Raw genomic sequence first — 55,764 nt, 5'->3', positions numbered from 1 at the left:
CCAGCAGATCACTGTCGTTGACATCGCCGGTGACGATGTCGAGCGTCTTGCCGGTGAGAGCCTGCACACGTTTCAGGGCCTCGGGCGAGCTGTTGCTGAAGTTGTCCAGCACGATGACCTGGTAGTCGCTTTCGAGCAGGCGCAGGCAGGTGTGCGAGCCGATATAGCCGGCGCCGCCGGTGACCAGAATGGTGTCTGTGTCGGTTTTCATGCTTGTCTCCGGTAGCGGCGCATGTGCTCAGACATGCGCCGCAGTCTCAACCGCAATTACTCGACGGTAACGGATTTAGCCAGATTGCGCGGCTTGTCTACGTCGGTCCCTTTGACCAGCGCGACGTGGTAACTCAGCAACTGCAGTGGCAGGGTGTAGATGATCGGCGAGATGCAGTCTTCCACCCAGGGCAGTCGGATATTGCTGACTTCCGGGTCAGCGCTCTGCTCAATGGTTTCGCAGGCAAAGTTGATCAGCTGGCCACCGCGGGCACGTACTTCTTCCAGGTTTGACTTGAGTTTTTCCAGCAGGCTGTCGCTCGGCGCAACGGAGACTACCGGCATATCTTCATCCACCAGTGCCAGCGGGCCGTGCTTCAGCTCGCCGGCGGCGTAGGCCTCGGCGTGAATATAGGAAATTTCCTTGAGCTTGAGCGCACCTTCCATCGCAATGGGGTAGTGCGGGCCACGGCCCAGAAACAGAGCGTGGTGCTTGTTGGCGAACTGTTCGGCCAGTGCAACGATGGCCGGCTCCAGCGCAAGCACCTGTTCTGTCAGTGCCGGCAGCTTGCGCAGGGCATCGACGTTACGGGCGACGAACTGGTTTTGGCCGCGCGCCTGTGCCAGAGCGGTGGTCAACCACAGCAGCGACACCAGCTGGGTAGTAAAGGCCTTGGTTGAGGCTACGCCAATTTCCGGGCCGGCATGGGTCAGCAAGCGCCAGTCGGCTTCGCGCACCAGCGAGCTGCCGGCGACGTTGCAGATGGCGAGGGTGGCCAGGTAGCCCTGATGCTTGGCGTAACGCAGCGCGGCCAGGGTGTCTGCGGTCTCGCCTGACTGGGAAATCGTGATCAGCAGGGTATTGGCCGGAACCACGACACTGCGGTAGCGGTATTCGCTGGCGACTTCGACCTGGCAGGGAATACCGGCCTGTTCTTCGATCCAGTAGCGGGCGACCAGACCGGCGTGGTAGCTGGTGCCGCAGGCAACAATATGGATGTTGGCGATGTCTGCCAGACGGGTTTCCGCCTCCGGGCCGAGGATCGCGGTCAGTACGTGATCGTCGCCCAGTGTGCCGGCCAGGGTGTCGCTGATGGCCTGCGGCTGCTCGAAGATTTCCTTGAGCATGAAGTGGCGGTATTCGCCCTTGTCCAGACTATGGGCTGCGTGTTCATAGCGAACTACCTGCCGATCGGCTGAGTTGCCGGCGCGGTCCCATATCTCGCAGTTGGTCAGCGTGATGCGAGCGTAGTCGCCTTCCTCCAGGTAGCGGAAGCGATCGGTGACCTGCAGCAGCGCCAACGGGTCGGAGGCAAGATAATGTTCGCCGCTGCCTTCTCCGATCACCAGCGGGCTGCCCATGCGCGAGCAGTAAAGAGTCCCGGGTTCGGAGTCGTGAATCACGGCGAGTGCGTAGGCGCCGTGAATCTCGCCCAGGGTGCTGCGGAACGCGCTGAGCATGTCGCCGGTTTTGGCAAAATGGTGCGCCAGCAGGTGAGCGACGACCTCGGTATCGGTTTCGGACGTAAAGCTGTAGCCCAGATCCTGCAGCTGTTTGCGCAGCGGAGCGTGGTTCTCGATGATACCGTTGTGGACGATGGCCAGTCCGTTGGACAGGTGAGGGTGTGCGTTGTGTTCTGCCGGTTTTCCGTGAGTAGCCCAACGGGTGTGGGCGATACCGAGGTGGCCGCTTACCGGCTTGGCCTGCAGTGCGTTTTCCAGCTCGACAACCTTGCCAACGGCACGTATGCGCTGAATGGTGCCGGCACTGTCTACAACTGCGACGCCAGCCGAGTCGTAGCCGCGGTACTCAAGACGCCGCAGACCCTCAAGCAGGATGGGAGTGATGTCACGCTGGGCGGTGGCACCGACGATTCCGCACATGGATATATCCTTGTTTCACAGGCAAAGGCAGGCAGTTTAGCACCGTCGCCAGACGGGTGGGTAACGTCGGAGTGACGGCAGCATAAGCTTGTCGGAAAGCAGGGGTATGGGGGGCAGTGAGGTCGGCCGGCCGAGCTTGACTCGGCCGGCGCTGGGCAAGATAGCAGGTCAGCGTCGGTTGAAACGTTCGACCAGATTAACCTGGCGCTGCGCGGTATTGGCCAGTTCGCCACTGAGCTCGGCGCTGCGGCTGGCCTGCTTCTCGGTGCTGTCTGCCAGAGTAGCGATATTGGTGACGTTACGGTTGATCTCTTCGGCAACGCTGCTCTGTTCCTCGGCAGCGCTGGCGATTTGACCGGCCATCTCGTTGATGCGCTCGATAGCCTGGCGAATCCCCTCCAGCGCCTCATCGGCTTCAGCGACCTGAGCGACACCGCGCTCGGCCTGCTCGTTGCCGGCCTGCATGGTGTCGACGGTGCTCTGGGCGGCCTGCTGCAGGTTGGCAATCAGGCTGTGAATCTGCTCGGTCGATTCGGCGGTACGGCTGGCCAGGGCACGAACCTCGTCGGCAACCACGGCGAAACCGCGACCCTGCTCACCAGCGCGGGCCGCTTCGATGGCGGCGTTCAGTGCCAGCAGATTGGTTTGCTCGGCGATGCCCTTGATGACGTCCACCACGGTGCCGATCTCGCGAGCATCGGATGCCAATTTATTGGTAACCGTGCTGGCCGAGTCAACTGCGCCGGAGAGGTTCTCGATGGCGATTCGTGCATTGCTGGCGAGCCGCTTGCCCTGCACGGCCAGATCGGCCGCATCGCGAGTCGCTTCAGCTGTACTTTGTACGTTGCCGGAGACCTGCAGAGTCGCGGCTGCCATCTGGTTGATCGCGGTTGCGACCTGGTCGGTTTCGGCGCGCTGCTGGGCCAGACCTTCGCTGCTGCGACGGGCAATCTCGCTGGCTTCCTGCGCCTGTTCCTTGAGGCGTGCCGCGCTGTCACCAACCCGGGTAAGACAGGTCTGCAGGCGAGCCTGCTGGCTGTGAATCGCCATCTCCAACTGGCCCATTGCGCCGCGAAACGGGGTATACATTTGCGCCAGCAGGGGATCGCTGATGCTGTTACCGGCCATTTTGACGATGCGCTGCAGGCGGTGTTCCAGTGCCGATTTCATCGCATAGCCTGCCGGCACGCCGGCAAGGGCTGCGACGGCCACGCCCGGCCAGCCGAACAGGGTGCCGGCGGCACCGCTGGCTGCCATGGCCAGGACCGATGGCAGGACCTGAAGGGCCATACCCGCAAAGTCGCCCTGAACTGCATTGCCGCCCCGAGCCAGGCGCTGGTAAAGCGCGGTGGCTCGTTCGATCTGACCGGCAGTGGGTTTGACCCTCACTGATTCATAGCCGGTAATCTGGCCGTTTTCCCAGATCGGCGTGACGAAGGCATTGACCCAGTAATGGTCGCCGTTCTTGCAGCGATTCTTGACGATCCCCATCCACGCCTTGCCGGCTTTCAGGTCGGCCCACATATGAGCGAAGACCGCTGGCGGAACGTCAGGATGGCGCACGAGGTTGTGAGATGTGCCGACCAGCTCCTCGCGGGTAAAACCACTGATCTCGACGAAAACATCGTTGCAATAGGTGATGACGCCCTTGAGATTGGTGGTCGAGATCAGACGCTGGTCCGCCGCAAAGCTTCGTTCACGCTGGGTTACGGGTTGATTGTTACGCATCGGCGAATGTCCTTGAGTGTCTGTCCGGGAGCAGTAGCGGACTGACTGTTGTCTAAGCTGGTATATCGGCAGTGAGTTCGATGGCTGTAGGGCTGCATTTCAAATGTTGTGCGGCGTTTTGTCTGCTAGCTTTGGAAGATCACGTGCCATCGTCGCGGGCCTCTGCCAGAGGCTTCGCCGAACCGTGCCGCAGAGTATAGCAATCCATACCGGCAGCGTGCCGGTGCAAGGAGGTTTATCGCATGACCCAAGCCAATAGCCTGAGTACGCTCGATAAGCTGGATGTATCCGGCGAGCACTACCAGTACCACTCGCTGAAGCGCGCGGCCGCCAGCTTGAGCGGCATAGAGCAACTGCCCAAGTCGCTCAAGGTGCTGCTGGAGAATCTGCTGCGTAATGAGGACGGCGAGACGGTCACGCTGGATGATATTCGCGCCGTAAGTCAGTGGCTGGAGCAGCGTCGATCCGACCGTGAAATTCAGTACCGTCCGGCGCGGGTGTTGATGCAGGACTTTACCGGGGTGCCGGCGGTCGTGGATTTGGCCGCCATGCGTGATGCGGTTGCGCGGGCTGGTGGCGATCCGGAGCAGATCAATCCGCTGTCGCCGGTCGATCTGGTCATCGACCACTCGGTGATGGTTGATCGCTTTGCCAGCGACTCGGCCTTTCATGACAACGTCGAAATCGAGATGCAGCGTAACGGTGAGCGTTACGCATTCCTGCGCTGGGGGCAAAAGGCCTTTCAGAACTTTCGCGTGGTGCCGCCGGGCACCGGCATTTGTCACCAGGTCAATCTGGAGTACCTGGCCCAGACCGTTTGGGCCGCCGAGGTGGACGGTGAGCAGTGGGCCTGGCCTGATACCCTGGTCGGCACTGACTCGCACACCACCATGATCAACGGGCTGGGCGTACTGGGCTGGGGCGTCGGCGGTATCGAGGCCGAGGCGGCCATGCTCGGGCAGCCGGTTTCGATGCTGATCCCGGAAGTGATCGGTTTCAAACTGACCGGCCGTCTGCGCGAGGGCATCACCGCCACCGATCTGGTGCTGACCGTTACCCAGATGCTGCGCAGCAAGGGCGTAGTCGGCAAGTTTGTTGAATTCTACGGTGATGGTCTCGCCGACCTGCCGCTGGCGGATCGCGCGACCATTGCCAACATGGCGCCGGAGTACGGTGCGACCTGCGGTTTCTTCCCGGTGGATGAGGAAACTCTGCGGTATCTGCGCCTCAGCGGCCGCCCTGATGCGGTGGTGCAGCGGGTAGAAGCCTATTGCAAGGCGCAGGGACTGTGGCGCGAGGCGGGCGACGAGCCGGCGTTTACCGACAGCCTGCACCTGGACATGAGTACTGTGGAGGCCAGCCTGGCCGGTCCGCGTCGACCTCAGGATCGGGTGGCCCTGCCGGATGTGCCCGAAGCCTTCGATGCACTGCTGGCGCTGCAGCTCGCACCGGCTGATACCGAGCAGGCTCGGCTGGAAAGTGAAGGCGGTGCCGGTACCGCCGTCGGCGGCCCGAATGCCCATGCCACGGTGCAGCTGGATGGCAAGGAATACCCGCTGGACCACGGCGCCGTGGTGATCGCCGCGATTACCTCCTGCACCAATACTTCCAATCCGAGTGTGATGATGGCCGCCGGTTTGCTGGCCAAAAAGGCTGTAGAGCGGGGCCTGCAGCGCAAGCCCTGGGTCAAGTCATCGCTTGCGCCAGGCTCCAAGGTGGTGACCGACTATCTGAACAAAGCCGGTCTGACCGAGAGTCTTGATGCGCTCGGATTCAATCTGGTGGGCTACGGCTGCACCACCTGTATTGGCAACTCCGGGCCGCTGCCCGACGAGGTGGTCCGGGTTGTCAGCGAACACGATCTGGCCGTGTCGGCGGTGCTGTCCGGCAACCGTAACTTCGAAGGTCGAGTGCACCCGCAGGTCAAGGCCAACTGGCTGGCTTCGCCGCCGCTGGTGGTGGCCTACGCGCTGGCTGGCAACACCCGAATCAACCTGCGTGACGAGCCGCTTGGTCTGGATCAGGACAACCGTCCGGTGTTTCTCAAGGACATCTGGCCGACCAACAGCGAGATCGCCGAGGCCGTGGCGCTGGTTGAAGACGAGATGTTCCGGACCCGCTATGCCGATGTGTTCACTGGTGATGATCACTGGCGCTCGATCAGCGTCAGCGAGGGCAAGACCTATGCCTGGGATGATGCCTCAACCTACGTGAAAAACCCGCCGTACTTTGATGCCATCGACCAGCCACTAGAATCCCTGCAGCCGGTTACCGGGGCGCGGGTGCTGGCGGTATTCGGTGATTCGATTACCACCGACCACATTTCGCCGGCCGGCAATATCAAGGCAAGCTCGCCGGCGGGTGAGTACCTGCAGTCGCTTGGCGTGGAGCCGGCCGACTTCAACTCCTACGGTTCGCGGCGCGGTAACCACGAAGTGATGATGCGCGGCACCTTCGCCAACATCCGTATCCGCAATCGGATGCTCGGTGGCGAGGAGGGCGGTGAGACCATTCATGTGCCCTCCGGCGAGCGGATGTCGATCTATGATGCAGCCATGCGCTATCAGCAGGATGGCACGCCGCTGGTGGTGCTGGCCGGCAAGGAGTACGGCACCGGTTCAAGCCGGGATTGGGCGGCCAAGGGCACCAATCTGCTCGGTGTGAAGGCCGTGCTGGCCGAGAGCTTCGAGCGCATCCACCGTTCCAACCTGGTCGGTATGGGGGTGTTGCCGCTGCAGTTTGTGGATGGTCAGAGCGTGGCCGAGCTGGGTTTGACCGGGCACGAGCAGATCGAGATCAACGGCATCAGCGATGAGCTCAAGCCGGGGCAGCGGCTGACGGTGGAGGCGACCGGTGATGATGGTAAGAGTGTGAGCTTCGAGATGCTCTGCCGAATCGATACCGTCAATGAGATCGCCTACTTCAAGGCGGGCGGCATTCTGCACCATGTGTTGCGTGAGATGCTTGATTAGAGCTGTCGCCGTTGCGTTCATCTGCCTGCCGGAGACCCTTCTTCGGCCAGGCAAGGCGAAGCGGCAACAGACCTCAGATGGCAGAAAAAGAAAAACCCCTGACTCAATGAGTCAGGGGTTTTGCTGTTGGTCGGAGCGACTGGAATCGAACCAGCGACCTTCTCGTCCCGAACGAGACGCGCTACCAGGCTGCGCTACGCTCCGTTGTGGGCGGCATTTTACCTAAAGTTTGTCATCGCACAAGAGGCAAACGAAAAAAAATCGACTGTTTTTCACAGGGTTACTGCAACGCCAGCCACAGGGTAGGGGTGTTGGCGCTGGTCAGGCGCGGTTCGTCAGCGGCCAGATCGAGGCAGATCGCGTCCATTGTTCGCAACCAGCGCAACGGGCTGCGCTCCCCTTGCAGCCAGGCGTATTCCAGCGCCGGCAGCAGCCCGCGCGGGATCAGGCAGGGCAGCGGCTGGGGCTGCTCACCAGTGCGAAAAAACACCGGACGGTCAGGATCGGCTTGGCAAAGCAGTTGCTCAAGCAAGGGTTGATCGATCAACGGCATATCACAGGGCAGCACCAAAAGCTGCTCGCCGCGAGCCTGGCGCAAGCCGCTCAGAATGCCGGCCAGCGGGCCAGGATAGTCCGTGCTGCTGTCGGTCACCAGTTGGTCGGCCCATTGCCGGTATTGGTCGGCGTTGCGATTGCAACTGATCAGCAGCTCATCGGCCACGCTGCGCAACAGCGCGCTCAGATGGGCGCTGACAGGGCCGCCGCGGTAGGCGAGCAGGCCCTTGTCTGCACCGCCGACGCGGCGGCCCTGGCCGCCGGCCAGCAGCAGGGCGCTGATACGGGGTGATGCTGACATGTTCAATGCTCTGGCTGGTGTGGTCTGTGTTATAACACCGGGCCTGTAGCGGACGAAAGCAGCGCCCCTGCTGATTGCCGTCCGGCATTACCCGAACGCAAGGAATCCATCCATGAGCTGCTCACCCGATATTCCCTTCGCCGCCCTTGGCATCGCCGTGCTGACCGTCAGCGACACCCGTACCCCGGAAACCGATACCTCTGGCCAGCTGCTGGCGGACAGTCTGACCGCCGCTGGTCATCGTCTGGCCGATCGCCAACTGCTGCCCGACGACCGTTACCAGATGCGCGCACTGGTGTCGGCCTGGATCGCCGACCCGGCAGTCGAGGTCGTGCTGATTACCGGTGGCACCGGCTTCACCGGCCGTGACAGCACTCCGGAGGCCATCGCGCCGCTGCTGGACAAGCAGGTCGATGGCTTTGGTGAGTTGTTCCGTCAGGTCTCCTATGAAGACATTGGCACGTCCACGCTGCAATCCCGCGCGCTGGCCGGGCTGGCCAACCGCACGCTGGTGGTCTGCATGCCGGGCTCGTCCAATGCCTGCCGCACGGCCTGGACGCGGATTCTCGAAACCCAGCTGGACAGTCGTACCCGCCCGTGCAACTTCGTGCAGCATCTGGGCAATCCGGATCAGGACGGTCGCCGCGCATGAGCCTGATGCCGGTTGCCGAGGCCCTGCAGCGGCTGCTCGCCAGCGCGGCCGCCCATCAGCAGCAGCCCGTGCGGGTGTTGTCGCTGACCGATGCGCTCGGCCAGGTTCTGGCCGAGCCGGTCTGTTCTGCCATCGACGTACCGCCCTGGGACAACAGTGCGATGGACGGTTACGCGCTGGCCGAGGCTGATCTGGCGCAGGCGATGGCTGATGGCCTGCCGGTCAGTCAGCGCATCACCGCCGGGGTTGCTCCGGCGGCGCTGCAACCTGGCACCTGTGCACGCATCTTTACCGGTGCACCCTTGCCTGCTGGCGCCAATGCCGTGCAGATGCAGGAGAATACCGAGCTGCTGGCGGATGGCCGAGTGCGCCTGCTGGAGCCGGTGGCTGCCGGCGACAACGTCCGACGCCAAGCGCAGGACGTCGTTGCCGGTCAGCCGTTGCTGGCTGCCGGAATCCGGCTGAGACCGCAGGATCTGGGGGTAATTGCCTCGGTAGGGATTGATCAGGTCGGGGTCCGCACGCCGCTGCGGGTAGCGGTGGTATCGACCGGTGACGAGCTGGTCGAGCCGGGGCAGCCGCTGAGCCCCGGACAGATCTACAACAGCAACCGCTTTACCTTGATCGGTTTGTTGCAGGGCATGGGGCAGACTGTGTTCGACGCCGGTATTCTGCCGGATGACCTTGCCTCGACCCGTGATCGCCTGCAGCAGTTGGCCAGGCAGGTTGATGTGATTATTACTTCCGGCGGGGTGTCGGTCGGCGAGGCGGACTATCTCGGTCAGGCGTTGCGCGAGGCCGGTGAGATCGATCTGTGGAAGCTGGCGATCAAGCCGGGCAAGCCGTTCACGCTGGGTCACTACGCAGGTATGCCCGTGCTCGGTCTGCCCGGGAATCCGGCAGCGACGCTGGTCACGTTTTTGCTGCTGGTGCGTCCCTATCTGTTGACCCGCCTTGGCGCAGCGGAGGTGGCCGCACCTGCCTATACCTTGCCTGCCGGGTTCGCCTGGAGTCGCGCTGGCAGTCGTGAGGAGTACCTGCGTGCGCATGTCGAAGACGGCCGCGTAATGCTGTCGGGCAATCAAAGCTCCGGTGTGCTCAGCAGCGCCAGTCGCGCCAGTGGCCTGTTACGGGTGCCAGCCGGGCTCACCTTCAGCCCCGGTGATCTGGTCGCGTTTCTGCCATTCTCGGGCCTGCTCGGCTGATCGAAAGACAGGATGCTGCCTGGAAAGGCCGAGTTCCCACTCGGCCATGGGTTGGCGCACAGGTCTGCCTATCGAGCGGGAGCCGAACTTCCCGGCGCTGAAAGACCACACTCCAGCGTGGCCCGTGCCGTTGCTCGTTCGGCGGCCCTTTGCGGCTGATAGCGGGCTATTTCTTGATGCTTCAGATGAAAATCAGCGTTTCCGATATGGATACGCTGAAGTGGTTTTTTACATATTTTGTTACATGTATGATCTGGTCGTATTCAAATTCATTCTCAATTGCGACTGATTGTCATGCTTGTTCCATTCCTGATCATGCTGCGCGAAGGCCTCGAGGCCGCGCTGATTGTCGGCATCATTGCCAGCTACCTCCGTCAGACCGGCCGTGCCGCGTGGATGCCGGTCATCTGGACCGGTATTTTCCTCGCCGTCACATTGGCGTTGCTCGGTGGCGCGGCCCTGCAGTTGGTCAGCGCCGAGTTTCCCCAGCGTCAGCAGGAGATGTTTGAAGCGGCTGTCGGTTTGATTGCCGTTGGTGTGCTGACCTGGATGGTGTTCTGGATGCGGCGCGCGTCGCAGGGGTTGCGTACTGAGCTGACCGGCGCGCTGGACCAGGCGTTTCAGGCCGGCCAGGGGCAAACCTGGGCGTTGATCGGCATGGTCTTTCTGGCGGTCGCTCGCGAGGGGCTGGAGTCGGTGTTCTTTCTGCTGGCGGTGTTCCAGCAGGGGCGGGGCACCGGAGCACCGCTGGGCGCGCTGCTTGGCGTCCTGTGCTCGGTACTGGCCGGCTGGGCGTTCTATCGTGGCAGCCTGCGCTTGAATCTGAAGCACTTTTTCCGCGGAACCGGCCTGTTCATTCTGCTGGTGGCTGCTGGGTTGTTCTCGGGTGCGGTGCGCGCATTGCACGAGGCGGGCCTGTGGAATTATGGCCAGCGCAATGTCTTCGATCTGAGCGAATGGCTGCCGCTGGACACTCCGCTGGGCAGCCTGTTTGCCGGTATTTTCGGCTATCAGCCTGCGCCCAGTGTCAGTGAAGTCGTCGCCTATCTCGGCTTCTTGCTGATCACCCTGTTTTTCTTCTTCCGACCCGGTACTGCGCAGCTCGCTAGACCTGCCGCAGCGCGGGTTGGTGGTTGAGTTTTACACCTGTCCAACACTGCCTGCGAGTGTCCTGATGTCTGATCCTTTTGCTTCTGCTCCGTCGCCGCTTGCGTTGCGGGCTGGCATGGCTGGTGCTGCCGTGCTGATGCTCGGCGCGCTGGGTATTTTCTATTTGTCGCTGGGTTCGAAGTCGTCAACCGACACGACTGATACTCACCAGATCACCATTGACGCCAGTGGTTGTTCACCGAACACGCTTACCGTGCCTGCCGGTGCTCAACGCTTTACCGTGTTCAACGAGAGTGAGCGTGCGATCGAGTGGGAAATTCTCGATGGCGTGATGGTACTGGAGGAGCGTGAGAACATCGCTCCCGGCCTGCATCAGCAACTGACAGCCACGTTGCTGCCCGGTGAATACCAGATGACCTGTGGCCTGCTCAGTAATCCGCGCGGGACGCTGACCGTGACTGCGGTGGCCGGGCAGACCGTTGCCGCCGATCTGTCCGCACGCGCACTGATCGGTCCGTTGGCTGAGTACCGCGTCTACCTGACGCTGGAAGGGCGGGCGCTGGCGCGCGCGGTCGGCAACCTGCATCAGCAGATTGCTCATAACAACCTGGACGCGGCGCAGCAAGCCTGGCTGGATGCACGCGCAATCGATCAGCACATGGCGCTCGCCGTAGGTCTGTTCAGCGATCTGGATCAACGGCTGAATGCGCGCGCCGAGTACTTCGCAGAGCGCGAACAGGATGCCGATTTTCGCGGCTTTGAACGCCTGGCTTATGGCTTGTTTGAACAGCAGACCACCGACGGATTGCTGCCGGTCGTCAAGCAGCTGAGTGCCGACGTTGGCGCGCTGCGCTCACGTTTGAGTGCCCAGGGTGTACCGGCCTCCCAACTGGCCAATGGCGCCGGCCGGGTATTGCAGGCCTGGCATGACCAGCAGCAGAACAACGATCAGCTCAGCAGCAGGGCGCGCAGTGATCTGCAGGGCTTGCAGGCAGGTATCGACAAGGTCGTATCGCTGCTGCTTCCGGTTCTCCGGCAGTCGCACCCGCAGGAGTCTGAGGCCCTGCAGGCGGCCAATGCGTCGCTGGCCGAGCAGGTGCCTGCCGCTGACACCCAAACCCTATTGCTGGCCAGCCAGCAGCTGGCGAACCAATTGGCCAGCGTCAACGCGCTGCTGGCCGGTGCTTACTGATATTCAGGATCGAGAGTACGTATGAGTGATCGTGATGACCTTTCACCGGGCTGCCCGTTCTCCGGCCTTAATCGCCGCCGCTTCCTGCAGGGCCTGGGCGCAGCGGGTATCGGTGCCGCTGCTACTGCACTGAGCAGCGGCGCGCTGGCCGGCCAGCAGGCGCGCGCGGCAGAAGTAACCGATGCGCCGTCCAGCTCGGCTACCCATCAATTCCACCCGTTTTATGGCGACCAGCAGCAGGGCATTGTTACCCCGCGCCCGGCGGTAGGCATGTTGGCCAGCTTTGATGTGCTGGTGGCTGATCGCGAAGGTCTGGAGCGCTTGCTGCGTACCCTGACTGAGCGCATTGCATTTCTGACCCGGGGCGGTACCTATGAGCAGCGCGACCCGCGCTACCCTCCGGTGGATTCCGGCATCCTCGGGCCCAGCATCGACCCTGACGGGCTGACCATTACGCTGTCGGTCGGTGCCTCGCTGTTTGATGACCGCTTCGGGCTGGGCGCGGTCAAACCCCGTCACCTGCAGCGCATGGTCGCGTTCTCCAACGATGCGCTGGATGCCGATCGCTGTCACGGTGATATTTCCCTGCAGTTCTGTGCCAACACCGAGGGCACTACCATTCACGCCCTGCGTGACATCATCAAGAACACCCCCGGCATGCTGATGCTGCGCTGGAAACAGGAAGGCACGGTGCCGGTCATGGCGCCGCGCTCCGATGGCTCGACCGAAAGCGCACGCAACTATCTCGGCTTTCGCGATGGCACCGCCAACCCGCCGGCAGACAACAGCGGCCTGATGCAGAACGTGGTGTGGGTTGATGGCAGCAACCAGGAGCCCGAATGGGCACACAACGGCAGCTATCAGGCCGTGCGCATCATCCGCAACTTCGTCGAACGCTGGGACCGCACGCCACTGCAGGAGCAGGAAGCCATCTTTGGTCGTCGTCGCGATAGCGGCGCGCCCATGCATGGCGGCATCGAGCATGATATGCCGGTCTACGACAACGACCCCGACGGCAAGGTGACGCCACTGGACTCGCATATCCGTCTGGCCAACCCGCGCACCCATGGCAGCGAGCGCAATCTGATTCTGCGCCGTCCGTTCAACTACTCCAACGGCGTCGAAGCCAACGGTCAACTGGATATGGGCTTGCTGTTCATCGCCTATCAGGCGGACCTGGAGGCCGGTTTTATTACCGTTCAGAAGCGCCTGGACGGTGAACCGCTGGAGGAATACATCAAGCCCGTAGGCGGCGGCTACTTCTTCACGCTGCCGGGCGTACAAGCCGGGGACTACCTCGGCAGCAGCATGCTGGCTGCCAGCCGGCGCCATTCGTGATTGGCCTTAATACGTCTATTCAGGAGCAGGACAATGTCTAACCTTCGCACCGTCATTACCGCCGCTGCCTTCGGGCTGGTTGCCATGCAGGCACAGGCCGCTGTGGCACCGCAGGATCTGGTCAATCCGATTACCGACTACAAACTCTACGTGCTCGACAACTTGGAGCAGTTCAGCAGTCACACCCGTGAGTTCACCGATGCCATCAAGGCCGGCGATCTGCAGCGTGCCCAGCAGCTGTACGCACCGACCCGTGTTTACTACGAGCGCATCGAGCCAATTGCCGAACTGTTTGCCGATCTGGATGCCAGCATCGACGCCCGTGAAGACGACTACGAGCATGGCGTGCAGGACCCGACCTTCACCGGTTTTCACCGCCTGGAGTACGGCCTGTTTCACGAGCACAGCACCGCTGGCCTGGGCGACTATGCCGAGCGCCTGATGAATGATGTCGAGACTCTGGAGCAGAGTGTGCAGGACCTGACCTTCCCGCCGGAGAAAGTGGTGGGTGGCACTGCGGCGTTGATGGAAGAGGTCGCCGCGACCAAGGTCTCCGGTGAAGAGGATCGCTACAGCCACACCGACCTGTGGGACTTCCAGGGCAATCTGGATGGCTCGAAGAAGATCTTCGAACTGGTCAAACCGCTGGCGGCGCAGGAAGATCCGGCGTTTGTTGCACGTATCGAAGAAAACTTCACCGCCATCGAACACACCCTGGCGCATTACTACCTGATCGAGGGTGATGCCAGCAGTGGGTTTGCGTCCTACGACAAGGTCAGCGAACGTGATCGCCGTGCGCTGGTCGGGCCGGTCACGGTGCTGGCGGAAGAGCTGTCGACCTTGCGTGGGTTATTGGGGCTGAACTAACCCCCGGGCACGGCGTACCGCGCCCCTGCGGTGTGTGTCACGCCGATCTTTGTGTAGGGGCTCGGCATGCTGAGCCCGAGCGGGCTGCGTGGGTTCTTCGGGGGTGTTGAAGGGTGTGCAATCGTCACCCCGGGCACGGCGTACCGCGCCCCTGCGGTGTGTGTCACGCCGATCTTTGTGTAGGGGCACAGCATGCTGTGCCCGAGCGGATGTACCTTGCGCCGATCGTTGCGGGGGGCGTGGTATGCGGCGTTATTACTCCCGCACCCGCCGAATCGCATCCAGCCAGCCTTCATACAAGGCATCGCGCTGGGTTTCCGCCATCTCGGGCGCGAAGGTGCGCTCGCAGGCCCAGTGGCTGGCGATATCGTCGAGGTCTTTGAATATGCCGAGCTGCAGGCCGGCCAGATAGGCCGCACCGAGCGCCGTGGTTTCGGTGACCTGCGGGCGGTCGACGGTGACGCCCAGGATATTGGCCAGCTCCTGTACCACCCAGTTGTTGATCACCATGCCGCCGTCCACACGCAGGGCGGCTGTGCTCTGTGCGCCATCGGCCTGCATGGCTTCGAGCAGGTCGCGGGTCTGGAAACAGACCGATTGCAGGCCAGCCGCGACGATCTGGGCGATGCCGGTATCGCGAGTCAGGCCGAAGATCGCGCCGCGTGCGGTCGGGTCCCAGTAGGGCGCGCCCAGGCCGGTAAAGGCGGGCACCAGATAGACACCGGTGTGCTCACCAGCCTGGCGGGCGAGGGCTTCGGTTTCGCCCGCGTGCTGGATCAGCTTGAGACCGTCGCGTAGCCACTGGATGGCGGCGCCGGCGACGAAAATACTGCCTTCCAGCGCATAGCTGGTCTGGCCGTTGAGCCGGTAGCCTACGGTGGTCAGCAAACGGTTTTGCGAGCGGATCGGCGTGCTGCCGGTGTTCATCACCATAAAGCAGCCGGTGCCGTAGGTGCTCTTGACCATACCCGGCTCGAAGCAGGCCTGACCGATCAGCGCAGCCTGCTGATCGCCGGCGATACCGCAGACCGGGATGCTGGCACCGAGCACCTCGGGCGCGGTCTGGCCAAAGTCGGCGGCGCTGTCCATCACCTCGGGCAGCAGGCTGGCCGGAATATCGAGCAATTGCAGCAGGTCGTCATCCCATTGCTGGGTATGGATATTGAACAGCATGGTGCGCGAGGCGTTGGTGGCGTCGGTGCGGTGGACCTTGCCGCCGGTCAGACGCCAGAGCAGGAAGCAGTCTACGGTGCCGAAACGCAGCTCATTGCGCTCGGCGCGCGCGCGTGCGCCCGGCACATTGTCCAGAATCCAGCGCAGCTTGGTTGCGGAGAAGTAGGGGTCGATCAGCAATCCGGTGCGCTCGCTGATCATCGCCTCATGGCCGGCGGCCTTGAGTTCGGCACAGTAGCTGGCGGTGCGGCGATCCTGCCAGACAATGGCGCGATAGAGCAGCTCGCCGCTGGCGGCGTCCCACACCAGGGTGGTTTCGCGCTGGTTGGTGATGCCGATCCCGGCTACCTCGCTGGCGCTGATGCCGGCTTTTTCCAGCACCTCGCGGCAGACCGCGAGCGTTGAACTCCAGATCTCTTCGCCATCGTGTTCCACCCAGCCGTCGTTCGGAAAGTGCTGGGCGAATTCCTGCTGGGCAACGTGCTCTGGGCGGCCGCTTGCGCTGAACAAAATGGCGCGGCTGCTGGTGGTGCCCTGGTCGATGGCGAGGATCGGCTTGGCCATGGAGGTGTCCTGTTATTGGTTTTGTCTGGAAGTGGTCAGTCGCGGCACAGCTCGTAGAGCAGGGCGCTGGTCTGTTGTTGCAAATCGGCTGCCGCAAGTTCGATTTCGAGCCCACGGCGGCCGCCACTGATGTACATGCTGGGCCAGTTGGCAGCGCTGGCGTCGATAAAGGTGCGCAGGCGTTTTTTCTGCCCGAGCGGACTGATGCCGCCGACCAGATAGCCGGTGCTGCGCTGGGCGGCGGCGGGATCCGCCATCGCGGTTTTCTTGGCCCCGGCGGCAGTGGCGAGCGCCTTGAGGTTCAGTTTGTCGGAGACCGGCACTACGGCGACCAGCAGTTCGCCGGTTTCGGTGGCGGCCAGCAGGGTCTTGAATACGCGCCCGTGCTCCAGCCCTAGCTTGTCGGCGGCTTCGGTGCCGTAAGACTCTGCCTGAGGATCGTGGGTGTAGCGATGTAACTGATAGGCAACCTTGGCCTTGTCGAGCAGTTTGGTGGCAGGAGTCATGTCGCGTCCGCGGTACTTTGAGAAAACAGTGCTTCCCAAGGGTAAACCGCGCGCGGGAAACGGCCAAGGGGCGGGTGCATACTGAGTGCACCGTCACAGCGGGTGTCTTGTCGCTGACACAGTCCTCGTTGCACACTGCTGCGTGCGGTTAAAAACGAATAACAAAGGAGCCCCCATGCTGCCACCCCATCCGGATGAGCGCCAAGCCGCGCAAACAAGATCCTCCAAACTAGTGGATCTGGTCGTCATTGGTGGCGGTATCAATGGCAGTGGCATCGCGGTGGATGCGGCAGGCAGGGGGCTTTCGGTGCTGTTGTGCGAGCAGCACGACCTTGCCGCCCATACCTCGTCGGCCAGCAGCAAGCTGGTGCACGGGGGGCTGCGCTACCTCGAACAGTTCGATTTTCGTTTGGTGCGCGAGGCGCTGGGCGAGCGCGAGGTGCTGATGGCCAAGGCACCGCACCTGATCTGGTCGCTGCGCTTTGTGCTGCCGCACCGACCCCATTTGCGTCCGCGCTGGATGCTGCGTGCGGGGTTGTTTCTCTACGACCATCTGCACCGGGGGATCACTCTGCCGCGCTCCAAAGCGCTGGAGCTGAACGGGCAGGGCATTCTCAATCCGGTGATCAGTCACGCGTTCGAATATTCCGACTGCTGGGCAGATGATTCGCGCCTGGTTGCGTTGAATGCGGTGCAGGCGGCCAGCCTGGGCGCTGACATTCGCCTGCATACCCGCTGCGAGTCGGCGAGGCGTCGTAACGATCTCTGGGAAATCGACCTGCTGGGCCCTGACGGAAAGCTTGAACGGGTGACCGCACGGGCGCTGGTCAATGCCTCCGGGCCCTGGGCGGCGCGGGTCATGGAGCGGGTGGTTGACCAGCGTTCGCCGCACGGCGTGCGGCTGGTCAAGGGCAGCCATATCGTAGTGCCGCAGATTCACCGCGGCAAGGAAGCCTACATCCTGCAGAACGAAGACAAGCGCATCGTGTTTGTGCTGCCCTACGAAGGGCAGTTTTCGCTAATCGGCACCACCGACGTCGACTTTCAGGGTGATCCATCGGTGGTCGAGCCGGATGCGTCTGAGGTCGACTACCTGATCAGCGTGGTCAATGCCCACTTCAAGCGTCAGTTGCGTGCCGAGGATGTGGTGCATAGCTTTGCCGGGGTCCGGCCGCTGATCAGCACCGACACCGCGAAACCCTCGGAAGTCAGTCGCGACTACAGCCTGACATTGGACGGCGAGATCGGCCAGGCGCCGCTGCTCGCTGTTTTTGGTGGCAAGCTGACGACCTATCGGCGGTTGGCCGAGAATGCAATGGATCAGCTGGCCCGCTGGTTTCCGGAGGCCGGCAAGGCCTGGACAGCCGAGCATGCGCTGATTGGTGGTGACTTCGAGTCGCAGGCCAGCCTGCATGCGCAGTTGCGTGCCGAGTTTCGCTGGCTGGCGGAGGAGCAGATTGCGCGTTACGTGCGCAGTTACGGCACCCTGTGCCGGGTGTTCCTGCGTGGCATGCGCTGTGCGCCGGACATGGGCGAGGACTTTGGCGCCGGGTTGACCGAGCGCGAGGTGAAATACCTGCGTGAACACGAGTGGGCGCGGGATGCCGAAACGCTGCTCTGGCGGCGCAGCAAACTGGGCTTGCACCTCAGTGCGGACCAGCAGGCACGACTGGCCGCTTATCTAGAGGAACTCAACACGGCCGAGCGGGAAGTCTGCCCGTCCTGAGACGGGCAGAGGGGCTGATCAGTCGGCGATCTTGACCACCAGCTTGCCGAAATTCTTGCCTTCGAGCAGGCCCATGAAGGCCTCCGGCGCGTTCTCCAGACCGTCTACGCGATCTTCCTTGACCCGCACCTTGCCTTCGGCCACCCAGGGCGTCATCGCCTTGAGGAAGTCCGGGTAGCAATGGCCGTAGTTGTCGAAAATGATGAAACCCTGCATGCGGATACGCTGGCTCAGCATCAGGCGCATCAGTTGCGGCATGCGGTCCGGGCCGTCCGGCAGCGAGGTCATGTTGTACTGGGCAATCAGACCGCACAGCGGGATGCGCGCGTGGGCGTTGAGCAGCGGCATGACGGCGTCAAACACCTTGCCTCCAACGTTCTCGAAGTACACATCGATACCATCCGGGCAGGCGGCCGCCAGCTTCTCGGCCAGCGCCGGGTCCTTGTGGTCGATGCAGGCGTCAAAGCCCAGTTCCTTCACGGCGTAGTCACACTTCTCCGCGCCACCGGCTACGCCAACTGCTCGGCAGCCCATCAGCTTGGCAACCTGGCCGACCACGGTGCCGACCGGGCCGGTGGCCGCGCCAACTACGACGGTTTCACCCGGCTTGGGCTGGCCGATGTCGGTCAGGCCCATATAGCCGGTAAAACCGGGCATGCCCAGCACGCCGAGTGCCAGCGACGGTTCAGCCATGTTCGGATCAAGGCGGAACACCATGCTGCCGTCGGACAGGGTGTAGTCCTGCCAGCCGGAGGCAAAGCACATCACCAGATCGCCGACCTTATAACCGTCGAGTTCCGAGGCGATGACCTCGCTGACCGTGCCGCAGGTCATCACGCCGCCAACCGGCACCGGGTCGGCGTAGGACTTGGCGTCGCTCATGCGCCCGCGCATGTAGGGGTCAAGCGACATCCAGCGGTTGCGCAGTAGCATCTGCCCCGGGACAGGCGTGGGCACTGGGGATTCAACCATCTGGAAGTTGGCCGCCGTTGGTGCGCCGACTGGGCGGGAGGCAAGAAGGATCTGGCGATTGACGTTTGCTGTCTGGGGCATTGTTGTTTTCCTTTGACCAGGTGGATGCCGGTGTCGTCCGCAGACGACCGTGTCCGGCACAATGCCCCTGTGTACAGGCCGCGGTCAAGCTGACCCCGGCCTGGTTGATAGTGCGCTATAGATGGCTCAGTTTCGCGCTTTGCAACGCTGTCGAAATGCCTGCCGCCAGGCCTGCAGGAAGTCGCTCGCCTGCCCACCCCGATGGGGGTAGGAGGTCTCCCAGATTCGCGCTAGGCTAGCGGGGTCGCAGTGCTCGGGCAGTCGCAGCTGCTGATGCTGGTACACCAGCCAGGCTATCGCGGTGGCGTAAGCCAGGTTGTAGCCGAGCTCCGCATGCGGGTCGCGCAGAAAGCAGTGCTGGCTGGCGAGGCCTCTGATGCGGCTGGCCAGATCGGGTTGCCGGGCCAGATACTCGTCCCACAGGCGGGTGTGCAGTCGGGGGCTGATACCATAGGGGCCGATAGCCAGCTCGACGCGCTTGGCCTCGGGCAGGCGAGCAGTGCAGAGCAGGGTGCCCAGCAGCAGCTGGCCGGTGTGCTGGCAGCTGATGCCGAGGTAGTCGAGGGTTGGCTGCAGGATGTTTTGCTGCAGAGTGGCCGTATCACCGAGTTGAAAGAGGTTGAAGGCTGCACCCTGTGCGGGCTGCTCATGTGTATGCGGTGCTGCAATGGCGGACATCGGTTTACGTCCTGTAGGTTACCGTCATGTTTTAAAGCATAGCGGCAGTTTTTTCCGGTAATACGTTGTTTTTAAATTATTTTGAATGCTGCGGCTCGTCGCATATAACGGGTCGTCATAACGGCTGTATTCATAACAACAATGGGCTTTGAACCATGCAGGAATCGACCTCCCGGAGCAGTTCTGCTCCGATTGATGAGCCGGCCTTTCTGGCCGAGCAGCGGGGCTTGAGGCGGCTGCGCTTCAGCAAGACGATTGAAGACGCATTTCAGCATTATCTGCATGCCAAGATGGCGAGTCGGGTCGTGGTCGTGGCGACCTCGTCCATCGTGTTCATGTTGCTTTTCATGTGGCTGGATTACGTCTATCTGCCCCCGGAGCTTGCAACGTACACGCTGAGTATTCGCGCTGTTGGCCTGGGCGTGATCTGTTTTGCCATCTGGTATTCCAACCGACCCGGAAGGGTGCCTCCTCGCTATGCCTTTGCGATGGCGACGGTGGGGTACATCTGTGTCGGTATCATGGTGGCCATGGTGATTACCATGGCCCGTGCCGCTGAGGTTTCCATTCGGGTCACCCACGACGGCCTGTATCTGGTTCTGCTGTCCGGGATGTTTCTGCTGGCCCTGCCGATGCGGCATGCCGTGCTGGGTTCCTGGACTATCGTGCTGAGTTATCTGTTTGCCGAGATGATGATGAGTGCGCCGGCAAGGATGCTGATTTCCGATGGCATTTTCCTGTCCAATTTCGCGGTCATGGGCTCGCTCGGCACCTATCTTTACGAGTATATGCAGCGTCGTGCCTATCTCAACGAGCAGTTGCTGGAAGCCGCCCGCCGCCGCGCCGAACGCGAGAGTCAGAGCAAAACGCACTTTCTGGCGACCGCCAGCCATGACCTGCGTCAGCCGCTGCATGCCATGCTTCTGTTCATTCAGCATTTGCAGGAGCAGCCGCTTAATGGCGAGGCACAGCGCACGGTCGGGCGCCTGAGCGACTCGACCCAGTTGCTGCAGGCCATGCTCAACTCGCTGCTGGACATCTCGCGGCTGAGTGTCGGTATGGTGCGCCCCCAGATACGCTCCTTCAACCTGGCGCCCTGGCTGCAGCGGCTGATTGCCAGTCTGGACAGTGTTGCCCTGCGGCGGGGAATTCAACTCGAGTTGCACTGTGCACCTTATCTCGCGGTGCGCAGTGACACGTTGCTGCTTGAGCGGCTGCTGCGCAACTATCTGAACAATGCGCTGCTGCATGCCGATGCCTCAGTGGTACGCGTTGAGGTGAGCCGCAATGAGGATCATCTGCGGATCGCGGTAATCGATAACGGCTGCGGCCTGGAGGAGGCCGACCAGGAGCGGATCTTCGAGGAGTTCACCCAGTTGCGCAACCCGGCTCGAACGCTCGACAAGGGCGTTGGCCTTGGGCTCAGTATATGTCGTCAGATCTTGCACCTGCTGCAGTACCCCTCCGGGGTGAATTCGCGCCCAGGGGAGGGTGCCTGCTTCTGGGTCGAGGTGCCCGTCGGCGAGTGGCAGGCTCAGCCCGAGGAGCCCATGCAGGCTGTTGTGCCCAATCTGCATGGGCAGGTGGCACTGATTGAGAATGACCGGGTCAGCCGGGAGGCGATGCAGTCGCTGCTGTCGAGCTGGGGCTGTGTGGTCTGGGCGTTTTCCAGCGCCGATGAGGCGCTGGCCGAACTCGGTACAGCAGGTGTGGACGTGGTGCTCAGTGACTATCGACTCGAAGGCGAGCTGAATGGTCTTGAGTTGATCCGGCAGCTGCGTGAACGGGGCATCTTTGGCGGTCCGGCAGCGCTGGTAACGGCCGATACGTCGGATGATCTGGTGGAGTCAGCGCGCCTGGCCGACCTGCATTTGCTCAACAAGCCGGTGCTGCCGGCGCGCCTGCGCCGGCTGGTTCACGAGATGCTGGAGCATGCTGGCCGGTCCGCTGCGGATGCCCGTTCCGGTGCTAGAAACTCACCAGGCCGAGCTTGCGAGCCTGAGTGACACACTCGGTTCGGTTGTGGCAGTCCAGTGAGGAGAACAGCGCCTTGAGGTGGGTTTTGACGGTATCTTCCGACAGTGAAAGACGCTGGCATATCACCTTGTTCGGCAGCCCCTCGGCGAGCAGGTCCAGTATCTCAAGCTGGCGTGGCGTGATGCCGACTTCTCGGGCACTGGTCTGGCGGTCAATTTTCAGTGCGGTGTCGCCGATCACCACCTGGGCGCCGTACAACAGTTGGGTTACAGCGTCCAGCAGGGTCTTGCCGTCGGTTGTCTTGCTGATGAAGCCGGCCGCGCCCAGCTGCAGGGCAGCCTCCAGATCGCTGGGGCTGTTGCTGGCGCTGAGGATGGCGATAGGCACCATGGCGTCCGCGGCCCGCAACTTCTGCATCAGCGACAGGCCGCTGCTGTCCGGCAGTTGCAGATCGAGCAGGATCAGGTCATAGGGGTATTCCCTGACCAGTTGCAGGGCTTCGGCAGCATTGCGGGCGTGATCAAGCTTGACTCCCTCACACAGCGAGCCGAGCGTCAGGCTCAGGCCATCCAGGTAGATCTGATGGTCATCAATCAGCAATAACCGGGTGTCCGGTGGCAGGCTGCTCATGGCACGTCCTCGACTCAGGTGCCGCAGATCACCAAGCAGGCGTCGCGGCGTTTGTTATTGTTTGCCGCCTGATGATATGCAAAGCCCGCAGTGAGCACCACCCCGATCATATCGGGGTGGGATCTCAGTCGCGCGGTGGCAGCTGTTTGCGCAGTTCCTGAAGCTCGCTGCGCAGGGCTTGCAGTTCGCTCAGCAGCGCCTGTGTCGAGTGGTGTTCGACCTCTGGCTCGGCGCTGCTGTTGGCTTCCCGCTGATGCTGGATGGCATCCACAATGACCGCAATAAACAGGTTCAGCATCATGAAGGTAGCGATCAGAATGAATGGCACAAAATACAGCCAGGCGTAGGGAAACTCCTCCATCACCGGTCGCACGATGCCCATCGACCAGCTCTCCAGTGTCATCACCTGGAACAGGGTATACAGGCTGGCGCCCAGCGTGCCGAACCACTCTGGAAAGTGGCTGCCGAACAGCTGAGTCGCGATCACGGCCGCGACATAGAAGATCAGGCCCAGCAGCGCAACGATGCTGCCCATGCCCGGCAGGGAAGACAGCAGCGACTGCACTACGATCTTCATGCTGGGGACGATGGAAATCAGGCGCAGCACCCGCAGTACCCGAAGGGCGCGCAGAACGGCCAGCGGGCCGCTTGCCGGTACCAGTGCAATGGCAATCACCAGCGTGTCGAACAGACCCCACGGGTCACGCAACAGTCGCCAGCCGTGGGCGATAAAGCGCAGACCGATCTCGATTACGAAGCAGCCGAGGATCAGTTGATCGAGCAGGCGTAGCACATGCCCCCAGCGTTGCATCAGGGCCGGTGCGGTTTCCAGTCCGAGAATCACTGCGTTGATCAGAATCAGGGTGGTGATGAGGTATTGAAAGCGAGGGCGTTCCAGCCAGGCGGCCAGACGCTCGCGCCAGGGCGCGTTGAGTTCCAGGGTTGTGTTCATGGTGGTCTTCGGGAGAGGAGATAATGGCCCGCAGGGCGGGCCCTTGATGTCAGTGCTCGTTTTCTGCAAAGGCGCAGAGTGTGTAAGTCGGGATACCTGCGTCCTGCATGATCTGCGAGCCACCCAGATCCGGCAGATCAATAATGGCGGCGGCTTCGTAGACGCTGGCACCGCATTGGCGAACCAGGCTGGCCGCGGCGAGGAAGGTGCCGCCGGTGGCAATCAGATCATCCAGCAGCAGTACCTGCTCACCGCCGGCGAGGGCGTCGCGGTGCATCTGCATGGTGGCTTCACCGTATTCGGTGGCATAGCTGGCGCCGATGGTATCGGCTGGCAGCTTGCCGGCCTTGCGCAGCAGCACCAGAGGACGATTGAGTTCATAGGCCAGGATCGAGCCTATCAGAAAGCCGCGCGCGTCAATGGCGCCGATATGGGTTACCGGGCTGTCGATATAGCGCTGGATCAGGCTGTCGGCCACCATGCGCAGGCCCTTCGGCGACTGAAACAGGGGCGTGATGTCGCGGAAGGTCACGCCTTCCTTGGGAAAGCCGGGCACCGGCCGGATCAGCGACTTGATCGCATATTCGTCAAAGATCATCGATAGGTCCTGAAAATCAGTCGAGCTGGCCGCCAGCCAGCGCACACAGCTCGCCGTGGTTGAGAATCTCTACTTCCTTGCCCTCGGCGGCGATCAGTCCCTGTTGCTGGAAGCGGGTAAATACGCGGGATACGGTTTCCACCGCCAGACCCAGATAGTTGCCGATATCGTTACGCGACATGGCCAGCCGGAAGGAGCGGGCCGAGTATCCCCGGGCACGGAAACGCGCCGACAGGTTGATCAGCAGCGTAGCAATGCGTTCGTCCGCAGTCTTCTTCGACAGCAGCATCATCATCTGCTGGTCATCACGGATTTCGCGACTCATCAGGCGCATTACCTGGCGGCGCAGGGTTGGCATGCTGGCAGTCAGATCATCCAGGCGCTCGAACGGGATTTCACATACGGATGTGGTTTCCAGTGCTACCGCGGTAACCGGCTGGCGCTCACCGTCCATACCGGAAAGCCCAATCAGCTCACTGGCCAGATGGAAGCCGGTAATCTGTTCGACACCTGCATCATCAACGGTGAAGGTCTTGATGGTGCCGGAGCGCAGTGCATACAGGGAGTCAAATGAATCACCCTGTCGGAAAAGCACCTCACCCTTGCGCAGCGGTCGGCCACGCTTGACGATGCTGTCCAGGCTGTCCAGCTCCTGATCCTGCAGCGCCAGTGGCAGGCACATGGCGGCGAGGCTGCAGTCCTTGCAGTGCGCTTCGGGTAGCGCTTTTAGTTTGATTGCATCGGTCATGACGGTCGTGGCTCTGTTTGTCGATGGACAAAGCGTACAACATGCGCGGCAAGGCTGCCACGCCCGGGTTTGTTGCAACAGGTGTTCAGCCGTGGGCGTGCTGCGCCGCAGTGGGCAGGCTGAGCTGCTCTATCAGCCATTTCTGATGCGGCCCGGGCAGGGTCCAGACGCCGAACAGGATCACCATCAGGGCGGCGCCAATCCGCAGGCTGCGACGTCTGAGCAGGGCAGTCAGGCGTTCAGCAGCAGCGCCGGTTGCGAGTAACGTCGGCAGGGTACCAAGGCCAAAGGCAAGCATCAGCAGTGCCGAGGTGGCTGCATCACCGTGGCTGCTGCTCCAGATCAGGGTGCTGTAGACCAGGCCGCAGGGAAGCCAGCCCCACAGGCCGCCGAGCAGCAGGGCCTGGCCGGGACGCTGCACAGGCAGCAGACGTCTGGCGTGGGGTTCGATTTGCCGCCACAGGCCGCGGCCGATGGTTTCGATGCGGGTCAGGCCCGACCACCAGTTGGCCAGATACAGCCCCATGGCGATCATCAGCAGGCCGGCGACACCCCGCAGGATCAGGTCCAGGCCCAGACCATGCAAGGCCCAGCCGAGGCTGCCAATGATGGCACCGGCCAGGGTATAGCTGGCGATGCGCCCGGCGTTGTAGGCCAGCAACAGGCGCCAGAGCGGCCAGCCGCGTCGTTGCGCCGGCGGGATGGCCATGGTGAGCGCCCCCATCAGACCGCCACACATGCCGATGCAGTGGCCACCGCCGAGCAGCCCCAGAGCCAGTGCAGTCAGTAGCTGGGCGACAAGCAGCTCACTCATTTGTCTTGATCGCTGTCGTCGCGCTCGGCGTCGCCTTCGCGCTTCTGGGCGGCGAGGTGGGCTGGATCGTCGTCATCAAACAGGATGCTGTGGGCAGGGCTGTCCAGGTCATCGTACTGGCCGTTATTGACCGCCCAGTTGAAGATCCAGATCGCGGTAATCACCAGGGCGATGGCAATCGGCACGAGGATGTAGAGAACGGTCATGCACTGGGCTCCGGTTGGGCACTGTGGTGCTGCGCTGCGACGGGCGGGCGGATGCGCGTGAGTCGCAGGGCATTGAGCACCACCAGCAGCGAGCTGAGGGACATGCCAAGGGCGGCGAGGGCCGGTGTAACAAAGCCGAACGCAGCCAGCGGCAGCACCGCGAGATTATACAGCGTAGCCCAGCCCAGATTCTCGATCATGATCGCGCGGGTCTTGCGCGCGATGGTCATAGCCTGCAGCAGCGCGCTGAGATGGCTGCCGAGCAATACCGCATCGGCGTTGGTCTTGGCCAGATCGGAGGCGTTACCCATGGCAATGGAAATGTCGGCGCTGGCCAGCACCGGCACATCGTTGACGCCGTCACCAAGCATCAGCACCTTTTCACCGGCCGCCTGCCGGGCCTGCACGAAGGCCAGCTTGTCATCCGGGGCAGCGTTGCCGATGGCCTCATCAATACCCAGCTCCCGGGCGACCCGGTCGACCACCCGCTGGTGGTCACCCGACAGCAGCACGATCTGCAATCCACGGGCCTTGAGCCCGTCGATCAGCTCGTGCGCGTCGCTGCGCAGACGATCATTGAGCGCGAACCAGCACAGTGGGCCATCGGCTCCGGCAAGCAGCAACCATTGGCCGTCACCGGCAGGACGCTCGGGCTCTGGCTGACCGGACAGGGCCATGGCGAAGGCGGGTTTGCCAATGCGCAGCGGCCGGCCTTCGCAGCGCCCGTCGAGTCCGTGGCCGGGTTCATTGCTGCAGTGCTCGGCCTGCTCGCTGCTGCGGCCAAAGGCGCGGGCAATCGGGTGTTCAGAATGGCTTTCCAGCATTTGTGCCCAGCGCAACGCCTGGTCAGCGTCGACGCCGGGGAAGGGCAGTATCTGTTCTAGGGTCATGCGCCCCTCGGTCAGGGTGCCGGTCTTATCCAGGATGACTGTCTGAACCTGCGGCAGGCCTTCAAGCACGTGCCCGCGGGTGATCAGCAGGCCGAGCTTGTGCAGGCTGCCTGTGGCGGTAGTCAGCGCAGTAGGCGTAGCCAGCGACAGGGCGCACGGACATGTCGCCACCAGCATCGCCAGCACGATCCAGAATGCGGTGTGCAGGTCGGCAGCCCACCACCATGCGCCACCGACTACAACCGCGGCCAGCAGCACGGTGAGCAGGAAGTACTGGGCCACGTCGTCGGCAAGACGGCCGAGCCTCGGCTTGTCGGACTGGGCACGTTCGAGCAGGCGAACGATGGCGGACAATCGGGTCTGCTCTCCCAGTGCATCGATGCGCAGGCGCAGCGGTCCTTCGACATTCAGCGTGCCGGCGGTCACCGGATCACCGGCAGCCTTGGCAATCGGCAGGTATTCACCGGACAGGGCCGATTCGTCGACACTGCTCTGGCCGCTGATGATGGTGCCGTCAGCCGGGATGCTCTCGCCGGGCTTGACCTCAACCACGTCACCGCAACGCAGCTCTTCAAGCATGATCCGTTGTGTGCTGCCATCGGCCTCGACGCGCAAGGCGCTGGGCGGCAGCAGATTGACCAGCTTTGCGGTACTTTCGACCGTGCGCTGGCGCGCGCGCCGCTCCAGATAGCGGCCGGCCAGCAGAAACAGGGCAAACATGGTGACCGAGTCAAAATACACCTCGCCGCTGCCGATCAGGGTGGCGTAGATGCCGGCCAGGTAGGCGCCGCCAATGGCCAGCGAGACCGAAACGTCCATGCTCAGGCGGCGGTTGCGCAGGTCGCGCCAGGCGCCCTGAAAGAAGGGCGCGCAGCTGTAGAACACTACCGGCGTCGTCATCAGCAGGCTGGCCCAGCGCAGCAGGTCGGCCATGCGCTCGGTAACGTCCTGATTAAACTCCTCGGACAGCGCCATAGTCGCCATCATTACCTGCATGAACAGCAGCCCTGCCAGGCCAAGGCGACGCAGGTAACGGCGGTTTTCCGCGGCTATCTGTTCTGAGGCCTTGTCCGGCTCGTAGGGGTGAGCAGCGTAGCCGATTTTGCGCAGGCTCTTGAGCAGGCCTGAGAGACGGGTTTGGTTATCCTTCCAGCGCAGGCTAAGGCGCTGGTTGCCCATGTTCAGCGCGACGTCGGTGACGCCGGGCTGAGCGCGCAGGTGGCGCTCAATCAGCCAGCCACAGGCAGCGCAGCTGATGCCTTCCACCAGCAGAACGGCCTGCTGCTCTTCTCCATCGCGCTGGGCGAAGCGCTGCTGCACGTCCTCGCGGTCATACAGTTCCAGCTCATCCTGGAGCGCGCGCGGCATGGCCTCGGGGTTGGCCGATGTTTCGGTGCGGTGGCGGTAGTAGGACTCCAGGCCGGCGCTGCAGATAGCCTGCGCAACAGCCTGACAGCCGGGGCAGCACATGGGGCGCTGCTCACCAAGAATGGTGACATGCCAGGGCGCGCCGGAGGGAACCGGCTCGCCGCAGTGGTAACAGGGGGTAGGGTGGGACATGCCTTACTTTGCAGTCAGCTGGTATTGCTTGCCCTTGGCCAGGTGCACTTCGCCGGTCAGGCGCCAGCCGTCATCGCCTGCATTGGCCGGATCACTGAGTTCGACATAGCGGCGCCCCTCGATACGGTTCTCGAGCTGGCCGGTGTAGGTATTGCCCTGAATCTGGCGCAGCATCACCGTGCGGTCACGGGAGGCGTGTGTCGGTGAAATCAGGTCAAGCTTGAGGCCCGCGGGCAGCGCCTGCAGCTCACCGCTGAGCTGCAGACTGATGTCGCCGGTCACGTCATCAATACCGAACTCGGCCGCAACGCCAATGGCACTGGCGTTGCGGTCCTGGTCCAGGTACAGGTTGATGGCCTTGCCTTCGCTGTAATAGTTGTCGCGGACCAGACTGTCGGGGTTAAGCCCGGCAATCATCAGCAGCCCGATCCCGATCACTACGGCAAAGCCGAGAATGGCAATGATGAACCACGCCCAGAACTGCTTGTACCAGGGTGAGGCTGAGGTGTCGTGCTGCGTCATGCTTGATCCTGTATCTGTCAGCGAACCTGTGGGGCCATAAACCGGCTTTCGGCTTCGGCCTGCACATCTTCATCATCGGTTGCCGTCACGGTGAAGGTGATCGGGATGTTGGTCGCGCCGGCAAGCTCGACCGGATCCATCTGCACGTTCAATGGCAGTTCCAGTTTGCGGCTGGGTGCCACGGTCAGACGGTTATCCGGAAGCTCAAGCTGCAGGCCCGGATGCCCCTGAACCTCGACTCGATAGCTCCGCTCGGTCTGTGCCTTGTTGAAAATTTTGACAATGTACACGTTCTCGATAGCACCGGCACTGGTTTCTCGATACAGAACATTGCGGTCGCGCTCAATGTCCAGCGATACCTGGCTGAGGTTGCCCACGGTGATGATGAACAGGCAGATCATGGCTACCAGGGCGGCACCGTAGCCGATCAGGCGAGGGCGCAGCCAATGGGTGCTCTTGCCTTCCAGCGCGTGCTCGGTGGTATAGCGAATCAGTCCGCGCGGGTATTCCATCTTGTCCATGATCTCGTCACAGGCGTCGACGCAGGCCGCGCAGCCGATGCACTCGTACTGCAGACCGTTGCGGATGTCGATACCGGTCGGGCAGACCTGTACGCAGACGTTGCAGTCGATACAGTCACCCTTGCCGACTTCGGCCGGGTCAACGCCTTTCTTGCGCGAGCCACGCGGTTCGCCGCGTTTGGCATCGTAGGACACGATCAGGGTGTCGGCATCGAACATCACGCTCTGAAAGCGTGCATAGGGGCACATGTAGATGCACACCTGCTCGCGCATCCAGCCGGCGTTGATGTAGGTCGCAGCGGTAAAGAAAAACACCCAGAACAGCGCCCAGCCGGCGATTTGCAGGGTGAAGATATCGGCAAACAGGCCACGGATAGGGGTGAAATAGCCAACAAAGGTAATTGCGGTAATCAGTGATACCGCCAGCCAGATACTGTGTTTGGCCGCCTTGCGCATCAGCTTGTTGGCGCTCATCGGCTCCTTGTTGAGCCTGATGCGGGCGTTGCGCTCACCCTCGGTAACACGCTCGGCCCACATGAAGATCCAGGTCCAGACGGTTTGCGGGCAGGTGTAACCGCACCAGACGCGGCCGGCGAACACGGTGATAAAGAACAGGCCGAAGGCGCAGATAATCAGCAAAAACGAGAGCAGGAAGAAATCTTCCGGCTGGAACGTAGCGCCAAAAATGTGGAACTGGCGAGCAGGCAGATCCCAAAGCACGGCCTGACGATCACCCCAGGGCAGCCAGACGGTGCCAAAGTACATGAGAAACAGGAAGCCGACGCCAATCAGGCGAATGTTCTTGAACAGACCCTTGTAGGAGCGGGTCTGGATCTTGTCGCGTTTGGCGTAGAGGTCAATGGTTTCGACCTTGGGAGTTACATCTTCGAGAGGGATCTTGCTCATGGTCAGGCTAACCCTATCAGGCAGGTAGGATGGTTCGGCAGACTGGCCTCGCGTAGGGACAGACTTTGCCTTCAGTACAGAACATAGACTGCTTGGGCTATCAGAACAATGCGACCGGTAGTCGCGCGCAAGGTCTGTTGATCTGGGTCATAAAGCAAAACGGGGAGACAATGTCTCCCCGTTTTGGTCAGCTCAGGCTGCGATTACTGCGCGTCTTTGTGGGACAGGCTGTAAACGTAGGAGGCAAGCATGTGGATCTTGTCCTCGCCCAGGTGGGCCTGGCTGGGCATGTGGCCGTTACGACCGTAACGAATGGTCTGCTGCACCTGCAGGAAGCTGGAGCCGTAGAGCCAGATGTCGTCGGTCAGGTTCGGTGCACCCAGTTGCTGGTTGCCCTTGCCGCCGCCACCGTGACAGACCGCACAGGTGTTGGTGTAGGTGGTCTTGCCTGCGGCCAGATCGACGCCTTCGGTTTCCAGACCAGACAGGCTGCGAACATAACCGGAGACGTTGCGAACACCGTCTTCACCAATAACGGCCAGCCACGCCGGCATTGCAGCCTGGCGGCCCGCACGCAGGGTGGTCTTGATGGTTTCCGGGTCACCGCCGTACAGCCAGTCGTTGTCGGTCAGATTCGGGAAACCGAACGCGCCGCGTGCGTCAGAACCGTGGCAAACCGAGCAGTTGGTGGCGAACAGACGCTGGCCGATGGCAACCGCTTCCGGCACCTTGGCAACTTCCTCAACCGGCATGGCGGTGTACTTGGCGAAGATAGGGGCGAAACGCTCTTCAGCGCGCGCTACTTCCGCTTCGTACTGGCTTTCCTGGGTCCAGTTCAGGTAGCCCGGCCATTTGCCCAGACCCGGGAACAGGAACAGATAGACCGCAGAAAACACCATGGTCAGAACGAACAGGACAAACCACCAGCGGGGCAGGGGGTTGTCGTATTCCTCAATGCCGTCAAAGCTGTGGCCCATGGTCTCGTTGGTCGGACCAGGGCGCTGGGTTTTGCGGGTGGCCAGCAGCAGCCAGAGAATCAGGCCAAGGCAGGTCAGGGTCAGAATGACAATGTACCCGCTCCAGAAATTAGTCATTACTTGTTACTCCTAGCATCTTTATGCTGCTCGTCCGAGGTCTCGTGCTCGTCTTCGTCGGCAAACGGCAGCTGAGCGGCTTCGTCGAAGTCCTTCTTCTTGTGTGAGCTGTAGGCCCAGATCACAACGCCGATGAAGGCCGCCATGGCGAAGACGGTGCCGAGACCCTGGAGAGTGCTGTTATCCATGGTGGCTTACCGATCCGACAGGACAGTGCCCAGGTGCTGCAGGTAAGCGATCAGAGCATCCATTTCGGATACGCCCTGAACGGCTTCCTTGGCACCGGCGATGTCGTCGTCGGTATAGGGAACACCCATGCTGCGCAGCACTTCCATCTTCTTGGCGGTGTACTTGCCATCAAGTACAGCGTCCTGAAGCCACGGGAAGGGCGGCATCTTGGATTCCGGCACTACGTCCTGAGGGTTGATCAGGTGAGCGCGGTGCCAGTCGTCGGAGTAACGACCGCCGACACGGGCCAGGTCCGGACCGGTACGCTTGGAGCCCCACAGGAAGGGGTGATCCCAAACGCTTTCACCGGCAACCGAGTAGTGACCATAGCGTTCGGTCTCGGCACGGAACGGACGGATCATCTGCGAGTGGCAGCCAACGCAGCCTTCGCGGATGTAGATGTCACGGCCTTCCAGCTCAACCGCGGTGTAGGGGCGCAGGCCTTCTACCGGCTCGGTGGTTTCCGGCTGGAAGAACAGCGGGACGATCTGAACCAGACCGCCGAAGCTGATGGCGATGACAATCAGAACGACCATCAGGCCAAGGTTTTTTTCTACTGTTTCATGCAGTTTCATTTAACGCGTCCCTCAGGCAGTCTGTGCGGCGGCTTCGAGGTTGGCCGCTTTGCTGTGGCGCACGGTACGCCAAACGTTGTAAGCCATCAGCAGCATACCGATCAGGAAGAAGGCACCGCCGATCATGCGGACGATGAAGCCGTAGTGGCTTGCTTCCAGTGCTTCAACGAAGGAGTAGGTCGGTGTGCCGTCGACGTTCACTGCACGCCACATCAGGCCCTGGGTGATGCCGTTGACCCACATGGAGACGATGTACAGCACGGTGCCGATAGTCGCCAGCCAGAAGTGCGTGTTGATCAGCGCGGTGCTGTACATGGCTTCACGGCCGAAGACTTTCGGGATCAGGTGGTACAGCGATCCAATGGAGATCATGGCAACCCAGCCCAGAGCACCGGCGTGTACGTGACCAATGGTCCAGTCGGTGTAGTGGGACAGCGCGTTGACGGTCTTGATCGCCATCATCGGGCCTTCAAAGGTGGACATGCCGTAGAACGCCAGAGCCACAACCAGGAAGCGCAGGATCGGGTCGGTGCGCAGTTTGTGCCAGGCGCCGGACAGGGTCATCATGCCGTTGATCATACCGCCCCAGGAGGGAGCCAGCAGAATCAGGGACATGATCATGCCCAGGGACTGAGCCCAGTCAGGCAGAGCGGTGTAGTGCAGGTGGTGCGGGCCGGCCCAGATGTAGATGGAGATCAGCGCCCAGAAGTGCACGATGGACAGGCGGTACGAGTAGATCGGACGCTCGGCCTGCTTGGGAACGAAGTAGTACATCATGCCCAGGAAGCCGGCGGTCAGGAAGAAACCAACCGCGTTGTGACCATACCACCACTGAATCATCGCATCCGTTGCACCGGCATACATGGAGTAGGACTTGGTCAGGCTGACCGGAATCGCCATGCTGTTGACGATGTGCAGGACAGCAACGGTGAGGATGAAGCCACCGAAGAACCAGTTACCCACGTAGATGTGCTTCATCTTGCGCTTCATGATGGTGCCGAAGAACACCAGAGCATAGCTGACCCAGACGACAGCAATCAGGATGTCGATCGGCCATTCCAGCTCAGCGTATTCCTTGCTGGAGGTCAGACCCATCGGCAGGGTAATGGCGGCGAGCACGATGACTGCCTGCCAGCCCCAGAACGTGAAGGCAGCCAGGCCATCAGAGACCAGGCGGGCCTGCGAGGTACGCTGTACCACGTAGTAGGAGGTAGCAAACAGGGCACATCCGCCAAAGGCGAAGATGACCGCGTTAGTGTGCAACGGACGCAGGCGTCCGAAGGTAGTCCACGGCAAGCCAAAATTCAGTTCGGGCCAGACCAGTTGGGACGCAATGAAGACGCCCATGGCCATGCCCACGATACCCCAGACCACCGTCATGACGGCGAACTGGCGTACCACCTTATAGTTATAGGCTGTCGGAGTGGTAGCTGTGCTCATGCGAGATTCCACGGATAGCAGTTGGTTTATGGGTATTAAAGCGCTGGCAAGTATGAGGAAAGCCCGCGCTCATTGCAATGACATAGGTCAGTGCTACGGCGCCTTGCAGGGCCTCTGGACTGGCCTCCCGATCGACGTCCGTGTACCGTGCCGAGTATTTTCGACCGGCCTCGGATGGGGTCGGAACAGCTGTCCAACGTGCTGCGTCGTCCTGTCGTGCGTCCGGCGCAGCGCCGCCTACTTGAGACTAGTCATGCTGGTTTCAGATGTGAAGCCGGCAGCGCTCGCAGGTGTGTGACATGGTGTCGCACGCTTTCGGTGCAACCGTTCAGACAGGTAAATAAATGAAGGAAGAGATGACGGCTTCAGGTTTTCTGGTTAATGACCCATCAACATCACCGATCGCGCAGTTGATGCTCGCTCATGGCGCAGGCGCGCCCATGGACAGCCCGTTCATGAATCTGCTGGCCGCTGCGCTGGCAGCGCGCGGAGTGCGCGTGTTGCGCTTCGAGTTTCCCTACATGGCGGAGCGCCGACGTACCGGCGGCAAGCGCCCGCCCAACCCGATGAGCGTGCTGGAGCAGGCGTTTCGGCTCCAGGCGGCGCAGCTGCAGGGGCGATTCTTTGTCGGTGGCAAGTCGATGGGGGGGCGTGTTGCCAGCATGCTTGCGGCAGAGGTCGGGGCGGCGGGGTTTGTCTGCTTCGGTTATCCGTTCCATCCACCGGGCAAGCCCGAACGTATGCGCACCGAGCACCTTGGCGTGCTGCAATGCCCCGGCCTTGTCGTTCAGGGGACCCGTGATCCGTTTGGCAAACCCGAAGAGGTTGCGGGGTATGACCTGGACCCGGCGCTGGGTCTGCATTGGCTGGACGGTGGCGAGCATGACTTCAGACCGCTCAAGGCGAGCGGTCTGGAGCAGCGGGATCTGATCGAGCAGGCGGCCGATGCGGCGGCCGCGTTCATGGCTGGCCTGACCCGCGCCCTGCGCCCGACCCGGTTCAGACGCCGAGCGCTGCCGGCATCACCGCAGCAGACATGGTGCCCCAACGGCGGCCTTTGACGAACAGTGGTACATACAGTACGAAGATCACTGTGCTGGTGCCGGGTAGTATGAAGGTGCCCATGTTCAGGTAGGTGCAGCTGCTCATCACGCGCAGGTCGCTCTCGCTGGCGACCGCAAAGCGTTTGTAATTGCTGCGGGCTGCATCGATGCGCGGGTCCCCGGTTGGCGGCTGTGAGGACGCGCTGCGACTGGTCGGCAGGTAGCCCTTTTCGTTCACCGCCGCCATGTACACGATGCCATCCTTGCCGCCCTGATCCCACTCATCCAGCAGGGGACGAATGCGCTCGATAAAGGCGTCTGCCCAGCGCACATCATGCTTCGGCGGGTTGGTGTTGGGAATGGCTGTGTAATTTTGCTCGAACAGGTCCACGCCCCGATCCGCGATTTCGTCCAGCCGGGATTCGATTTCGCGACGACGGGCCATCAGCAGTTCGGTCACTGCCTCCATATGGCCTTCGCCAAGGCGGAACCCGGCGAGGGCGCGCAGCGCCAGGTTGGTGTTGTCGCGCAGCGAGTCAGCCTGACGGAAGCTGGACTCCATGTGCTGACTGATAGTCAGGCTCAGATCACGAATTTCGCTGCCATGCTTGAGGGTCTCGGCATTGCTGGCAGTCAGCTGTTCCAGCGCGCTGCTGACCATGAGCAGGTCGTCATTGGCGCGCTGGAAGTCGTCAACCATCGCGTCGAACTGATCTGCTGCGGTGCTGACTGCCATGCCGGTTGATTCGGTTTGCTCGAGCATGTTCTGGGTCTGGTGATCGGCGCCAGCCATCGCGGAGGTCATCTGCTCCATCAGCTGACTGATCTGGTCGGCAGCGTTACCGACCTTGGCAGACAGGTTGCGCACCTCATCGGCGACCACGGCAAACCCGCGCCCCTGCTCGCCGGCGCGCGCTGCCTCGATGGCCGCGTTGAGGGCCAGCATGTTGGTTTGGGCGGAGAAATCCTGAACCGTGGTGAGAATCTCGCGAATGCGGGTCGAGCTGTTGTTCAGTGCGTTGACGTTGTCCTTGAAGCCGGTCATGGCGCTGCTGATCTGTTGCATCTGGCTACGCGCGTCGTTCATCTGCAGGCGCGACTGGCGGGCAATGTCGAGATTGCGGGAATTGACTTCGGTAACGCCGGTGGCGCGGCTGGAAATGTCGTGAAGGGCACTGGTGGTCTGTTCGCTGGCCTGAAAGATCAGTTCGGACAGCTGCTGTTGCACCTTGGCGTCCCGCGCCGCCTGCTCTGACAGCAGGCGGCTGTTGGCCGATGCCAGCGCTGTGCCCAGGCTGTTGAGCTGCAGCTCCATGATGATGCCGCGCAGACGCTCGTTGAGGCTGACGAACGCCTGACTTGCCTCGTCCTGCTCAAGATCGGCTGCGTTGACGCGCAGGTCAATCTGCTTGCCGTTGATGCGTTTGAACAGGGCGCCCAGCCCGCGTCCCTGGCGTGCTCCGGTGCGGCTCATCCAGGTGAAGGCTAGCGTCGGCGGGATCATGGCCAGCGCCGCCCAGAACAGCACGCCGGAGGCGCTTGAGATGACCGCTGCGAACAGGAAGGCTTCACAGGCCAGCAGGCCGCTGAGCGTCAGGCGTTCCTTACTGGATGGGCTGGCTGGATTGTCGGCAAGGGCGTTGCTTTGTTGTTGGGAAATCATGCGGCCTCCGGGGCTGCCTGGCTTTCTTATTATCGTTATAGCATCGCGTTGCGCCTCTGGATCGGGCGTTTGCGGCATGCTTCGGGGTTCCTCACGCCAGCATATCGGCATTACTTCTCATTTTCGATAGGGCAAAAACGCCATAGTTGGAGGCATATTTGCGTTGCCGTCTAGGTAGCCAGTGAGGGTAGCCAGAGCGAGAGTTGCGGAAACAGCACAAGCAGTACGGTAGCCAGCAGCAGGATCAGGATGAACGGCGGGGTGCCGCGTATGACATCGAAGTAGGGGCGCCGGAAGATCGCCATCGCGGTGAAGATATCGCAGCCGAAGGGCGGTGTGGCCGAGCCGATGGCGGCCTGAAGTGTCACGATCACGCCCACATGAACGGGGTCAAGGCCGGCGGCCTCCACGGCGGGTTTGAACAGCGGGGTCAGAATCAGGATGACGACGATCGGGTCGACGAACATGCATCCTATAAAGAAGGAAACAGCGATCAGACCCAGCACCAGGGTAGGGCTGTGACCGATGCTGCTGATAACGGGTTCCAGAATCGCCTGGGGAATGCCGGCGAAGGAAATGGCGTAGGTAAAGGCGTTGCCGGCTGCGACGAGAATGAACACCACTGCAGTAATCAGCCCGGTTGAAAGCGCGACGTCCCAGAGCTCGCTGAGCTTGACCGCACGCAACACCACGACCTCCAGCACCAGGGCATACAGCACAGCGATGGCCGCGGCCTCTGTCGGGCTGAAGATGCCGCCGTAGATGCCGCCGACCACCACCAGCGGAAAGCCCAGCGGCAGTAACGCCTTTTTCAATGCGGTCAGTCGGGTGGCCCAGTTGCTGCGTGGCTCCGGAGTGATACCCATGCGAATCGAGGCGATCCAGCAGTAGATGGAAAACAGCAGCAGAATCAGCAGGCCCGGAATGATGCCGGCGATAAACAGATCGCCGATCGAAGAGCCGGAAATAACACCGTAGATGATCATGCCGATACTCGGTGGGATCAGCAGGGCAATGTCGCTGGCATTGATGATCAGCGCCAGCGCAAAGGAGTCCGGGTAGCCTTTCTCAAGCAGCTTGGGCCGCATCGGCCCGCCCATGGCGACAACGGTAGCCTGGGTCGAACCGGAGACCGCGCCAAACAGCGTGCAACTGGCTGCCGTGGTGATCGGCAGGCCGCCGCGAAGGTGGCCGACAAAGCTTTGCACCAGATCCAGCAAGCGGTTGGCGGTATGCCCGCGTGTCATCAGGTCCGCTGCAAAGATGAACAGCGGAACGGCAGCGAGGGCCCAGGACTGCACACCGCTGATCATCTGCCCCATCAGCAGTTCGACGTTACCCAGCCCGATGACCAGAAACAGCAGCATCAGCGCCGCTACCAGCAGTGGCACCATCATCGGGAAGCCCAGGGCCAGCAGTACGATCATGGTTATGAGGGTCAGAGTCAGCATCGGTGGTCCGTGTCAGGGCAATCAGGGAGTGCTGTCGTCGGGGGCAGCGAGATACTCGTCCTTCTCGCTGAAGGACCGGTAGGTGTCGCGTGAGGTGAGGTTGCGCACGGCGGTCAGCCAGAACTGGATACCGGCCAGAAGCAGGCCGATCGGTGCCGCCAGGTAGGGTATCCATAGCGGGATTTGCAACGCCGAAGACGTGCGTCCGCGCTCGGCCATGGTGGCAACGTACTCGCCTGCATACCAGGCCAGATAGAACATCAGCGCGCCGGTTCCCAGGCTGATGATGATCAGCAGGACCTTGCGCGGCCGGCCGCTGAGCTGATCAAAAAAGGCTGACATGCTGATATGACGGGCCCGGCGGACAGCGTAACCGAGGCCGGCAAAGGTCATGATGACGAGGCTCATCTGGGTCAGTTCGACCTGGCCGGTGACGCCGTTGCCGAACAGCTGTCGGCCCAATACGTGAATGATCAGCAGGGCAGCCAGGAACAGCACGCTGGCACCAAGGACGCTCTTTTCCAGCCATTCGGTGAGGCGGTCCACGCCTTCAAGCAGGCGCAGCACCGGTGAAGCGGGGCGACGGTTTGCCGAGCTGTCGGCAGGTCGGGACATCGGTTTGTTCCTTTTCGCGGCGCTAACGGTCGTATCGTGACCGAAAAGGCTAACTCGGGGAGTTAGGCGCCGACTTCTGTCTGTAGATGGACGTAGTAGTCACATTCAGCTCAGATGGTGAATTTGTACTCCTTTTTTGACCTTAACCCATATCAATCGTCTTTGCACGACGTGAACATGCGCGAATGCTGTGTTAGGGTTTGGCAGGAAACCAGAACAATTGAAAAGGAGTGTTCCATGAATTTGCGTAATGGTTGCCTTCTTGCGGCTGCGGTAATGCTGGCTGCCTGCGGATCCGAAGAAGAACCTGTTGCCAGTGGTAATGGCTCAGAGACACCTGAGCAGAGCGCTGTGGCCCAGGCCGATGCCGTGGAAACCGAAACCTGGGGTTTCGCCCTTGAAGAGATTGAAGGCAGCGTGCAGTACGAATACGGTGCCAGGTTTGCCGAGCTGATCAAGGAAAAGACCGACGGCGCTGTGGAGGTCAAACTCTACCCCTATGGCCAGCTGGGTGGTCTCACGGATATCTACGATCAGGTGCAGTCCGGCTCGATCCAGTTTGCCTTTGGTTCCGGCTTTCTCGGCGGCACGGTTCCCGAGTCGCAGCTGTTCAGCCTGAACTTCGTGCTGACCGACGACGAAAAGACCAATACGGAAATTCTCAACGCCCCCGAGTTCCGCAAGAACGACGATCTGGTTGCCTCCTACCGCGACCGTGGTCTGCAGCCGCTGGCTATCGTGCCCGAGGGCTGGCAGGTCTGGAGTGCCAACAAGGCGATCCGCTCACCGGCTGACTTCGACGGCATGGCGATTCGAACCATGGACAATCGTCTGCTGCGCGAAACCTACAGCGCCTACGGCGCCGATCCCACCACCATGGAATACGGCGAGCTGTTCAGCGGCATGCAGCTGGGCCAGCTGGACGGCAATATCCAGCCCGTATTCGCCCATCAGGAGATGGACTTCTACAAGGTTCAGGACTATCTGATCTTCGCCAATCAGGCGCAGTTCATCGCTACCTTTATGGCCAACAGCGACTGGTATGACGGCCTCACCGACGAGCGCAAGGCAATCATTGATGATGCCGTAGTCGAGCTGGTGCCGTGGATCCACGACGTGCAGACTCGCCTCAATACCGAGCGCCTGGACATCATCACTGAAAACAGCGACATCGAGCTGGTGTACCTGACGCCGGAGGAACGCGAGGTGTTCCGTGAGCGCAGTCTGCCTGTGCGTGATGTGTTTGCCGAGATGGTGGGTGAGCGCGGCACCCGTCTGATGAACACCCTGATCGAGCAGGTTGAGGCGGCCTCTTCGGCCGAGCCGGCAGACGAGTCTGCCCAGACCGAGTCCGAAACGGCGCAGGAGCCGTTGAAAGACGCTGCCTGATTCGCCCTGTAACGCTGACGGCCCGTCCGGCGCAAGCCGGGCGGGCCGTCTTGCGTTTGTCCTGCGCTCTTTCATCATCGCAGATGAGCCAGTAGCATAGCGGCCTGTTTCCGCCAGTCCTTACGGGATATCGCCATGACTACGCTTGATCGTGCCGCCGTTGAGCAGGCCCTTGCTCAATATCAGGATCCTTACCTTCGTACCGACCTGCTCAGTGCCGGCTGTTTGCGCAGGCTGGATATCGACGGCGGGCGCGTCGAGGCCGAGCTGGTGCTGGGCTATGCCGCAGGTAGTTTGGTCGGTGGCATCGCCCAGATGATGCAGATGGCGGTTGAGAATGTTGACGGCGTGACTGCGGCAAAGGTCAGCGTGCGCTGCGAGATTCAGGCCGGTAACGTGCAGGGGCAGGTGCCGGCACTGGAGAAGGTGAAGAACATTATTGCCGTTGCCTCGGGCAAGGGCGGGGTTGGCAAATCCACGACCGCAGCCAACCTGGCGCTGGCGCTGGCCCGTGAAGGGGCCAAAGTCGGGGTGCTGGATGCCGACATCTATGGCCCGAGCATGGGGCTGATGCTGGGTCTGCCGGAAGGCACGCGTCCGCAGGTCAGTGATGGCAAGTGGTTTGTCCCGCCACGCGCGCATGGCCTGCAGGTGATGTCGATGGCGTTTCTGGTTGATGACAATACGCCGGTGGTCTGGCGCGGGCCGATGGTCTCGGGCGCGCTGATGCAGCTGCTGACCCAGACGGCCTGGGATGAGCTGGACTATCTGGTGGTCGACATGCCGCCGGGCACTGGTGATATTCAGCTGACTCTGGCGCAGAAGGTGCCGGTGACCGGTGCGGTGATTGTCACCACGCCGCAGGACCTGGCGCTGCTGGATGCGCGCAAGGGCATTGGCATGTTCGAGAAGGTCAATATCCCGGTGCTGGGGGTGGTCGAGAACATGGCCATTCACATCTGCTCCAACTGCGGTCACGCCGAGCATCTGTTCGGTGAGGGCGGTGGCGAACGTCTGGCGGCGGACTATGGCGTCGAGCTGCTCGGTTCGATGCCACTGTCGATGATGATTCGCGAGCAGGCCGACGGCGGCAAGCCGACCGTAATTGCCGAGCCGGAATGCCAGATCAGCATGGTTTATCAGGATATGGCGCGCCATGCGGCAGCGCGTATCGTTGAATTGGCGAATGCCGCACAAATGCCGGAAATCAGTATCAGCGACGACTGATCTCCGGACTTTTGTCGACGGGTATAACCCGGTAACATGCAGAGTCTTTTTTTCGCACCGCCTATTTCAGGACACGCCATGAGCATCAAATCCGACCGTTGGATCCGTACCCAGTCCCAGGAACACGGGATGATCGAGCCCTTTGTCGAACGCCAGATTCGCGGTGCGGAAGGGGATCGGGTGATTTCCTATGGTGTGTCGAGTTACGGCTACGACGTGCGCTGCGCTGACGAGTTCAAGGTGTTTACCAACATCCACTCGGCGGTAGTTGATCCGAAGAACTTTGACGAGAAGAGCTTCGTCGACATCCAGAGCGACGTGTGCATTATTCCGCCAAACTCCTTCGCGCTGGCGCGTACCGTTGAGTACTTCCGTATTCCGCGCAATGTACTGACGATCTGCCTTGGCAAGAGTACCTATGCGCGCTGCGGCATTATCGTCAACGTGACCCCGCTTGAACCGGAATGGGAAGGCCACGTGACCCTCGAGTTCTCCAACACCACCAACCTGCCGGCGAAGATCTACGCCAACGAAGGCGTGGCGCAGATGCTGTTCTTTGAATCGGACGAGCCCTGCGAAGTGTCCTACCGCGACCGCGGCGGAAAGTATCAGGGCCAGCGCGGCGTGACCCTGCCGCGGGCGTGATGCCTGTGTAATGAAAAACCGGCTGCGTGCCGGTTTTTTTATGCCCGAGTTTCAGTCGTAAGCTGACAGGCAAAAAGAAGCCGGTCTGCAAGCCTGCCGTGGTACAGGTTGCGAGACCGGCGCAAGATGCCGCTTTAGCTGACGGGAACCCTCGGAGCAGGGCGCCCGTTTTCAGACTCGGTACTTACAGGCTCTTGGAGACCGACAGGGTGACGTTGGCGTCGCAAGAGTCTTGATCGGAGTAGGCGCAGTCGTCACCCAGATCGGTGTCGCTGTACATGACAGCCCAGTCGAGGCCCAGCATGGTTTTGCCCAGGGTAACGGCCCAGTCACCGTATTTCTCGTCACCGCTGACGCCGTCCAGCGGGTCTTTGGTGTCAGTCAGACCGTAGTGCAGACCCAGACCGATATCGTAGGGCAGGGCAAAGTCGTAGCCGATGTAGGTGTACAGCGAGCTGGAGGGGTCGTAAGCGTACTTGGCGCCAACGGTGAAGCCGTACAGGCTCAGGCTGGCCAGAGCTTCTTCAACGTCGATGGAGCTGTTTTTCGGATAGGTGTAGGTAGTCCACTGCAGATAGTAGCTGATGTCGTCGGTGATGCTTCCGCCGTAACCCGCGTAGTAGTCGATTTCTACGCTGGAGCCGCCGAAGTCTTCGGAGTCGATGTTGGACGCCCAGGCGCCGACATACAGGCCGCTTTCGTGTGCAAAGTCCAGGCTGCCCTGGATAGCGCCAGCGCCGTCAGTTTGAGACTGACCACGCCAGATGTAATCGGTAGCCAGCGTCACAGTCATGCTGGAGTCAATTTTGCCAATGGCGGTATCGAACTCTTCAGCGTGAGCCATGTTGGCAAAAGACAGTGTGCTGGCGGTAGCAACGGCAACTGCAAGTTTCTTCATCATCACGTATTACCCCGTAGGTTTTGATTTAAGTGCGTTGGCACAGGTCCTATAGCATTTTGCTTGCCAACAATTTTTTTTATATTTAAATCAGATATATACGTATGTTTTGAAGGAAAATTGCACAGCCGTAACCCGAACGTCACAGAGCCCGTGCCCGTAATTGGTGCGGGAAAATGGTCGTCGTGTTGCATTGTGTGGCAGCAGGTGCAAACGCTAGCGTGGGAGCGTCGCCTGCGTGCGGTTGACCATGGCCAGCAGGGCTTTACTGCGTTGATAGCGCAGCAGTTTGTCGCGCAGTGAGATGGGAGCGTCGTCGCCGGGCTCATAGCCATTGGCGCGGTAGAACGGCACCAGGTTGGGAGCGCAGAACAGCCAGATGTCACCGCGATGCTGCTGGCGTACATGTTCTAACAGGCTGCTCGCCAAGCCCTGACTGCGCTGTGCAGGGGCAACCAGCAATCCGGTCAGCCACCAGCACTGATCGACCGTCTGCAGGCAGAGACAGGCTTGAAGCTCGTGAGTGCGTGCCACCCAGACTTGATGGTGACCGCGGGCTTTCATGCCGCTGTGGTATTGGCGGTAGAACTTGTTGGCCAGCGGCCGCTGTTCGTCGCTCAGGCGCATGAATGCGGTAGCTGCTGATGGCGCGGATGCGGCAGATGGGTCAGGCATGTCTACTCGTTGCGTCCTCGACTGCGGCCCAGCAGGGCGCACCCCCCGGCCAGGGCAAGAAACACGGGTGTCAGCAGCCTTGCGGCGCTGGCGTATTGATCGTCAAAGCCACCAAAGGCGAACACGGCTGATGATAGCGCGATGATGCTGAAGGCGATGGCCCAGTTGAACATGGGGGATCTCCTTGGTACTGCGGTACAGAGAGTGTTAAACGGTCTGGCGTCCAGCGCGCCTGCCTGAGTGGTTTCCATTATATGAAAACGAATTGTCGCTTTGGGATCTGTGCTCACGGTGAAGTCCCTTTTCGGTCGGCAGCTGAGATTAAAGGCTCAGCTTGCCGGCTGTGGAAAATCCGCCCGGGGCGGGTTCTGTATTGCTGACCGGGCGGGTAGTGCCGATCTGCAGGCTGCGGGTATCGACCTGCTGAACGCCCGGCGTATGCCGCGCCGTGGCGACCGCAACGCGATAGTCGCTGGTGGTCAGTACGGTTCCGCGCAGGCTCACAACGCCATTGCGGCAGCTGACGGCAATGCGGATGCCTTGCGTGTTACCCTGCCATGCCAGTCGCGCGCGCAAAGCCTTTGCGATGCTGGCGTCGTCGACTGATTGAACTATCACGGCGGGATTTTGCTCCATGAAGTAGCTGCTGCTTGGCGTTGATGCGCCGCAGGCCATGCTTGAAAGCAGGCCGGTGGACAGGGCAAGCAAGGCGGTGGGTAGGGCGCTGTGCATGTCATCTATCTCCGGTTATGGGTGTTGTCGAGCTTCGCTTGTGGCGAGAAGCCGAACACGCAAAGGTGATAGAGCAAGCACTGTGCCGCTCCCGGGTTTTTATTTAATGCTATGTAAATCAGTAAGTTATAAATTAAAGGTGGTGTCGTGTTCAGTGCGAATTGCATGATCTTTCCCGAAGGGTCGTGCAGATTGCACGGTGACAGTAGCGCGACGGCATGACAGGAGTCGTGAATCAATGGAAGCGAATCAAGGCAACGGACGTATTCTGCTGGTCGACGACGAACCGGCGATCCTGCGGACCTTTCGTTACTGTCTCGAGGATGAGGGCTATCAGGTAGCGACGGCCAGTAGCGGGGCACAGGCCGAAGCGGTTTTGCAGGGGCAGGTGTTTGATCTGTGCTTTCTTGATCTGAGGCTTGGCGAGGAAAGTGGTCTGGATGTAATGGCGCGTATGCGGGCGCAGGCGCCGTGGATGCGGGTCGTGATCGTGACCGCGCACTCGGCGGTCGATACCGCGGTTGATGCCATGCAGGCAGGCGCGGCGGATTATCTGGTCAAGCCCTGCAGCCCTGATCAATTGCGCATGGCTGCGGCCAAGCAGCTTGAAGTGCGTCAGATGGAAGCGCGTCTGGAGAGTCTGGAGCAGGCCGTAGAACAGACGCGGGTCGCGCCCGAGTCGCGCAGCCCCGCGATGATGGCGGTGCTGGAGACGGCCCGGCAGGTCGCCGGCACTGACGCCAATATTCTGATCCTGGGCGAGTCGGGTACCGGCAAGGGTGAGCTGGCCCGATTGATTCATGGCTGGAGCGGGCGCAGCCAGCGTGACTGCGTGACCATCAACTGCCCGTCGCTGACTGCCGAGCTGATGGAAAGTGAACTGTTTGGTCACAGCAAGGGCGCCTTTACCGGCGCGAGCGAGAGTACTCTGGGCCGGGTCAGTCAGGCCGACGGCGGCACTTTATTTCTCGACGAGATAGGCGATTTCCCGTTGACCCTGCAGCCCAAGCTGCTGCGCTTCATTCAGGACAAGGTCTACGAGCGGGTTGGTGACCCGGTGACCCGGCAGGCGGATGTGCGGATTCTGGCGGCGACCAATCTGGATCTGGCCGAGATGGTCAAGCAGGGGCTGTTTCGCGAAGACCTGCTCTACCGGCTGAACGTGATTACCCTGACGCTGCCGCCGCTGCGGGAGCGCCCTGATGATGTTCTTGATCTGGCCGAGCGCTTTCTGGCGCGCTTCGTCAAGGAATACGCCCGTCCGGCCAGGGGCTTCAGCGAGGATGCCAGGCAGGCGCTGCTGAATTACCACTGGCCGGGCAATATCCGCGAACTGCGTAATGTGATCGAGCGCGTCGGTATCATCTGTGCCGAGGAGCAGGTTGCTGCCAGTCATCTCGGCCTGGGCGAACCGGATCACGGCAACACCGCGCCGCGCGTTGGCTCCAATCTCAGCCTGAGCGAGCTGGAACGCGCGCACATTGCCGCCGTTCTGGCCTCCAGCGCCACGCTGGATCAGGCGGCCCGCACGCTCGGCATCGATGCCTCCACCCTGTATCGCAAACGCAAGCAGCTTGGCCTATGAAGCTGCGAACTCAACTGTTTCTGAGCAGCAGCGCACTGCTGACCGTGGCGCTGGTGGGCTTGCTGGTAGGCCTGTTCGGAGTACTCAGTCTGACCCAGTCGCAGACCTACAGCGTCGGCAGCAACATCGGCATTCTCAAGGCTTCTCTCGGCATGCGTCAGGAGATCGGTCGACAGGTGACCCTGCTGCTGTCAGAACAACTGGATCGCGAGGCGCTGAGTACATCGGACGAGCGCTTCAAGGAGTGGCTGGCCAAGGCCGGTGAGCAGGCCCGAACCGATGAGGACCGTCAGGCTGTGGCTGAAATCGGTCGGGCCTATGCGGTCTACGACGATGTGCTCTACCGGCCGCGCACCCTGCGCCGGGATCTGCTCTCGGATGACACCTTCAGTCTCAGCGTGGCCGCCATGCGTGATCGCATTAACGAGGTGCAGTACCGCTATCTGGCTTATGTTGAGGCGGCCGAAAGCACAGCGCATCAGCGCGCCTGGCTGATTGCCGGGCTACTGGGGCTGATCGGCCTGGCCGTGCTGCTGCTGGGGCTGTTGACCGCACACAGCATCGCCCAGCGTTTTGGTCGGCCGATCGAGGCGCTGGCCAAAGCGGCGGACAAGATTGGCCAGGGTGACTTCAACGTCACTCTGCCGCTGTCCCCGGTCAACGAGATCAGCGCCCTGAGCCGTCGATTTGGCGTTATGGCCGAAGCCCTGCGCGAGTTCAAGAACAGCGATCTGGAGGCCTTGCAGTCCGAACAACGGCGCCTGCAGGCGGTGCTCGACAGTATCGACGATGGCCTGCTGATCCTTGATCAGCAGGGCGATGTTGATCACTTCAATCCGGTGGCGCGGCGTCAGCTCGACTGGGATTCGCGCGAGCTGGGTCAGACGCTGGGCCAGGCCATGGGGCACCCCGAGTTGGACGAGCAGGTCCGGGAGGTGCTGGCCGGCAATGCCTTTGGTAGCGAGCAGGAAGATCTGGCGGTCGAGGTCGCAGGGGAAACCCGGCTGCTGGATTACAGCCTGACACCGGTAGTGCGAACCGACAGCTGGGTCCAGGGGGCGGTCATGGTGCTGCGCGACGTGACCGAGCAGCGGGCATTCGAGCGGGTGCGGCGTGAGTTTGTGCTGAGGTCGTCCCATGAGCTGCGCACGCCGGTGACCGGCATGCACATGGCATTCTCCCTGCTGCAGGAGCGTTTGCAGTTCGCCGAGGGCAGCCGTGAGCGGGATCTGCTGGAAACGGTAGACGAGGAAATGCGCAGGCTGGTCGATCTGATTAACGACCTGCTCAATTTCTCGCGCTACCAGAATGGACTGCAGAAGCTGGAACTGGCGCCCTGTGATCCGGTCGAGCTGGCTTCTGCAGCGGTGGCCCGTTTTCAGGCGCAGGCCGATGAACGCGGTATTTCACTGCAGCTGGACGTCAGCGAGGATGCGCCGCGGGCGCGGCTGGACCGGCTGCAGATTGAGCGGGTGCTGGACAACCTGATCGGCAACGCCCTGCGTCACTGTCAGCAGGGCGGCCAGGTTGCCGTGCGCCTGCGCCGGCAGGGTGAGCGGGTATGGTTCAGCGTCGAGGACAATGGCGAAGGCATTGCCTACAGCCAGCAGGTGCGGGTATTCGAACCCTTTGTGCAGGTCGGCAGCAAGAAGGGTGGCGCCGGGCTGGGTCTGGCGCTGTGCAAGGAGGTGGTGCAATTGCATGGCGGCAACATCGGCGTGCAGTCGCGCCCGGGTGCGGGCGCGCAGTTCTACTTCACGCTGCCGCTTTAGGCCCGCCTAGCGCTTGCCCATCGAACGGCGGGTGCCACGCGGCGGCATGTGTACGCGCTTGGTGTGCGGATCGAAGCCGGCCTTGCCCTGCTTGGGAGCGTTGGCCTTGTCTGCCTGCTTGCTGGCCGCAGCGAACAGGGCGCCAAGACCGCCTGTCTTGCTGGCAGGAGAGACGTCGGTTGTCGCATCGGTCGAGGTTGGGTCTTGGTGATCGGTCATGGTGCGCTCGGCGGGTGAACCTGAAAGGCGGCGAGTATAACGGGCTTGTTGCTGCCGTCATACGCGCTTTTATCGGGTTTCTTCAGGTTCATCGTGGCATGCCTGATTACATGGCGCCCCACAGCACAGCCTCAGTCCCGGCCGCTGACCGCGATATCGGGCAGGACTGACGGCAACGGGAGAAGACGTTTATTGCTCAACACGGTAGGCTACGGCTTGGCGGTCAGACGGCCGCCCGACCCATTCGCCAGCCGCTACCAGCCGTCATGCAACCGATTGTCCATGCCAACACCGAAACCCTGAGCCTGCGCCAGCTCGATGAGCTCAATGCCCTGCCGAAGGGCACCTCCTTCCGTCTTTTTCGCCGCTGCGAGCAGCAGCTTGAGGAAGGGCGGGATTTTTTCTACCTGCCGGCGGATGAACACAAGGCGCTGATCAACGATCTCAAGGCGTCAGGTCAGATCTACGCCACCACAGTCAATCTGGTACTGCTGACGCGCACGGGTTACGCGCGCATGCAGCAGATTACCCGCGGCGCATCCTGATCACGGCAGCCGAGGGGCTAGCGTTCTTGCGCTTTAACCCACTTGGACACGGCGGGTGGTGAGTAGCGGCGAACCCTGTCGAGCAGGCTGTCGACCTGGTTTTCGACAATCAGCATGTCGCGGTAGGGCTGGCGCATAAAGCCCTCGGTCAGGGCGTGGTCCAGGAAGGCAATCAGTTGATCGTAGTAGCCGGCGGCGTTGAACAGCGCACACGGCTTCTGATGGTGCCCCAGTTGGCCCCAGGTCCAGACTTCGAACAATTCCTCAAAGGTGCCGACGCCACCGGGCAGGGCGATAAACCCGTCGGACAGATCCGCCATCATTGCCTTGCGTTCGTGCATTGAGCCGACTTCATGCAGGGTGGTCAGCCCTTCGTGGGCCAATTCGCGTTCAACCAGATGACGCGGAATCACGCCAATCACGTCGCCGCCGGCGGCCAGCGCCGCGTCGGCCACTGCGCCCATCAGGCCAACCTGCGCACCGCCGTAGACCAGACCGATGCCGGCCTTGGCCAGTGCCGTGCCGAGCTGCTGCGCAGCGGCGAGGTATTCGGGTTTGTTACCGGGGCTGGAACCGCAGAAAACACACAGACGCATGGGTACTCCTGATGAAACGGGAAGGGGCGCGACGGCCAGAGCGCCGACGAAGGGAGGACTTTACCCTTGAAGGGCTAATTTTTCCAGATTAGCGCAGGCCGGCTAAGCGCCCAGCAGAGTTCTGGCGACCAGTCCGGCAGCGGCCTTGCGTTGGCCCATAAGCTGCTGAGCATGTGCAAGAGCAGCATCAGCAGCAGCAAGACAGAGTCAGTCATCAGTGAGCTCCTGAATCCACTCGCGGCTGCGAGCCAGATAGCGATCCATGAGCGCGGCCTCGGCCCGTTGCAACGCCTTGTGAACCGTTACCTGAGCCTTGTCCATGTGTTCGGCCAGAGCCTTCTGGCTGACCGCAAGGGTGGTATGCAACCACCAGGTCTGCGCCTCAACTCGCGTCCACTGCTCGATCACCCGCGCCGCGAACGCGGTCGGCAGTTCAAGGCGATCCAGCAGGCTGGCATCGTGGGTGAACAGGCCAAGGCTGTCCTTCTTCATAGTGTCGAGCCCCTGCCCGGACAGCACGAAAGCCTCGCCGTAGCGGTTAACCGCGGCTGCCTGGCCAATCCCGACAGCAATCCGGGCGTCGTACCGCTCGTGCTCCGGGCTGGCGGCAATCAGTGCGGCGCGCAGCAGCACCGCGCAACGCACTGCATCTGCTGCAACGTCCAGGGTCAGTTGAAAACCATCGCCGCGGTACAGTTCGTATTGGAATGGGCAGACGGCTTGCAGCTGCTGCAACGCATCACGTAGCTGGTTGATGTAATCCTGCGTATCCTCAACACCTTGAGAATCGATCAGGTCGCCGGTCAATACGGCTGCAATAGTCATATAAGCGTGTCCCTGTGCAATCTGCTTTGACGTTAGCCGTAATACGCTAATTTTTCAATATTAGCTTTAAAAGGCTATATTTTTATCGAGTAAAGACCATCGGATGAGGCAGGCACCATGATTCCTCGGCTCTGTGTTACTACCCTGAGCGTGACCGATTTGCAGGCTCATCTCTTTACTGCCCACAAGGCCAACTGGTTTGACATCACCGATGGGCTACCGTGCTTTGCCGAGCGCGCGCCCGGCGCGGAGTAACCCGGATGCTTGAATTGCTCGAAGCATTGGCGCGCGGGCTGTTGCTGCTTGGCCGTCTGATCCTCGAAGCGGGCGCCGTTCTGGACCTCAGCCTGCGCATTCCGGGTCGCGGGTTGCTGCGCTGCCTGTGGCCACCGCACTGGCTGCGCCGGCATACGTACAGTGCCTGGCTCGAGACATCGGCTGGCGTGCTGTTCTGGTTGCTGTTGGCGTTTGCGCTGTATTCCCTGGATCAGTATCTTGCCGTCTGACCTGCCACGGAATACGTCATGTATTTGCCTGCACATTTTGCCGAAACCCGCACCACTGAACTGCATGCCCTGATTGGCGAAAACCCGCTGGGTACGCTGGTAACCGTCGGCCCGGACGGGCTTGACGCCAACCACATTCCGTTTGAGCTGCTGACCGGGCAGGGTGAGCAGGGCGTGCTGCAGGCGCACCTGGCGCGGGCCAACCCGCTGGTCGAGCAGATTGTGGACGGCATGAGCGTGATGGTCATCTTTCAGGGCCCGCAAGCCTATATCTCGCCAAACTGGTACCCCAGCAAGCACGAAACCCACCAACAGGTGCCGACCTGGAATTATCAGGTTGTGCATGCCCACGGGCGCATCCACCTGCGTGACGACGAGCGCTTTGTGCGCGGCATCGTGGCGCGCCTGACCCGTGAACACGAGACGCGCGCGCAAGAGCCGCGCCCGTGGCGCATGACTGACTCAAGCCCGGATTACATCGTCCGAATGCTGGCGGCGATTGTCGGCATCGAAATCGAGATCGAACGCCTGATCGGCAAGTTCAAATTGAGCCAGAACAAGACCCCGCAAGACGTTGCGGGCGCCGTTGATGCCCTGGCACACAGCGGCCATGCTGAGCTGGCGGCGGCCATGAACAAGCCGCTCGTCTGACCGGCGCGAGTCACAGCCGGGCGCGCGATGGCCTGCATGGATGCATCGCTCCGGCAGCGCCTCGGTGACCACGATAGTCCCTTTTTTGGATCGCGTTGCGCTGCATCGGCCCTGAACTGGTGCGCTGTGTTCGCACGGGGTGTCCGCAAGCCCCGGCGGGTCGTGGCAGAGTGATGGCACCGTTCTTGCTGAGAGGTCTGTCCAGTCAGTCAGGTTTTTCTCAGGGTGCTCCACCATGCTGTCCATGCTTCGAAACCTCTCCATGCGCGGCAAATTGTTGCTGCTCCTGCTGCCGGCGTTGGCCGGCACACTATATTTCTCCGGCGCCACGGTGATTGACCGTTACACCCATCTGCAGCAGACCGAATCATCGCAGGCACTGTTTGACCTGGTGCTGAGCGCCGATCCGGCGCTGGAGAATCTGCAAAAGGAGCGGGGTCTCACCGCCTTATTCATTGCCACCGGTGGCGCCGATGGCCGGGTCGTCGAGCGCCTTGAAGGCCAGCGGGCAGCTACCGATGCCAGCCTCGATGCCCTGCGCAACGCCATGGCCGCCATGCACGGTCGCGAGCGGGTTGCCATCGCGGCCCAGCTGGGCCTGATCAATGAGGCGCTGGATGCGCTGGCGCCGCTGCGGGCCAGGGTCCTCAATGAAGATGTCGACGCCGAGTTGGCCTATCGGACCTATAGCGCCGCGGTTGAACGGATGATTGCCCTGATTCCCGAGATTCTGCTGCAGGCTAACGAGCCGCGCCTGACGCGTCTGATGGGAGCCTTCCTGGCGCTCACCGAGGCAACCGAGTCGGGAGCACGGGAGATGGCCGCGGGCGCTGCGGTGCTCAGCGAAGGCGGCATTTCGCTGGCGCTGGCGAGGGAGGTTAGTGCAGCCGATGCGCGCAGTCAGGCACTGCTGGATGCGGCCGCCAATCTGGTTGGTGCCTCCCTGCAGGGGCAGTTGCTGGCGTTGGCCGAACGGCCGGAAAACATCGCCTTCAGCGCATTGCGTGATCGTCTGATCGGTTCCGAATACGGCTTTCTCGGGATGGCCAATATCGAGTGGTTCGACAGCGCCAGTCACGCCATCGACGGTGTTTACCAGCTCAAGCAGCAGGTCGCTGACGACATGGCTGCGGGCACCGAGCGCGTGCTGGCAGGCGCGCGTGCCGATCTGCGTCGGGCAGCTATCATCGGTGCGCTGGTGATCGGCATGGTGCTGCTGCTGGCGCTGCTGATCATCATTGGAGTGTCCAGCCAGGTAAACCAGCTGCTGGGTGATTTCCGTCAGGTCATGGAGCGCAAGGATCTGTCGGTGCGCACCCGGGTCTGCTCGAAGGACGAGATGGGGCTGATCGGCACGGCCCTGAACAGCCTGATCGAGACCTTCTCCGGTGCGCTGAGTCAGATTGATGAAACCAGCGTGCGGCTGGCATCGGCCTCCGAGCAGACCCGTGCCACCGCCAGCCAGAACTCCGATCAGGTAGGGCAGCAGCAGGCTTTGGTGGATCAGGTCGCAGCAGCGGCAGAGGAAATGTCCAGCACCTCGGAAGAAATCTCGCGCAATACCCAGCAGGTTGCCGAAGCCGCCCAGCATGCCTCAAAGCGCAACGAGGCAGGGCGGCGGGTGGTGCAGGACAGCGTTGGTCGCATTCGCCATCTGGCCGGTGCCATCGAGCAGGTCAACGGCCAAATGGAGCGCCTGCAGGCCAGCAGCGAATCCATCACCCGGGTCATCGACGTGATCAGAACAGTAGCGGACCAGACCAACCTGCTGGCGCTCAACGCCGCAATTGAGGCGGCCAGGGCAGGGGAGCACGGTCGTGGCTTTGCTGTGGTCGCCGACGAAGTGCGCAATCTGGCGCGCCAGACCCACGATTCCACCGTTGAAATCGAAACCATGATCAGCAGCCTGCGCGACATTACCGACAGTGTGCGCGGCGCGGTAATCGACAGCCACAAACTGGCCAATCTCAGCGCCGATGAAGCCGAGACCCTGGAAGACACCCTTGCCGGCATCCTGCAGGACGTCGACCGTATTTCCGGCATGTCATCGCAAATCGCCTCTGCCGCTGAACAGCAGGTCGCGGTCACGCGGGATATCTCGCGCAGCATGAGCTCCGTGCGGGAAACCTCTCTGCAAACCCTCAACGGCTCGCGGGAAATTTCTCAGGTCACCGACAGTCAGGCGCAGCTGGCAGGTGAGCTGCAGGCATTGGCGCAGGGGTTCAGAGTGTAGTGCCGGCTTGCTGGCCGGCTGAGTTAAAAAGTATTTCTGTATCAGTATGGCGTTAGGCTACTATCGGTGCTCAGCGAAGGCCATGCGGCAGGTAATGGCGCTTCAAGTTCATTTCAGTTTGCCAGGGAAGGTAAGCACTCCATGTTGACTCCCCCACTTTTTCCGAACTGAACCGACACACAGGCGGGCTGCTTGCGCTGCGTTGTGCCGGTTGGTGTCTGCTTTGTGCCCGTGTGCACCCGAAGTAGTACCAAGCTGCAGAGTGAGAGCCCCTGCCAGCAGAGACGAAAAGAAAAATGAAATTTCTGAGCAGTGCGGGATTTTTCAAACAGCAACGTGGCGGTTGCCGCGTATTCGTTCGAGCTGATCTTGGCCAGGATCTGAGCAACGCCCTATACGGCATGCTGAATGATCGCCTTCGCCTTGTCAGAGAAGGACGCGAGCGCGATGTGCTGGAGCTGGGCGAGCGTGCTGTTCTGGCCAAAACGGCAGTGTTTCGCCATCGCAATAGTCGAATCAGGGCGACCTTCGGCCTCAAGCGGCATGGCGCTTATGATCGCGGCGTGATGGAAATTCACAACCAGCTGGGGCTGCTCAATTGCCCGCATGTGCCGCAAATTGTCGGCTACGGATACCGGCGTAACTGGCTCGGGCTGGTTGTTTCCACCACGTTAGCGACCGAGTTTATTGACCAGTCCTGCAATTTGCTGGAGTTCATTCAGGCGCACCCGGAACAGCAAAATGCCGTGCTGCTGTTGGCTTTCAACGCCATCCGTGAGCATCTGAGTCACTCGCACCTGCATCTTGATCTCTGGGCCGGGAATATTCTGGTTACCCCTGACCTGTCCAGAAGCTGGCTAGTGGATGTGGAGTACTTCAAGTTTGCGCCCAATGGCTCACTGGAAGATAAGCTCGGGTTCTGTCTTGGCTATTTGCACAATCACACCATCCACCGGTTCATCAGTCTGGATGACTACGTTCAACTGGTCCGGCAGTGGTTGAAAGACAGCGAGCAGGCGCTGTGCCACGAGTCGACCCTGGCAACCTGCATCCAGAACGCAAATAAGCCCCTGAGCAGAAAGCAGCGGTTGATGACCTTTTAAACCCGCGCTGTCCATCGCCCGGCTTGGCGCAGGGTGAAAAGCCGCTTTACCTGACGCCGGTATAGGATTACCGTTTTGACATGGCAATGAGCCAGTCAAGGAGCCCACGGATGGCGCGCAGACGATCCTCTGCATTCGACGATTTCATTTTTCTGCTGTCCCGCCTGCCGTGGTGGGTCAGCATGCTGCTTGCTCTGATCAGCTGGCTTGTCCTGCATCCCATTGCCACCGCACCGCCCAGCACTTCCACCGTGCTGCGCCCAGGTGACATGGGCGGCGTGCTGGCAGGGCACCTGTGGCGCACCTTCGCCCTGTTCGGCCAGTACCTGATTCCAGCCTGCTGCGTGTTCAGCGCCATTGGCTCGATCGCCGGGCGCTACAAACGCAAGCAACTGCTCAATAGCGTCGCAAACGCCACCCAACCGGCCAGAACCATCGACGGCCTCAGCTGGCAGCAGTTCGAGCAACTGATCGGCGAAGCCTTCCGCAAGCAGGGCTATAGCATCACCGAAACTGGCGCTAACGGCCCGGATGGCGGCGTAGATCTGATCCTGCGCAAGCACAACGAAAAATACCTGGTGCAATGCAAACACTGGCGCTCATTAAAAGTGGGCGTACCAGTGGTGCGCGAATTCTTCGGCGCCATGGCCGCAGAAGGCGCAGTGGGCGGTTATGTGGTTACCTCCGGCCAATTCACCAAAGAAGCCAAAGCCTTCGCCCAGGGCCGCAATATCCAGCTGATCGACGGTGCAGGCCTCAAGCGCCTGATGCACAAACAGGCTTCTGAACCATCGGCAGCGCAGCCAACCCCCAACCCGACACCCACTGCCACGCCTCCAATACCTGAAACCACCTCTGAGCCGCATTGCCCCCTGTGCAACAGCAGCATGATCAAACGCACCGCCCGCAAAGGCACCAACGCAGGCAAGATGTTCTGGGGATGCAGCGCCTATCCGAAATGCAGGGGAAGTGTGAATGTGTAACCCCGCCAGATTACCCAATGGTATGCAGATCGACATGCCATACAGGTTTATTGAATGCACAAAATGCGGACGTCACGCGAATACGAGCAATGTGGGGCTGGGTTTTGTAATGGGTTGTTTTTAATGAGGTATTTAAAGCGGCGGCTTGGGCTTGGAGCGGTGATATGAAGAAGTCACGGATATGTGATTATGAAGCTGTCGGTCCACTCAGCTGTTAGGGTAAAAGAGTAAGCATTCCGAATGGCGATCATAGGCTCTACAGATTTTTATATTGGGGTACGAAGTCTGCCAAAGAGGCAGTTCGAGGACTATTCCGCCCACTTATTTGATGAGTGGGAAGCCTATGTGGGTCGAGAGCTGCAACTTCCTGATTACTCTTTGTCTCTGGTAGTTGAAGAGGGATCAATTAAAGCGGTAGGGAGAATAGCTGCCGCTCTTGGCGTCATCTATATCGGTATTGGGCAATATGGCTCTTTCATTGCTGGCTTGCAAATAATTCATAGTCAAGTACGCACTGTTAGTGGGTATCTCGGAGAGCGCGCAGGGGCACCTTTCCAATCAAGCAGGGCAAAGCCAAAGGTAAGGCGAAGTGGTGAGTCACTGTCTCGCCTCCAGACACTGTTTGTAAAAGTGCAACGAGGTGAGTTGTCAGTTGATGAGGCAATGGCAGAGTCAGATCGTATATTCGGGTCTGAGCTTGATGATTCCATTGATTTTAAGAGAGAGCTTCAAATATCACTTGAACAAGTTCCACTTTTTCCGAAACAGTTAGCGCTACCTTTAGCTGATGCATACGGAGAAGAAGTATACTTAAATCAAGTGACGAGAAAACCTCGACCACCTCAGCCAAAACCGCCTGCGCCTGATCCGGACTTGTATCGTGTTGAAATTAGGGAAGGTCTGAATAACTCCCCGAAATCGGCGATAATACGCCCATCACAAAACCTGTAGGATTCGTTGCTGCCATGGATCAGATCACCTTCTCCGAAGCAGAGTACCAAACCAAGAAGCGCAAAACTCGCCGTGAGATTTT

Annotated in this window: 53 protein-coding genes and 1 tRNA gene (1 of these 54 only partly in view); 22 read left to right on the top strand and 32 right to left on the bottom strand. The window is 61.2% G+C overall.

Translation table 11 applies throughout. The features are described 5' to 3' along the window. The 3 genes from galE to AC13EY_RS07720 form a co-directional block, all read right to left on the bottom strand. Positions 1 to 211, bottom strand: partial view of a UDP-glucose 4-epimerase GalE gene (gene galE / locus AC13EY_RS07730; RefSeq protein ID WP_228246060.1) — the 5' end (the start) only. It extends 815 nt beyond the left edge of the window; the window shows 211 of its 1,026 coding nt (coding positions 1-211); it begins with the start codon at positions 209 to 211; its stop codon lies beyond the left edge, outside the window. A gap of 56 nt (positions 212 to 267) precedes the next feature. Continuing rightward, positions 268 to 2,094, bottom strand: coding sequence for a glutamine--fructose-6-phosphate transaminase (isomerizing) (gene glmS / locus AC13EY_RS07725; protein WP_482876608.1), 1,827 nt, complete (start codon positions 2,092 to 2,094; stop codon positions 268 to 270). A gap of 168 nt (positions 2,095 to 2,262) precedes the next feature. Next, positions 2,263 to 3,822, bottom strand: coding sequence for a methyl-accepting chemotaxis protein (locus AC13EY_RS07720; RefSeq protein ID WP_482876610.1), 1,560 nt, complete (start codon positions 3,820 to 3,822; stop codon positions 2,263 to 2,265). Between the two features lie 242 nt (positions 3,823 to 4,064). Between AC13EY_RS07720 and acnA the strand changes: the two genes are divergently transcribed. After that, complete coding sequence (gene acnA, locus AC13EY_RS07715) at positions 4,065 to 6,794, top strand: aconitate hydratase AcnA (protein WP_482876612.1); 2,730 nt, start codon at positions 4,065 to 4,067, stop codon at positions 6,792 to 6,794. Positions 6,795 to 6,921: 127 nt separating this feature from the next. Here acnA and AC13EY_RS07710 read toward each other — a convergent pair. Together AC13EY_RS07710 and mobA are read right to left on the bottom strand one after the other, a co-directional pair. Further along, positions 6,922 to 6,998: transfer RNA gene (locus tag AC13EY_RS07710), tRNA-Pro, on the bottom strand. Positions 6,999 to 7,074: 76 nt separating this feature from the next. Beyond that, complete coding sequence (gene mobA / locus AC13EY_RS07705) at positions 7,075 to 7,650, bottom strand: molybdenum cofactor guanylyltransferase MobA (protein WP_482876614.1); 576 nt, start codon at positions 7,648 to 7,650, stop codon at positions 7,075 to 7,077. A gap of 112 nt (positions 7,651 to 7,762) precedes the next feature. On the opposite strand from mobA, the gene moaB reads away from it, so the two are divergent. The 6 genes from moaB (at position 7,763) to efeO (ending at position 14,014) form a co-directional block, all read left to right on the top strand. After that, positions 7,763 to 8,302, top strand: coding sequence for a molybdenum cofactor biosynthesis protein B (gene moaB / locus AC13EY_RS07700; protein ID WP_482876615.1), 540 nt, complete (start codon positions 7,763 to 7,765; stop codon positions 8,300 to 8,302). Further along, the gene (locus AC13EY_RS07695) at positions 8,299 to 9,507 is read left to right on the top strand and encodes a molybdopterin molybdotransferase MoeA (RefSeq protein WP_482876617.1); all 1,209 of its coding nucleotides are present in this window, start codon (positions 8,299 to 8,301) and stop codon (positions 9,505 to 9,507) included. The genes moaB and AC13EY_RS07695 overlap by 4 nt, the downstream gene beginning before the upstream one ends. A 294-nt stretch (positions 9,508 to 9,801) precedes the next feature. Continuing rightward, entirely contained in the window at positions 9,802 to 10,644 is an 843-nt protein-coding gene (gene efeU / locus AC13EY_RS07690) for an iron uptake transporter permease EfeU (protein ID WP_464383472.1), read from the top strand. Between the two features lie 37 nt (positions 10,645 to 10,681). Next, a complete protein-coding gene (locus tag AC13EY_RS07685; protein WP_482876619.1) occupies positions 10,682 to 11,809 on the top strand; it encodes a cupredoxin domain-containing protein in 1,128 nt (375 codons plus the stop codon). A gap of 21 nt (positions 11,810 to 11,830) precedes the next feature. Then, the gene (efeB, locus tag AC13EY_RS07680; RefSeq protein WP_482876621.1) at positions 11,831 to 13,147 is read left to right on the top strand and encodes an iron uptake transporter deferrochelatase/peroxidase subunit; all 1,317 of its coding nucleotides are present in this window, start codon (positions 11,831 to 11,833) and stop codon (positions 13,145 to 13,147) included. A 33-nt stretch (positions 13,148 to 13,180) separates the two neighbouring features. Then, positions 13,181 to 14,014, top strand: a complete 834-nt coding sequence (efeO, locus tag AC13EY_RS07675) for an iron uptake system protein EfeO (protein WP_482876623.1) — start codon at positions 13,181 to 13,183, stop codon at positions 14,012 to 14,014. 255 nt (positions 14,015 to 14,269) lie between these two features. On the opposite strand, the gene glpK is transcribed toward efeO, so the two are convergent. Both glpK and ybaK read right to left on the bottom strand, forming a co-directional pair. Further along, a complete protein-coding gene (glpK, locus tag AC13EY_RS07670; protein ID WP_228247368.1) occupies positions 14,270 to 15,751 on the bottom strand; it encodes a glycerol kinase GlpK in 1,482 nt (493 codons plus the stop codon). A 35-nt stretch (positions 15,752 to 15,786) separates the two neighbouring features. Next, positions 15,787 to 16,257 carry a Cys-tRNA(Pro) deacylase gene (gene ybaK, locus AC13EY_RS07665; RefSeq protein ID WP_482876624.1) on the bottom strand — a complete coding sequence of 157 codons (471 nt, stop codon included), beginning with the start codon at positions 16,255 to 16,257 and terminating at the stop codon, positions 15,787 to 15,789. A 175-nt stretch (positions 16,258 to 16,432) separates the two neighbouring features. Here ybaK and glpD point away from each other — a divergent pair, with 175 nt between their 5' ends. Further along, positions 16,433 to 17,983, top strand: a complete 1,551-nt coding sequence (gene glpD / locus AC13EY_RS07660; protein ID WP_269687105.1) for a glycerol-3-phosphate dehydrogenase — start codon at positions 16,433 to 16,435, stop codon at positions 17,981 to 17,983. A gap of 18 nt (positions 17,984 to 18,001) precedes the next feature. Here the strand turns inward: glpD and AC13EY_RS07655 are convergent, their stop codons facing one another. Next, a complete protein-coding gene (locus AC13EY_RS07655) occupies positions 18,002 to 19,036 on the bottom strand; it encodes an NADP-dependent oxidoreductase (RefSeq protein WP_269687106.1) in 1,035 nt (344 codons plus the stop codon). 126 nt (positions 19,037 to 19,162) lie between these two features. After that, positions 19,163 to 19,714: a hypothetical protein gene (locus AC13EY_RS07650; RefSeq protein WP_269687107.1), complete on the bottom strand. Its 552-nt coding sequence runs from the start codon at positions 19,712 to 19,714 to the stop codon at positions 19,163 to 19,165. A gap of 155 nt (positions 19,715 to 19,869) precedes the next feature. Here AC13EY_RS07650 and AC13EY_RS07645 point away from each other — a divergent pair, with 155 nt between their 5' ends. Then, positions 19,870 to 21,720, top strand: coding sequence for an ATP-binding response regulator (locus tag AC13EY_RS07645; RefSeq protein ID WP_228247373.1), 1,851 nt, complete (start codon positions 19,870 to 19,872; stop codon positions 21,718 to 21,720). Here AC13EY_RS07645 and AC13EY_RS07640 read toward each other — a convergent pair. From AC13EY_RS07640 to ccoN, 13 genes are all read right to left on the bottom strand, one after another. Next, on the bottom strand, positions 21,683 to 22,321 hold the full coding sequence (locus AC13EY_RS07640) for a response regulator (RefSeq protein ID WP_228247374.1): 639 nt from the start codon (positions 22,319 to 22,321) through the stop codon (positions 21,683 to 21,685). The genes AC13EY_RS07645 and AC13EY_RS07640 overlap by 38 nt on opposite strands. A 124-nt stretch (positions 22,322 to 22,445) precedes the next feature. Next, positions 22,446 to 23,273 carry an ion transporter gene (locus AC13EY_RS07635; RefSeq protein WP_228247375.1) on the bottom strand — a complete coding sequence of 276 codons (828 nt, stop codon included), beginning with the start codon at positions 23,271 to 23,273 and terminating at the stop codon, positions 22,446 to 22,448. Positions 23,274 to 23,322: 49 nt separating this feature from the next. Next, the gene (locus AC13EY_RS07630) at positions 23,323 to 23,871 is read right to left on the bottom strand and encodes an adenine phosphoribosyltransferase (protein WP_228247376.1); all 549 of its coding nucleotides are present in this window, start codon (positions 23,869 to 23,871) and stop codon (positions 23,323 to 23,325) included. A 16-nt stretch (positions 23,872 to 23,887) separates the two neighbouring features. After that, positions 23,888 to 24,619: a fumarate/nitrate reduction transcriptional regulator Fnr gene (gene fnr / locus AC13EY_RS07625; protein ID WP_088273810.1), complete on the bottom strand. Its 732-nt coding sequence runs from the start codon at positions 24,617 to 24,619 to the stop codon at positions 23,888 to 23,890. An 85-nt stretch (positions 24,620 to 24,704) separates the two neighbouring features. Further along, complete coding sequence (locus tag AC13EY_RS07620; protein ID WP_228247377.1) at positions 24,705 to 25,433, bottom strand: sulfite exporter TauE/SafE family protein; 729 nt, start codon at positions 25,431 to 25,433, stop codon at positions 24,705 to 24,707. Beyond that, a complete protein-coding gene (gene ccoS, locus AC13EY_RS07615) occupies positions 25,430 to 25,639 on the bottom strand; it encodes a cbb3-type cytochrome oxidase assembly protein CcoS (RefSeq protein WP_228247378.1) in 210 nt (69 codons plus the stop codon). Before ccoS ends, AC13EY_RS07620 begins: the two co-directional genes overlap by 4 nt. Further along, entirely contained in the window at positions 25,636 to 28,089 is a 2,454-nt protein-coding gene (locus AC13EY_RS07610; RefSeq protein ID WP_482876627.1) for a heavy metal translocating P-type ATPase, read from the bottom strand. Before AC13EY_RS07610 ends, ccoS begins: the two co-directional genes overlap by 4 nt. Positions 28,090 to 28,092: 3 nt before the next feature. Beyond that, positions 28,093 to 28,611: a FixH family protein gene (locus tag AC13EY_RS07605; protein WP_228247380.1), complete on the bottom strand. Its 519-nt coding sequence runs from the start codon at positions 28,609 to 28,611 to the stop codon at positions 28,093 to 28,095. A gap of 17 nt (positions 28,612 to 28,628) precedes the next feature. Next, positions 28,629 to 30,038, bottom strand: a complete 1,410-nt coding sequence (gene ccoG, locus AC13EY_RS07600; protein ID WP_228247381.1) for a cytochrome c oxidase accessory protein CcoG — start codon at positions 30,036 to 30,038, stop codon at positions 28,629 to 28,631. A 203-nt stretch (positions 30,039 to 30,241) separates the two neighbouring features. After that, entirely contained in the window at positions 30,242 to 31,132 is an 891-nt protein-coding gene (gene ccoP / locus AC13EY_RS07595; protein ID WP_482876630.1) for a cytochrome-c oxidase, cbb3-type subunit III, read from the bottom strand. Beyond that, entirely contained in the window at positions 31,132 to 31,320 is a 189-nt protein-coding gene (locus AC13EY_RS07590) for a cbb3-type cytochrome oxidase subunit 3 (protein ID WP_228247383.1), read from the bottom strand. Before AC13EY_RS07590 ends, ccoP begins: the two co-directional genes overlap by 1 nt. 6 nt (positions 31,321 to 31,326) lie before the next feature. Next, positions 31,327 to 31,935 (bottom strand): cytochrome-c oxidase, cbb3-type subunit II, encoded by a 609-nt coding sequence (ccoO, locus tag AC13EY_RS07585; RefSeq protein ID WP_228247384.1) that lies wholly within the window; start codon positions 31,933 to 31,935, stop codon positions 31,327 to 31,329. 12 nt (positions 31,936 to 31,947) lie between these two features. Further along, positions 31,948 to 33,375, bottom strand: a complete 1,428-nt coding sequence (ccoN, locus tag AC13EY_RS07580; RefSeq protein WP_228247385.1) for a cytochrome-c oxidase, cbb3-type subunit I — start codon at positions 33,373 to 33,375, stop codon at positions 31,948 to 31,950. Positions 33,376 to 33,719: 344 nt separating this feature from the next. Between ccoN and AC13EY_RS07575 the strand changes: the two genes are divergently transcribed. Then, a complete protein-coding gene (locus tag AC13EY_RS07575) occupies positions 33,720 to 34,436 on the top strand; it encodes an alpha/beta family hydrolase (RefSeq protein WP_482876631.1) in 717 nt (238 codons plus the stop codon). On the opposite strand, the gene AC13EY_RS07570 is transcribed toward AC13EY_RS07575, so the two are convergent. The 3 genes from AC13EY_RS07570 to AC13EY_RS07560 form a co-directional block, all read right to left on the bottom strand. Next, entirely contained in the window at positions 34,375 to 36,081 is a 1,707-nt protein-coding gene (locus tag AC13EY_RS07570; protein ID WP_233048150.1) for a methyl-accepting chemotaxis protein, read from the bottom strand. The genes AC13EY_RS07575 and AC13EY_RS07570 overlap by 62 nt on opposite strands. Positions 36,082 to 36,251: 170 nt before the next feature. Continuing rightward, the gene (locus tag AC13EY_RS07565; protein WP_228247388.1) at positions 36,252 to 37,532 is read right to left on the bottom strand and encodes a TRAP transporter large permease; all 1,281 of its coding nucleotides are present in this window, start codon (positions 37,530 to 37,532) and stop codon (positions 36,252 to 36,254) included. A 21-nt stretch (positions 37,533 to 37,553) separates the two neighbouring features. After that, a complete protein-coding gene (locus AC13EY_RS07560; protein ID WP_228247389.1) occupies positions 37,554 to 38,147 on the bottom strand; it encodes a TRAP transporter small permease in 594 nt (197 codons plus the stop codon). Positions 38,148 to 38,384: 237 nt separating this feature from the next. On the opposite strand from AC13EY_RS07560, the gene AC13EY_RS07555 reads away from it, so the two are divergent. From AC13EY_RS07555 to dcd, 3 genes are all read left to right on the top strand, one after another. After that, positions 38,385 to 39,536, top strand: a complete 1,152-nt coding sequence (locus AC13EY_RS07555) for a TRAP transporter substrate-binding protein (protein ID WP_233048149.1) — start codon at positions 38,385 to 38,387, stop codon at positions 39,534 to 39,536. Positions 39,537 to 39,671: 135 nt separating this feature from the next. Further along, entirely contained in the window at positions 39,672 to 40,763 is a 1,092-nt protein-coding gene (gene apbC, locus AC13EY_RS07550) for an iron-sulfur cluster carrier protein ApbC (protein ID WP_228247391.1), read from the top strand. Between the two features lie 78 nt (positions 40,764 to 40,841). Next, complete coding sequence (dcd, locus tag AC13EY_RS07545) at positions 40,842 to 41,408, top strand: dCTP deaminase (RefSeq protein WP_088273825.1); 567 nt, start codon at positions 40,842 to 40,844, stop codon at positions 41,406 to 41,408. 184 nt (positions 41,409 to 41,592) lie between these two features. Here the strand turns inward: dcd and AC13EY_RS07540 are convergent, their stop codons facing one another. From AC13EY_RS07540 to AC13EY_RS07525, 4 genes are all read right to left on the bottom strand, one after another. Further along, positions 41,593 to 42,309, bottom strand: a complete 717-nt coding sequence (locus tag AC13EY_RS07540; RefSeq protein WP_228247392.1) for a TorF family putative porin — start codon at positions 42,307 to 42,309, stop codon at positions 41,593 to 41,595. Between the two features lie 213 nt (positions 42,310 to 42,522). Beyond that, complete coding sequence (locus AC13EY_RS07535) at positions 42,523 to 42,981, bottom strand: GNAT family N-acetyltransferase (RefSeq protein WP_233048148.1); 459 nt, start codon at positions 42,979 to 42,981, stop codon at positions 42,523 to 42,525. A gap of 2 nt (positions 42,982 to 42,983) precedes the next feature. Continuing rightward, complete coding sequence (locus AC13EY_RS07530) at positions 42,984 to 43,154, bottom strand: DUF1328 domain-containing protein (RefSeq protein ID WP_088273828.1); 171 nt, start codon at positions 43,152 to 43,154, stop codon at positions 42,984 to 42,986. A 148-nt stretch (positions 43,155 to 43,302) separates the two neighbouring features. Then, positions 43,303 to 43,713, bottom strand: coding sequence for a BON domain-containing protein (locus AC13EY_RS07525; RefSeq protein WP_228247394.1), 411 nt, complete (start codon positions 43,711 to 43,713; stop codon positions 43,303 to 43,305). Between the two features lie 238 nt (positions 43,714 to 43,951). On the opposite strand from AC13EY_RS07525, the gene algB reads away from it, so the two are divergent. Beyond that, positions 43,952 to 45,298, top strand: a complete 1,347-nt coding sequence (algB, locus tag AC13EY_RS07520) for a sigma-54-dependent response regulator transcription factor AlgB (protein WP_482876635.1) — start codon at positions 43,952 to 43,954, stop codon at positions 45,296 to 45,298. After that, positions 45,295 to 47,070: an ATP-binding protein gene (locus tag AC13EY_RS07515; RefSeq protein WP_482876637.1), complete on the top strand. Its 1,776-nt coding sequence runs from the start codon at positions 45,295 to 45,297 to the stop codon at positions 47,068 to 47,070. Before algB ends, AC13EY_RS07515 begins: the two co-directional genes overlap by 4 nt. 6 nt (positions 47,071 to 47,076) lie before the next feature. On the opposite strand, the gene AC13EY_RS07510 is transcribed toward AC13EY_RS07515, so the two are convergent. Then, positions 47,077 to 47,289 carry a hypothetical protein gene (locus tag AC13EY_RS07510; RefSeq protein WP_228247396.1) on the bottom strand — a complete coding sequence of 71 codons (213 nt, stop codon included), beginning with the start codon at positions 47,287 to 47,289 and terminating at the stop codon, positions 47,077 to 47,079. A 266-nt stretch (positions 47,290 to 47,555) separates the two neighbouring features. Between AC13EY_RS07510 and AC13EY_RS07505 the strand changes: the two genes are divergently transcribed. Continuing rightward, complete coding sequence (locus tag AC13EY_RS07505; RefSeq protein ID WP_228247397.1) at positions 47,556 to 47,834, top strand: ORF6N domain-containing protein; 279 nt, start codon at positions 47,556 to 47,558, stop codon at positions 47,832 to 47,834. 17 nt (positions 47,835 to 47,851) lie between these two features. On the opposite strand, the gene AC13EY_RS07500 is transcribed toward AC13EY_RS07505, so the two are convergent. Then, the gene (locus AC13EY_RS07500; RefSeq protein ID WP_233048144.1) at positions 47,852 to 48,430 is read right to left on the bottom strand and encodes an LOG family protein; all 579 of its coding nucleotides are present in this window, start codon (positions 48,428 to 48,430) and stop codon (positions 47,852 to 47,854) included. A gap of 207 nt (positions 48,431 to 48,637) precedes the next feature. Further along, positions 48,638 to 49,255, bottom strand: coding sequence for a hypothetical protein (locus AC13EY_RS07495; protein WP_228247400.1), 618 nt, complete (start codon positions 49,253 to 49,255; stop codon positions 48,638 to 48,640). A 260-nt stretch (positions 49,256 to 49,515) separates the two neighbouring features. Here AC13EY_RS07495 and AC13EY_RS07490 point away from each other — a divergent pair, with 260 nt between their 5' ends. From AC13EY_RS07490 to AC13EY_RS07465, 6 genes are all read left to right on the top strand, one after another. Continuing rightward, positions 49,516 to 49,761, top strand: coding sequence for a hypothetical protein (locus AC13EY_RS07490; protein WP_088273838.1), 246 nt, complete (start codon positions 49,516 to 49,518; stop codon positions 49,759 to 49,761). 18 nt (positions 49,762 to 49,779) lie between these two features. Next, on the top strand, positions 49,780 to 50,412 hold the full coding sequence (locus AC13EY_RS07485; RefSeq protein ID WP_233048142.1) for an FMN-binding negative transcriptional regulator: 633 nt from the start codon (positions 49,780 to 49,782) through the stop codon (positions 50,410 to 50,412). A gap of 235 nt (positions 50,413 to 50,647) precedes the next feature. Then, positions 50,648 to 52,645: a methyl-accepting chemotaxis protein gene (locus AC13EY_RS07480; protein ID WP_233048141.1), complete on the top strand. Its 1,998-nt coding sequence runs from the start codon at positions 50,648 to 50,650 to the stop codon at positions 52,643 to 52,645. A gap of 296 nt (positions 52,646 to 52,941) precedes the next feature. Continuing rightward, a complete protein-coding gene (locus tag AC13EY_RS07475) occupies positions 52,942 to 53,748 on the top strand; it encodes a hypothetical protein (protein WP_233048140.1) in 807 nt (268 codons plus the stop codon). Positions 53,749 to 53,858: 110 nt separating this feature from the next. Continuing rightward, positions 53,859 to 54,731 (top strand): restriction endonuclease, encoded by an 873-nt coding sequence (locus AC13EY_RS07470; RefSeq protein ID WP_233048139.1) that lies wholly within the window; start codon positions 53,859 to 53,861, stop codon positions 54,729 to 54,731. A 240-nt stretch (positions 54,732 to 54,971) separates the two neighbouring features. Further along, positions 54,972 to 55,682 carry a hypothetical protein gene (locus AC13EY_RS07465; protein ID WP_482876640.1) on the top strand — a complete coding sequence of 237 codons (711 nt, stop codon included), beginning with the start codon at positions 54,972 to 54,974 and terminating at the stop codon, positions 55,680 to 55,682. Positions 55,683 to 55,764: the final 82 nt, after the last annotated feature.

The sequence above is a fragment of the Halopseudomonas sp. L-58 genome (assembly GCF_056859475.1).
This window is presented reverse-complemented; position numbering and strand designations above follow the sequence as displayed.

Excerpts from the sequence above, each read along its gene's own strand:
- glpK (WP_228247368.1), bottom strand. The coding sequence starts at position 15,751 with ATGGCCAAGCCGATCCTCGCCATCGACCAGGGCACCACCAGCAGCCGC.
- mobA (WP_482876614.1), bottom strand. The coding sequence starts at position 7,650 with ATGTCAGCATCACCCCGTATCAGCGCCCTGCTGCTGGCCGGCGGCCAG.
- AC13EY_RS07490 (WP_088273838.1), top strand. The coding sequence starts at position 49,516 with ATGCTTGAATTGCTCGAAGCATTGGCGCGCGGGCTGTTGCTGCTTGGC.
- moaB (WP_482876615.1), top strand. The coding sequence starts at position 7,763 with ATGAGCTGCTCACCCGATATTCCCTTCGCCGCCCTTGGCATCGCCGTG.
- acnA (WP_482876612.1), top strand. The coding sequence starts at position 4,065 with ATGACCCAAGCCAATAGCCTGAGTACGCTCGATAAGCTGGATGTATCC.
- AC13EY_RS07555 (WP_233048149.1), top strand. The coding sequence starts at position 38,385 with ATGAATTTGCGTAATGGTTGCCTTCTTGCGGCTGCGGTAATGCTGGCT.
- efeB (WP_482876621.1), top strand. The coding sequence starts at position 11,831 with ATGAGTGATCGTGATGACCTTTCACCGGGCTGCCCGTTCTCCGGCCTT.
- AC13EY_RS07560 (WP_228247389.1), bottom strand. The coding sequence starts at position 38,147 with ATGTCCCGACCTGCCGACAGCTCGGCAAACCGTCGCCCCGCTTCACCG.
- ccoO (WP_228247384.1), bottom strand. The coding sequence starts at position 31,935 with ATGAAACTGCATGAAACAGTAGAAAAAAACCTTGGCCTGATGGTCGTT.
- ccoN (WP_228247385.1), bottom strand. The coding sequence starts at position 33,375 with ATGAGCACAGCTACCACTCCGACAGCCTATAACTATAAGGTGGTACGC.
- AC13EY_RS07695 (WP_482876617.1), top strand. The coding sequence starts at position 8,299 with ATGAGCCTGATGCCGGTTGCCGAGGCCCTGCAGCGGCTGCTCGCCAGC.
- AC13EY_RS07610 (WP_482876627.1), bottom strand. The coding sequence starts at position 28,089 with ATGTCCCACCCTACCCCCTGTTACCACTGCGGCGAGCCGGTTCCCTCC.
- AC13EY_RS07495 (WP_228247400.1), bottom strand. The coding sequence starts at position 49,255 with ATGACTATTGCAGCCGTATTGACCGGCGACCTGATCGATTCTCAAGGT.
- AC13EY_RS07640 (WP_228247374.1), bottom strand. The coding sequence starts at position 22,321 with ATGAGCAGCCTGCCACCGGACACCCGGTTATTGCTGATTGATGACCAT.
- apbC (WP_228247391.1), top strand. The coding sequence starts at position 39,672 with ATGACTACGCTTGATCGTGCCGCCGTTGAGCAGGCCCTTGCTCAATAT.
- AC13EY_RS07620 (WP_228247377.1), bottom strand. The coding sequence starts at position 25,433 with ATGAGTGAGCTGCTTGTCGCCCAGCTACTGACTGCACTGGCTCTGGGG.
- AC13EY_RS07540 (WP_228247392.1), bottom strand. The coding sequence starts at position 42,309 with ATGATGAAGAAACTTGCAGTTGCCGTTGCTACCGCCAGCACACTGTCT.
- AC13EY_RS07650 (WP_269687107.1), bottom strand. The coding sequence starts at position 19,714 with ATGTCCGCCATTGCAGCACCGCATACACATGAGCAGCCCGCACAGGGT.
- AC13EY_RS07720 (WP_482876610.1), bottom strand. The coding sequence starts at position 3,822 with ATGCGTAACAATCAACCCGTAACCCAGCGTGAACGAAGCTTTGCGGCG.
- AC13EY_RS07605 (WP_228247380.1), bottom strand. The coding sequence starts at position 28,611 with ATGACGCAGCACGACACCTCAGCCTCACCCTGGTACAAGCAGTTCTGG.
- fnr (WP_088273810.1), bottom strand. The coding sequence starts at position 24,619 with ATGACCGATGCAATCAAACTAAAAGCGCTACCCGAAGCGCACTGCAAG.
- ccoP (WP_482876630.1), bottom strand. The coding sequence starts at position 31,132 with ATGACTAATTTCTGGAGCGGGTACATTGTCATTCTGACCCTGACCTGC.
- AC13EY_RS07480 (WP_233048141.1), top strand. The coding sequence starts at position 50,648 with ATGCTGTCCATGCTTCGAAACCTCTCCATGCGCGGCAAATTGTTGCTG.
- ccoS (WP_228247378.1), bottom strand. The coding sequence starts at position 25,639 with ATGACCGTTCTCTACATCCTCGTGCCGATTGCCATCGCCCTGGTGATT.
- AC13EY_RS07465 (WP_482876640.1), top strand. The coding sequence starts at position 54,972 with ATGGCGATCATAGGCTCTACAGATTTTTATATTGGGGTACGAAGTCTG.
- AC13EY_RS07515 (WP_482876637.1), top strand. The coding sequence starts at position 45,295 with ATGAAGCTGCGAACTCAACTGTTTCTGAGCAGCAGCGCACTGCTGACC.
- AC13EY_RS07535 (WP_233048148.1), bottom strand. The coding sequence starts at position 42,981 with ATGCCTGACCCATCTGCCGCATCCGCGCCATCAGCAGCTACCGCATTC.
- algB (WP_482876635.1), top strand. The coding sequence starts at position 43,952 with ATGGAAGCGAATCAAGGCAACGGACGTATTCTGCTGGTCGACGACGAA.
- AC13EY_RS07570 (WP_233048150.1), bottom strand. The coding sequence starts at position 36,081 with ATGATTTCCCAACAACAAAGCAACGCCCTTGCCGACAATCCAGCCAGC.
- AC13EY_RS07510 (WP_228247396.1), bottom strand. The coding sequence starts at position 47,289 with ATGACCGATCACCAAGACCCAACCTCGACCGATGCGACAACCGACGTC.
- AC13EY_RS07475 (WP_233048140.1), top strand. The coding sequence starts at position 52,942 with ATGAAATTTCTGAGCAGTGCGGGATTTTTCAAACAGCAACGTGGCGGT.
- AC13EY_RS07575 (WP_482876631.1), top strand. The coding sequence starts at position 33,720 with ATGAAGGAAGAGATGACGGCTTCAGGTTTTCTGGTTAATGACCCATCA.
- AC13EY_RS07630 (WP_228247376.1), bottom strand. The coding sequence starts at position 23,871 with ATGATCTTTGACGAATATGCGATCAAGTCGCTGATCCGGCCGGTGCCC.
- AC13EY_RS07470 (WP_233048139.1), top strand. The coding sequence starts at position 53,859 with ATGGCGCGCAGACGATCCTCTGCATTCGACGATTTCATTTTTCTGCTG.
- AC13EY_RS07655 (WP_269687106.1), bottom strand. The coding sequence starts at position 19,036 with ATGCCCCAGACAGCAAACGTCAATCGCCAGATCCTTCTTGCCTCCCGC.
- AC13EY_RS07685 (WP_482876619.1), top strand. The coding sequence starts at position 10,682 with ATGTCTGATCCTTTTGCTTCTGCTCCGTCGCCGCTTGCGTTGCGGGCT.
- ccoG (WP_228247381.1), bottom strand. The coding sequence starts at position 30,038 with ATGAGCAAGATCCCTCTCGAAGATGTAACTCCCAAGGTCGAAACCATT.
- AC13EY_RS07645 (WP_228247373.1), top strand. The coding sequence starts at position 19,870 with ATGCAGGAATCGACCTCCCGGAGCAGTTCTGCTCCGATTGATGAGCCG.
- glpD (WP_269687105.1), top strand. The coding sequence starts at position 16,433 with ATGCTGCCACCCCATCCGGATGAGCGCCAAGCCGCGCAAACAAGATCC.
- AC13EY_RS07590 (WP_228247383.1), bottom strand. The coding sequence starts at position 31,320 with ATGGATAACAGCACTCTCCAGGGTCTCGGCACCGTCTTCGCCATGGCG.
- glmS (WP_482876608.1), bottom strand. The coding sequence starts at position 2,094 with ATGTGCGGAATCGTCGGTGCCACCGCCCAGCGTGACATCACTCCCATC.
- AC13EY_RS07500 (WP_233048144.1), bottom strand. The coding sequence starts at position 48,430 with ATGCGTCTGTGTGTTTTCTGCGGTTCCAGCCCCGGTAACAAACCCGAA.
- efeU (WP_464383472.1), top strand. The coding sequence starts at position 9,802 with ATGCTTGTTCCATTCCTGATCATGCTGCGCGAAGGCCTCGAGGCCGCG.
- dcd (WP_088273825.1), top strand. The coding sequence starts at position 40,842 with ATGAGCATCAAATCCGACCGTTGGATCCGTACCCAGTCCCAGGAACAC.
- AC13EY_RS07530 (WP_088273828.1), bottom strand. The coding sequence starts at position 43,154 with ATGTTCAACTGGGCCATCGCCTTCAGCATCATCGCGCTATCATCAGCC.
- efeO (WP_482876623.1), top strand. The coding sequence starts at position 13,181 with ATGTCTAACCTTCGCACCGTCATTACCGCCGCTGCCTTCGGGCTGGTT.
- AC13EY_RS07635 (WP_228247375.1), bottom strand. The coding sequence starts at position 23,273 with ATGAACACAACCCTGGAACTCAACGCGCCCTGGCGCGAGCGTCTGGCC.
- AC13EY_RS07505 (WP_228247397.1), top strand. The coding sequence starts at position 47,556 with ATGCAACCGATTGTCCATGCCAACACCGAAACCCTGAGCCTGCGCCAG.
- AC13EY_RS07485 (WP_233048142.1), top strand. The coding sequence starts at position 49,780 with ATGTATTTGCCTGCACATTTTGCCGAAACCCGCACCACTGAACTGCAT.
- AC13EY_RS07565 (WP_228247388.1), bottom strand. The coding sequence starts at position 37,532 with ATGCTGACTCTGACCCTCATAACCATGATCGTACTGCTGGCCCTGGGC.
- ybaK (WP_482876624.1), bottom strand. The coding sequence starts at position 16,257 with ATGACTCCTGCCACCAAACTGCTCGACAAGGCCAAGGTTGCCTATCAG.
- AC13EY_RS07525 (WP_228247394.1), bottom strand. The coding sequence starts at position 43,713 with ATGCACAGCGCCCTACCCACCGCCTTGCTTGCCCTGTCCACCGGCCTG.